This window comes from Haloarcula rubripromontorii, from assembly GCF_001280425.1.
Taxonomy (GTDB): Archaea; Halobacteriota; Halobacteria; order Halobacteriales; family Haloarculaceae; genus Haloarcula; species Haloarcula rubripromontorii.
The window spans coordinates 224,605-277,984 of sequence record NZ_LIUF01000003.1; the positions used below are offsets into that span (position 1 = coordinate 224,605).

A 53,380-nucleotide genomic window follows, 5' to 3' on the forward strand; every position below is an offset into this window, starting at 1 on the left:
TGGTCGGCGAAGAGCACAACATCGAATCGTCACTACAGGAGCGAGCGCAGGCAATCGTCGAGGCTGCGGCGGACGAGGTTGACAGCGTCGATACCGTTACCGCTGTTGAACGCGGCCCCCCGCACAGCGCGATCCTCGACTACGCCACCGAGAACGACATCGACCTCATCGTTATGGGGACCCACGGTCGGACGGGTATCGAGCGGTATCTGCTCGGCAGCGTCGCTGAAAAGGTCGTTCGGACGTCCGACGTGCCTGTGCTCACTGCACGCCTCGGTGACGACGAAAACTGAGCCGTTCGGCACGCGGCTACCACGCCTCGCCGGTGGCAAGGTCGACCTCGCTGTCGCCCTTTTCCGAGGGACAGATATCCGCGAGTACGCACGCACCGCAGTCCGCCGAACGCGCCCCACACACCGCTCGCCCGTGGTCGATGAGCAGGTGTGTGAACTGTTGCCACTCGTCTTCGGGTACCACGTCGAGCAGATCCTGCTCGATAGCTTCCGGGCGCTCCTGCTCCGTGAGCCCCAGCCGTCGTGACAGGCGCTGGACGTGCGTGTCGACGACGATTCCCTCAACGATGTCGTGGCCGTGCTGGAGAACGACATTGGCCGTCTTGCGGCCGACGCCCGGGAGGTCAGTGAGGGCGGACATCGTGTCCGGGACCTCGCCGTCGTGTTCGTCTGTCAGAATTTCTCCGATTCCCTGAAGATAGCCGCCCTTGTTGTTGTGGAACGTGATGCCGTAGATGTCCTCGGCAAGTTGCTCCTCGGAGGCCGCGGCGTAGTCCTCGGGGCTCTGGTACTTCTCGAACAGGTCCGCTGTGACTTCGTTGACTCGCTCGTCAGTACACTGCGCCGAGAGGACGACGGCAATCAGCAGTTCCAGACGGTTGCTGTAGTTCAGCGAGATAGCCGAATCGGGGTATTCTTCATGGAGACGGTCGACGACTTCCGTTGCCTGTTCCTCGCGTGACTCCAGCGGTGTTCCCATATCGCAGGGCAGTGCTGGGCTCCCTTTTCCGTGTCGCTTTCCGATGGTCGGTATTTGCTTGGTGTCACCTCACAGACGACGGTAACACCCTTGTGTCAGTTGCGAGTGGGGCCACACATGCCAGGTCCAGTGTTTATCCACGGCGACCGGGTGACGCTTCATCCACAGCACGCAACCGATAGCGACCTGCTCCAGCGCCTGTTCAACGAGCCGCAGGTCCGGCAGAACATCGGATTCTGCGAGCCACTCTCTGAGCCTGCCGCCGAAGATTTCGATCGTCGCGATGCCGATACGCACTTTGTTGTCTGTGTGGACGATGAGCCGGTCGGGTCGTGTCTGCTTCACGAAGACCGACATCAGTGGGGGTTTGGTGTACTCGGGTACTCGATCTGTCCGGACCACTGGGGCAACGGCTACGCCACCGATGCTGTCGACTGTCTCGCCCAACATGCGTTTCAGGAACTGCGACTGAACAAACTCGGTGCGGACTGCTATGCCACCAACCCGGCCTCCGCACGTGTACTCGAAAAAGTAGGGTTCCAGCAGGAGGGCCGACGGCGCGACCACGCCTTCGTCGACGGCGAGTACGTCGACTTGCTGGAGTATGGCCTGCTCGCTGACGAGTGGACAGCTTGAAATCCACTCACACACCTACCGAAGCTTCTTTCAGTTCCCCCTCGTCGGTTCGTGTATGCCCGGACCAACATTCCTCCGGGGCGAAACGGTAGCGCTCCGAACGGTCGAAGACGAAGATGTCGAGTTCCTGCAAGAGACGGTCAACGACCCGGATGTGAGACACGGCCTCTCTGCCACAGAGCCGATCTCCGAACAGGCAGAACGCGAATGGGTCGAATCCGTCGCCAGCGGCGAGACCGACGACGTGCATCTGCTCGTCTGTGTCGACGGCGAGGCGGTCGGCATCATCGGGCTGAACGATGTCACAGACCGGATCGGAATGGCCGAACTCGGCTACTGGCTCACGCCGGACGCGTGGGGCAACGGCTACGCGACCGACGCCGCCCGGACGATCACCGAGTACGCCTTTCAGGAGCGTCGATTCCATCGGGTGTACGCGAAGGTCTTCGCCGGCAACGAAGGCTCCCAGCGCGTGCTCGAGAAGACCGGGTTCCAGCGAGAGGGGACGATGCGGGACCACTGGTTCCGCGACGGCCGTTACGAAGACGTGTGCCTCTACGGCCTGTTAGAAGGCGAACTGAACCGCGGTGTATAGCTACAGCTCGGCGAGGCCACGCAGAACCGTGTCGAGAGCCGACGCGGTCCCGTCAGCGTCGTCGACCAGAGTCGCCGCCCGAACACGACATCGCTGGTCGACAACGAACACCGCTCGCTGGCCGTGGCCGTCCTGTATTCGGACGCCGAACTGAGCAGCGACACCGTGGGTGTCGGCCAGCAACGGGTAAGGCAGCGATAGCGATGCCGCGAGCGACCGGCAGTCGTCGATGCCTGCCGCGAGAACGCCGAAGACAGCCACGGCATCTGATATGCTCGCCCAGTCTGTCTGGGCGAACTCGGTGAGAAGGCTTCGTGAATCGGGGTCGTCACTGGGCACGAACGCCACAACCGCCGGCGCGCGGTTCGTCGCAGCCGACAGTCGATAGGCACCGACATCCCCGTACGCGGTCCCTTGCAGACCGAAATCGGGGGCGGGGTCACCGGGAGAGAGCATACTGAGCGAACGGGAGTGCGGGACAAAAGCTCCGTGGCCCGACCAAGCGACCGCTCCCCGTGTGGAGACAGCGCTGCCGGCGCGACGAGAGCAGCCCGACAGTCGGGTTTCGAACGGACTGCGTGAGAGTGACGCCCCGCATGACGGATGTTTCAGTCGCAAAGAAGCTTTATAACCCGTCCGACCAACCACCGTCGTATGGGAATGGAGAATCTGCCACAGGAGATTACAGCCCTCGTTGGTCGCGAGGTGTATTCGAAAAACGGTGTGTTCGTCGGCGAAGTCGAAGACCTCCGGCTGGAACTCGACCGCAAGGAAGTGACAGGGCTGGCACTCCACCAGCTTAACACGGAGCTGTTTGACGAAGAAGTGAACGCGGCACGCGGCGTCATTATTCCGTACCGGTGGGTCCAGGCCGTCGGCGATGTCGTCATCGTTAGCGATATCGTCGAACGGCTCCGTCAGCCCGAAGCCGGCGACGAAGAAGAAGAAGTCCCCGCCTAGTTGCCGTTCGAACTCTCGCTACTGGAACTGTCGACACCCATCGCTTCGAACAGTTTCCGTTTGACCGCTTCTTCGGTGAGTTCCAGCAGTGTATCTCTGTTGTCGTCGCTCGTATCCAGGCCGGTGAAGATGCCCAGCGGAATCTCGACACTGGCATCGGTGGAGTGGCCCGCTGTCTCGCCCATCCCGCCGAACGCGTCCGACAGCACCTTCCCGATATTCATCCGGATATCCTTCGAGCGCGCGGCGAGGTAGATGGTGTCATCGGCGATGGCGAACACCGCTGTGGTCGTGATGCCTTCCAGATTGAGAAGGTGCTGTGCTGCCTGTGCTAGCGCGTCGCGATCCCGGATGAACCCGGCATTGGAAACAAGGTGGCTCCCCTGGACCTCGCGGTTCCGGATCGCTTCGGCGAGTACGTCCAGCGTTTCCGGACTCATCGACGGCGATTCGACCTGTTCGAGGGTGTCGTGGTCGGCGAACGGGTACAGGTACGCCGCGGCGGTCAGGTCCGCCGGCGTCGTATCCCGCTTGAAATCCAGCGTCTCGGCGCGGATACCGTACAACAGCGCCGTGGCGACGCTCTGGTCGAGATTGAGGTCCAGTTCCTGGATATACTTCGTCAGAATCGTCGACGTGGCCGAGATGTTCGGTCGGATGTCCGAGAAGGCAGCGTCGTGTTCCAGTTCGTGTTCGTGCTCGTAGTGGTCGATGACGATGTCTACCGTGTCGATAGCCGGTTCGCCACCCTTGGCAACGTCTACGAGCGCGAACGTGTCGTACTCGTCGAGGTCGACATCCTCGTTCGAGGTCAGTTCGATACCGAGGAGGTTGACGAACGCGCGGTTCTCCTGATGGCCGATTTCGCCCTCGTAGATGATATCGGCCTCGACGTCGCGGCTCGCGGCGATGGCCCGCAACGCGGCGGCCGATGCGATTGAGTCCGGGTCCGGCGACCGGTGAATCAGAATCGCCATACGCTCTTCGGTCCCGTCGATTACATCGCCCAGCTGTGATGCTTTGTACTCCAGTTCGCCCGTTTCGAGCGCCCGGAGCGCAGAGTCCGCGATGACCGCGGAGGGGTTGATGACTATGTCTGCGCCAAGTTCAGTAAGGTCGTCGGCCGACACGGGGTCGTCGGCACGAGCGACAATGAACTGTTCACCGCCGGACTCGCGGATGTTTTGCACTGCTTCGGCGTTAGCGTTCACGTCCGGGGACATGATGAGAACCACGTCGCGGTCGGCAACCGTCTGAGCGACGTCAGTCTCGCAAATGTCGGCTTGCTGTGCATTGAGGTCCTGATCACGGAGCGCCTCGACTCGCCCCTCGTCCGCGTCGAGGATGAGTACGTCTTTCCCCTCCTCGACGAGTTCTTCCGCCACGGCGTGGCCAACACTCCCACACCCGAGGATGGCGTAGGTCGACATAGAGGCCATCGTGATGCCGCTGGCTGTGCTCATTAGTGTCTGTATCGCTTGGCGTCAAGCCTCTTTAATGCCAGCTATTTCCCCAATAACTGGGAACGTCCGTCAGACAGACTGGCCTGAGGGGCCGTCAACCGCCGTTCAGAACCGTCACAGGAGTGCCCGGCTCTTCCCACAGTTAATCGCCGCTAGCCGAGTGTTGTGTGCAAGCAGCGTGAGACCGACCGACACGAGGCGTCCGAATGAAAACCTATTTTACCAGGCCGTCCAGAGCAATGAGTGCACTGGGCCGGTAGCTCAGTCTGGCAGAGCGACGGCCTCTTAAGCCGTCGGTCGAGGGTTCAAATCCCTTCCGGCCCGTATTCTTGCGCCGCAAACGAAAACCGTGAGCGACGCGAATCCGACAGGAAGGGGGTTGCACGATGGCACGAGCGAGTGTCCCGAGCGGCGTGCAGGTGGTTCATATCCCGTTCGGCCTGTCAGACGGGCAAGTCAACCGTTCAGTCGCTTTCGCATCTTGACGTGTGGGATGCCTGCTTCCTCGAATTCGTCACTGACTGTTTCGTAGCCGAGCTGTTCATAAAACGGCTCGACGTGAGTCTGTGCGTGAAGTTTGAGCGCTGTTGCGCCGTCGTCACGCGCGGCGTCTTCGACGGCTCGTATCAGTGCTGTCCCGACGCCATCGCCCCGATAGGGCTCGCGGACTGCGACCCGCTCGACCTTGCCGACCGAGGGGTCAGGAAACCGGAGCCGGGCGGTGCCGACTGGATACTCGCCGTCACGGGCCAGAAACTGAACGGCGTCCGAGTCGTTCCCGTCGAGTTCTTCCGCTTCAGAAACGCCCTGTTCCTCGACGAACACCGCCTTTCGAACGGCAGTTGCTGCATCTGCGAACGCCTCCCAGGTGCCGACATCGACGTCGAAGTCACTCATGGCCGCAGCTTCGAGCGGGTCCCCTGTATGTGCTGTTACTGAGAACCGCCGAAACCATCAACACAGACCCGGGTGTAGCGGGCACACATGACGTACGACTACGCTCGTGACCACGAGCACGAACTGTCGGCGGAGTATCTGTATGCCTCTGACGCGGAGGTCCTGGGAATCTATGACGCCGATGATACTCTACAGGTCGACGTGGCGGTCATCTGCCCCGAGTGCAGCGAGACACTCCGTCTGGAGACGACCGTCGACAAAGTCACGTCGTCCGGGACGGAGCTACCGCTGGACGAAGACTACTACGACTGACGAAGCCGCAATAATTTTTTCTGCGGCGCGAGTACAGCGGGTCGCTATGTCCGACTTCGATACGTTCGAGTGTTCGAGTTGTGGTGAGTCGTTCAAAGCGTACCCCGACGCGAATGCGGCACAGAAAGAAGCGTGTAGTCCAGCCTGCGAAACCGCGTCATAGTCGACTGCGGGCTTTTCTTTAGCTGTCGGGGCTGTAGTTAGGCGCTTCGTCCGTAATCATCACGTCGTGTGGGTGGCTCTCTTGCTGTCCCGCAGCAGAGACTCGCACGAACTCGGCGCGCTGCTTGAACTCGGGAATCGTCTCGGCCCCGACATAGCCCATACCGGACTGCATCCCGCCGACGAGCTGGTGGAGTTCGGAGGCCAGCGAGCCTTTGTACGGCGTTGCGGCCTCGACACCCTCGGGGACGAACTCTTCGCCCTCCTCGTCGTCCTTGAGGTATCGTTCGCCGCCGCCCTCGTTCATCGCGCCGACGCTGCCCATGCCGCGGTACTGCTTGTACTTCTTGCCGTTCATCGTGATGACGCGGCCGGGAGCCTCGTCGGTTCCGGCGAAGTACGAGCCGAGCATCACCGCGTCCGCTCCGGCAGCGATAGCTTTGATTGCGTCGCCGGAGTACCGGATGCCGCCGTCGGCGATGACCGGCACGTCGTGCTGGCTCGCCACGTCGGCGACCTGCGCGACGGCGGTGATCTGAGGCATTCCCGAGCCCGTGACCACGCGAGTCGTACAGATAGAGCCGGGACCGATACCGACCTTGACACCGTCGGCGAAGTCGACGACGGCCTCAGCGGCCTCCCGGGTCCCGATGTTGCCGACGACCACGTCGGCGTCGACTTCGGCCTTTATTTCGCGGGCGCTCTCGATGACATTCGCGTTGTGGGCGTGCGCGCAGTCGATGAACAGGATGTCAGCGCCGGCCTCGTCCGCAACCTGCGCGCGGTCCATCTCGAAGGGGCCGACGGCCGCGCCACAGCGGAGCGAGCCGTCGTGGTCGCGGGCGGCCTGGTCGTACTCGCGACGCTGGAGGATGCCCTGCATCGTGACCAGCCCGACGAGTCGGTTCTCGCCGTCGACGATGGGGACGCGCTCAATCTTGTGGTCGTACATTAGCTCCAGCGCTTCGCGGGGCGTCACGTCTTCGGGGGCGGTGACGACTTCGTCGGTCATCGCGTCCGTGACGGCGTCGTCCTCGCCGACTTCGAGGTACGGGCGGATATCCGTCCCGGAGATGATGCCAAGCACTTCGCCGTTGTCGTCGTCGACGACCGGCGCGCCAGAGACGCCCTCCCGTTCCATCATCTCGTCGACCTCGCGCACGGTCTGGTTCGGACTGGCCGTCACAACGTCGCGGATAATGAGTTCGTCGGCGCGTTTGACCCGCTCGATTTCGGTCGCCATCTGGTCGGCGTTCATGTTGCGGTGGAGGACACCGATACCGCCCTGCCGCGCCATCGCGATCGCCATGTCACTCTCGGTGACGGTGTCCATCGCCGCGGAGAGGACAGGGACGGTCAGTTCGACCGACTTCGAGACTCGCGTCGTCGTGTCTGCCTCGTCTGGTTCGACGCGGGACTCCTTGGGTCTGAGGAGTACGTCGTCGAACGTCAGCGCCTCCGGCACTCGGAGCTTCTCTGAGAAAGGCTCGGAATCGTTCGCCATGTAAATCGTCCACGACGGCCCGGCAAAAACGTTGCGAGACTCGGCGCTACGTGGGGCTCGATGCCACACCTGTCCCCGATAGCACTTCCAGAAATCCGCTCCTGACCACTCATTTGTCACACCCTGCTGTTGAAGGTGGGACATTCGTCCACAAACGCCGAGGTATTCCGGAAAAACGGTGGCGTATGTGCGCAGTTCTCACGCAACGATTATGTGCGAATGAAGGATAATTAAAAACATGCGACTCACCGAACCCGCACGGAACGGTACTGCCCGTCAGATGACGTCCACAGCGTCGGGCAACACAACGTTCACGTGGTTCGGTACCAAGTTCTGGCAAGTCTGTCGTGTTCGTCAGGACCGAGTGAGAACTTCCCGACGAGAGTTGGGTTACGCTCGACCGTAACACGACATGAGTATCTCCAGACACCCGATTGCGCTCGACATCGAGCAGCAGGTCGGCCGCGGTGGTCGACTGCTGGCAACTGTCATGGGTCTCCCCCTTGTCGACGGTATCTTCCCGGTGCTCGTCCTCGCAGGGGCACTTTCGACCTGGATGGGCGTCCTCGAAGTGGGCTTGCTCGTCTTCGGCGGCTCGGCCACTGTTGCCGTCGTGTTAGCCGAACTCGAAGGCGGCCCCCGGCAACAGGCGCGCTCGGTTCTCATCATCGGCGCTGTCCTGATGCCGATTGCGCTCATCGAAGCAGCCCTTGCGCCGACGATCGCGGGGATCGTCAAACTGGGGACCCTCGAACGCTTCGCCGGCCTCGTCATCCTCGCAATCGCCGCACAGACCGCAAGCGCCCGCATCGGGGAGTACCTCCCGCGGCCGGCCGTTATCGTCGTGCTCGGCCTGCTAGCCAGCCTCGACCCCGCGGGCGCAAAGCTGGTCACCGCCATCGAGCCAGGCGTCCTGCTCCGCGCGGCCGCTACCACCGGCGTCGGTATCGGCTTTGCCCTCGCCGTCGCACTGGCGAGTCCGTGGCTCCGTAACGCCGTCGACATCGACCGGTTCCGCTTCGGTAGCGCTGTCGCGCTCGGCGTCCTCGCCCTCTCTGTCCTCGGCGTGATGCCGACCGACGCGCCAGTGGCACTGGCTGTGCTTGCCGTCACGGCACTGCTGTCGTTCGACCCGGAAAACGCCCGCACGCGTCACACGGAATACCGACCTGATGCCGTGGACCTCACCGCCGCCTTCGCCGACGGCGGCGCGTCCCAGGGCGTCGCCGCCGACGAGCAGACCGATGAAGGAGCCGCGGTCGAGTACGAACCCGAGCAGGAACGCGCCCCGTGGCTGTGACGAGGGAGAACTTTTAGGCCCGTCAGGCCCGGCTGTCCGGTATGAGCGACAACCGCGTGGTCCAGGGACGGATGCAGACTCCTGAGAGCCTGGCCGAACTCATCGAAGGCGAGGACGTCATGGACGCAGAACCGATCGAAGATGCCGATGACGACTGTCCGGAATGCGGTGAAAACGTCATTTCTGTCGGATACATGCCCTCTGCGCTGGAATTCGTAACAGGGTTCAAGTGCCAGGAATGCGACTGGTCCGACACCGACCGCGACTGATCGCCGTCTGCCAATCGAAATCCCTTTAATGCGAGTCGGCTTACGCCGGAGTGCGGGGTCGTGGCCTAGTCCGGGAAGGCGGCTGACTCCAGAGGCCACGCGCCTGGGACGACACTTCGAGGGCTGATATACTGAGCGGCCGGCTGATCACCGGTTCGCGACGATGACCCTCTGGAGTTCCGAGGCGCAGGACGGAGATATCAGCCGATCGGGGGTTCAAATCCCTCCGACCCCATTCCGTATAAAAATAAAGCAGTGTATCTCGATGCTTTCCTTTCACTATTCCAAAGCGAGCAGTATCTCCGGCGTCACTAACGTGTGAGCCGCGCGAGTCTCGACCGCCGCCCGCCACAGGGCCGTCCGTGAGGTCTATGTTCGGGTCATCGGGGACAGCGACCAGTCATGCTCTACCCGACGACAGCCGGGGTGTCACATATGACACCGAAACTCACGCTGAAGATTTCGCCGAGACATGAATTCGGCAGGTGAGCGCATGGGCCTCTCAGAGTGTTTGAGGGGGCAGGTGTCCAAGCGCCGGTCTGTCTCTTAAATCGGATTTTCAGGGGTCTTCGCCGGATTTGATGACGTATTCCGCAACGACGAAACTGGTGCCGTCCGTTCCGTACCAGATGATCTGAACCGGATCGTCTATCTCAGGCTCGTGAGTTTCACTGTCGTCATCGACATCTGTTCCATCCCGTTCAACGTCGATATCGCCACCGCCGCGTTCTCCCGTGATAACGAACGTATCTCCGGACCTGACTGGCAATCCTCCTTCGGACTGGCTCGCCCAGTCTCCCCTGGCAATGAGGAAGTCGTTCTGTCCCGTTTCATCTTCGTCTCGGATGACGACTTCAAGTCGTTCGGTGTTCGATTTGTCGAACACGTCCCCAGCCGAGTGCCTGATTGTCAGCGTTCGCGTCGATTTCTCCCAATCGAAGTCGAAACTCGCCTGTGGTGCGGGGGCAGCCAGATCTTCAGCGGTCCCCAACGCAAAGATGCTGATGACAGTCCCCAGAATGACAACGACACCGACGAGGAGAATCGTCGCAATGACGGAAGAAACACCACGGGGCTCCATACAGCAGTTACGGTAATCTATATCAAAAGTGTGCCGGAGCCTTGAGAATCAGGGATATTGGGGCCCAGATGCCAATTGAGCCGGTTCAATACGCGGCGTGTCGTTTCACTGTCCGAGTCCAATGAGTTTACTTGGTGGCGGCTATCTGCCCACGCATGAGCCAGTTATTACGCGATTTACTTGCCGGAAACGCCGACCATGCGTCGGAGTTCCGGGACCGGTTCGATCAGGTCCAGAACTCCCAGACGCCCCATGCTGTCACGGTCTGTTGTTCGGACTCGCGAGTGCTGCAGGACCATATGTGGGGCAACAGCGAGCCGGGATATCTCTTTACGTGTAGCAACATCGGGAACCGGGTCATCCAGCGGACCGCGTCCGGGGAGGCGGTGTCCGGCGACGTGTTGTACCCGATTGAACATACGCTGACTGAAACAGCTATCGTCGTCGGGCACACCGGTTGCGGCGCGGTGACGGCGACGTACGACGACCTGACCGACGGGCTGGACGAACCGGCGGGTATCGAACACTGTCTCAGCGTACTCAAGCCACACCTCGAACCGGCCTTAGAGCACCTCCCCACGGACATCGAGCGGGCGGCGGCCGTCAACCGGCTCGTCGAGTACAACGTCGACAGGCAGGTCGAGTTCCTCCGCAGTAGCGACGACGTACCGGACGCCGTCGACGTGTTCGGCGTCGTCTACGATTTCCAGGACGTGTACGGCGGCCAACGCGGAGAAGTCCACGTTATCAATATTGACGGGGAAACCGATGTCGACGCGCTGCGGGCGGCCAATCCCGACATCGCCTCACGGATCAACCGCCTCTGGGAGTACTAGTCCCGCTACCGACTCTCTCGCTGCTCGACCTTGTTCAACTCAATCAGGAGCCTGAAGATCGCTTTCACGAGGTTCTCGTCGACGTCGAACTGCTCCGCGTTGTCGCCGGCTCGGTCCATCACGGCCTGCTCCTGTTGCTCGTCGGTCGTCGGGAGTCCCTTCTCGTCTTTGACCTGTGCGATGGTGTCGGCCACGTAGGTTCGCTGTGCGATCTTCTCGACGATTTCGCGGTCGATCGTCCGTATTTCGTCGCGCAGTTCGTCTAGCGACATGTCCTCTGGGTTCGGATTCGTGCTCATACTGTGTGTGTCCCTTCTGTTTGTGTCGTCGTCAGCCAGGTCTGTCCGGGTCGCTCGTCCCAGGCCTCCTGTACGGCTTCGAGTGCCGTCCGCTCGCCGACGGCGGTGAATGACGGCCCCGTCCCAGACAGGGAGACGCCTTCGACGTGCTGGAGCGCATCGAGAACCGGGTCCGTCTCGAAATCCAGCGCGGCCGAGAACGCGAGGCCGTTGACCGTCATCGCTCGCTGGTAGTCGCCGTCGAGCGCGAGGTCCTCGACGAGGCGGGCCATCGGCGCTATCTGACGGCACCGCTCCACGTCCGCGTCGGCACTGAAAGACTGCTCGGGCGGCGTCCAGACGAGCACGTCCCAGTCGATTTCCTCGCGGGCGAGGAGCGCGTCGTCCTCGTTGTCGGTGACGGTAACGCCGCCGAGCATCGACGCCGACGCGTCGTCGAAGGCCCCGGTGACGGTGACGCCCACGTCGCGGGCAGCCATGACACCGAGGCGGGCCATGTCCTCGCGGCTCATCCGCTCAGTTGCGTCGAGTGCGTCGAGCGTCGCCATGATGGTCGCGTTCGCGGCCGCGCTGGAGCTTTTGAGCCCCGAGGCCATCGGGACCTCGCTCTCTGTGCGGACAGTCCCGCCGGAGACCGCCGGGACGCCCACGTTCTGTGGGCCGCCGTGGGCGTCGATGACGTACTCGACACAGCGTTCGATAAGCCGCGTGTCGGCGTCCGGCGCACCGTCGACCTCGCCGGTGACGCCGTCGGTCTCGGTCGTGAGCGTGACGGCCGCTGTCGTGTACTCGTCGATAGCAAACGCCGCGCCGCGGCCGGTCGCGAGCGCGTTAAGCACCGTCCCCGCTGCGGGCGCTGCTGCCTTCCCTTCCATCGACCTGTACTCCCGCGCGGACCTATTTACTAACTGCGATACCCCTGTATCGGGCACGGTGGCCCCAGCAACCGTATCGCAGTACGACAGGTAACACTATACCGACCAGTTCGAAAAAAATAGCAACGAGGAATGAGCATCGAGAATGCACTCCGCGGACTCACAGCAGGCATCGCTGTCTTGGGCTATGTCTCCCTGTTTCTGTTGTTGCAGATCCGTACGACCCCGGTGTCGGCGCTGGCGGGGATTGCGGTACTCGCTACTGCTGCACTTGCTGTCGCAGGCGGACGACCCGCAGTTCGCCAGCTTCTGGGTCGTGGGCCGTCATCTCAGGCGGACACGCCTGAATGGTGGCTCGCTCGTCTCGAACCCGCTGTGGAAGACGCCTGGAACGCGTATGCGGACCTGGTGCTGACAGTCGGGCTATGGGCCATCAGTGTCGGGTCCTTCGGCGGACTCATAACGTATCCGGGCGACGACCCGCCGTTTGGCCTCGCTATTGCCGGGTTCCTGTCGATGGTCTGTGGCCTCATCTCGCTCGGATTTCTCATCGATTCGAGATACGAGTGAACGTGAGCGGGACGGGTTTGGCTCAGGCCGGGAACAGAAGGTACGGCAGAATAAACAGCAACAGGAACATGAACAGGAGGATGATGCCATAGCCGGCGAGCGTCCCGGCGGCTGTCAGCCATGCCGGATGGTCGAACTGCTCGGGGAGATGTGCCATACCGTGGGATTCAGTCGGGGACAGTATAGTGGTTTGGGAGCGGGATGTAACCGAGCGACAGCACTGTCCTCCCCGTGCCTGCGAACGGTAGGCTTTCAACTATCGGTTCAGTACACTGGCAAAAATGTATATCGTCATCGTCGGTGCCGGTGATATCGGGTCGCCGTTGCTTGAAATTGCGACAGCAGGCGGCAACGAGGTTGTCGTCATCGAACGCAACGAGGAGCGAGCGGAACGCGCGTCGAGACAGTACGATTGTCTCGTGATTAACGACGATGCAACCTCGAAGGATACGCTGGAGGACGCCGGTGCTGACCGTGCTGACGCACTCATCTCGACAACCGATCAGGACGCGACCAACATCATGGTCTGTCTGCTGGCACAGGAACTTGAGGTGCCGGACATCGTCTCAGTCGTCCACAACCCCGAACACATGAGCGTGTTCCGCCAGATCGGCGTCAACACGATGCAGAACCCACAGCGGCTCATCGCCGAGTATCTCTATCGAGCCGTCAAACGACCGTCTATCGTCGATTTCATGCGCATTGGTGAGCAGGCGGAAGTGTTCGAGATAACAGTCCAGCCGAATGCGCCGATTGCGGGCAAGACACTGCAGGAAGCCAACACAGCGGGTCTCATCGGTGGGCAGACGCTGATCGTGGCAATCGAGCGCAACGGCGACAACGACCCGATAACGCCCCGCGGCGATACACGTATCGAAGCGGGCGACCTCCTCACGGTCTACTCGGGAGACGGTGCGACGCCGGAGGTGACCGACATCTTCGGTCACTCCGAGGACCACAGCTGATATGTCGCGACGGAACGGCGGGCTGTTTCCGGCGGACCTGCAGACAATTGCCCGGGATATCGGCTCGCTTCTGCTGATGGAGGCTGGGCTGATGACGATCACGGCCGTGGTTGCGCTGGGCTTTCGGGAGTTCTACGCCGCTTTTGGGTTCGTCACTGCGGCCGGAATGACCGCCGCTGTCGGCGGCCTCGCGACTCGTGGGTTCGCCGATGCCCCGGCCCCGAAGATGAAACATGGGATGGTCATCGCTGCCGGCGGGTGGCTGCTGGTCGCTGCGTTCGGGGCACTCCCGCTCCTGTTGACCGCGTGGTTCACGCCCCCCGCCGTCATGGACACGTTCGTTCCGGTCGGGATGGACACGAGTACGTGGGAGCCGATCAGAGTCGGAGGGACGACAACGCTCTCCAGTCTCGCATACTTCCGAAACCCGCTCCACGCCTTCTTCGAGAGCATGAGCGGGTGGACAGGGAGCGGCCTGACGATGGCGATTCACGAGCCCTCGCTGCCCCGCGCAGTCCAGTGGTGGCGGTCGTTCATCCAGTACGTCGGCGGCGTCGGCGTCATCGTCCTGACCGTGTCTATCCTTTCACGGCCCGGTAGCGGCAGTTACGCGCTCTATCAGAGCGAGGCCCGCGAAGAAAAGATCCATCCAAGCGTCGTCTCCACCGTCCGAACGGTCTGGAAACTCGTCGCCGGCTACACAGTGCTTTCCTTCGCATTGCTGTTCGGTGCGATTCTCGCCAGTGACAGCGAGTACGCCGAGTCGCTGCCGCTGTGGGAGGTCGCGTGGCAGGCGCTCAATCATGCCATGACCGGGCTCACGACTGGCGGATTCTCGGTCACCGACAATTCGATTGCGACGTACAACTCACCGCTCGTCGAGACCGTTCTGTTGCCGATTATGATTCTCGGCGCGATTGCGTTTCCCGTCCACTACGTCGTCTTACACGACAGGGAGGTTCGCGAACTCGTGTCGGACCTGCAGACCCGCTGGCTGTTCATCCTGCTTGTAATCGGCGTCGTCGCTCTCTCAGCACAAAACGTGTGGTCAGTCTCCGAGACAACCGGCGCGTTCGCCACACAGTCGTTTCTCCCGTTTTCCGTGCCGATGCTCGACGCCGCACAGCTCGATGCGGTTCGGGACTCGACGTTTCAGTGGGTCAGCGCCCTCAGCTGTACCGGCTACCAATCGGCTCCAATCGGTCGCTGGCTGGCCGGCGGCAAAGTGCTCGTAGCCGGCGCGATGGTGCTTGGCGGTGCTGCAGGGTCCACTGTCGGAGGCATCAAACTCATCCGGGGGTACACCATCGTTCGCGGCATCGTCTGGCAGTTCTCGCGGGTGTTTCTCCCGACAAATGCAGTGGTTACGGCCCGCATCGGCGACCGAACACTTGACCGCGAGTCGATGGAGCGGGAGTTCAGCGAAGCGGCCATCGTGACGCTGCTGTGGCTCATCGTTCTCGTCACCAGCAGTGTCGTTCTCACCAACGTCGCAGGCCCCGCGTTTGGCTACGCTGATGCCCTGTTCGAAGTGGCCAGCGCGCAGGGGAACGTCGGCCTTTCGACAGGTATCACCGGCCCGTCGATGTCCCCGCTCGCAGAGGGGATGTTCGTGCTGAACATGTGGGTCGGCCGCCTGGAGATCATCCCGATACTCGTGTTCATCCGCGCTGGACTGTACGGGCTAGACCCGTAAGCTGTCGGCTATCCCTCCAGCCGTCCCTTACTCTTCGTCAGGATACACCTCGCCGAGAAACATCCAGCGGACTTTCGTGCCGCCTTCGGGTCTGGTCTCCTCCTTGACATGGTACAGATACGGGCCGTGTGGGCAGTCTTCGCAGTCTTCAGCACAGGTCGTCCGCTTCACCACCTCGGTGTAACCATCGCGTTTGGTGGCTCGAAGGATCTCCTCGTTGGGACCCGGCTCCACCGGCGATTGCGTCTCGTCGTGGAACCGCAGGAGTTCCTGCGCGTAGATAATTGTATTGCGGAGTTCGTCGGGCGTCAACTGTGGCAGTTCCGCCGCCACCGGATCCGGAACTCCCTCAGGGGGTGTCGGTTCGTTTTCATGACTGGACATACCGCCATCTCTGTCTGGTAGGCATATAACCGAACTGCCAGCTACAGGTAGAAAGAGTCTCTCGGACTCACTCGTTCCAGAACGCACCGGTAAATAGCACGAACACCGGAATTATCTCTAACCGACCGATCCACATCAGGAATATCATCAGCAGTTTGCTGGTCTCCGGGAAGCGTTCGTAGGTCCCGAACGGCCCCAGAAACCCGAACCCGGGACCGATATTTCCGATAGTCGCTAAGCTTGCGCTGAAGGCTTCAAGCACAGTTAGTTCGAGCCCGACACGGCCCGCATCGAGGAGGAGGAACACCGTCGCGATACCGAGCGTGAGCAGGTACAACAGCGTGAATCCGTATATCGCGTTGATAACGCCTTCGTCGATGACCTGCCCGCCGAGCCGGACTGGTTTGACGGCGCTGGGATGGGCTGTCGTGAACAGTTGGCGTCGGATACTCTTGAACACGACGAGCCATCGGACGATCTTGATACCGCCACCGGTCGACCCTGCGGAGCCGCCAATAAACATCGCGAACAACAGGACACCCTGTGCTGTGCTGCCCCACTCGGCAAAGTTGCTCGTCGCATACCCGGTCGAGTTCAGCAGCGAAGCGACCTGAAACGTGGCCTGCCGGAGCGAGTTTTCAAGCGCCCCCTGCGTGATACCACCGATTTCAAGCGGCGGCGCAGACCCGGTGAACAGCAGCCCCCAGAGGATGACGGCCACGCCGGCGTTCGCACCGAGGTACGCCTGCAGCTCGCGGTCCTTGAGGAAGGCGGCGTAGTCATCCTGCAACAGGAGGTAAAACAGCGCGAAGTTCATCCCGGCAATGAGCATGAACGGAACGACGACCCACTGGACGGCCGGCGAGAAGTAGGCGATACTCTCAGCCTGTGGGGAGAAGCCGCCAGTCGGCAGCGTCGTGAACCCGTGGGCAACGGCGTTGTACGCGTTCATGTTCGGAGCCATCGATGTCTGGCTGAGGCCAAACAGGATGAGGACGAGCAGGACAGTAAAGCCCAGATAGAACAGCCAGAGCAGTCGGGCGGTCTCGGCTATCTTCGGCGTCAGCTTCTGGAGTTCGGGGCCGGGTGCTTCCGATTCGATCAACTGCGCCCCGTTGACGGCTGCCTCCGGAAGAATGGCAACCATCAGGACGATGATACCCATCCCGCCGAGCCACTGCGTGAGCTGTCGCCACATCAACAGCGCGTGGGAGTGCTGAGCGAACGATATCTCCGCAGTTGCGGTCGCGCCAGTGGTCGTAAATCCGGACATCGACTCGAACAGCGCGTTCACGGGCTCACCGAGCGCTGATTCGGTCCCATACCCGGCGATAACGTAGGGGATAGCGCCGATAACCGCGACAGCACCCCAAGAGAGGCCGACGAACAGCAGCGCTTCGCGTGGTCCGAGTTCGTGACTGTCGCTGACTTGCTCCAGCGCCACGCCGACCGTGATGGCGACCGCGATAGAAATCAGGAAGGCAGCGGTATCGTCTCCGTACAGCAAAGCAATCCCGAGCGGGACCAGCATTGCGACGGCGAGATATTTAATCACAGTGCCGGTCAAGGCGATACTCTGTCGCCAGTCGACACGAATCGACATCACTGAACACCGACCATTACCTGACGCTCACACACCCGCTATCAAAAAGCCCCGCGTTCTAACAGCGCTGTTTCCGGTGCCGCTCCTCGTTTTCAGCGTCGCTTCGGCGGGTTCCTGTTCCGTCCTGACAGCGTATCGAATCGTATGTAGTATCGTCGTCCGATGTTACTTTGCCGCTGGAACTGCCGGCGACGCTGAACTGACGAGTTAGGCGTGGCCGTGTTCTCTTGCCCCCTCGCGGATCTTCTGTGCCCGCTTTCGGACCCGTGAGACGTACCGCTCGATTTTCTCCGGTTTCTCGCCGTAGAACGACGCAGCCCAGTGGACGTCGACGCCCTCCTGAGTGAGGAAGTAAGCGACGAGCGTGTCACGGCCCGCCTGTATGACCGTTGGAGGTACGCCGCGGTCGCCGGTTCCGGCTTCCTGAAAGCCGTTCACGTCGAAGTACACGTCGGCGTATAGCGTCGCCATCTCGGGGTCAGCAAACGTGATCCCTTCGTGGTCCGGGGCCTCGAACCGATACCGCGTGTCACCCTCGACTGTCGTTCGCTCGACGATGCGCACGTCGAGGATGTACTCGCGGTAGGCGGAACTGTCAGTCGATGCAGCAGCGGTGTCTGATTCTGGCATGAATTGGTCGGTTTGGTGCTACGGTTGCCGGCTTGTTCTGGCCGCGAGCGCTGCCACCGTGGCGAGTGAAGCGAGGACCAGCGCTATCGGGAGTGCCCCGTTCGCGCCGGTCGTCGACTGCTCGCCGCCCGTGGAGTTGTCCACTGTGGGTCCTGCGGCATTCGCGGTACCCGCTGACTCGGCTGTGGGCTCGCTGGCCGGTGACGATGCTTCGGTCGCGGCCGCCGCTGGCTCAGTCATCGCGCCCGGTGATACAGCGAGCGCCGTCGGCTCGGTCGCCGGCTCGACTGCGCCGCCGCCGTCGGCATCGATTTGGCTCGACGCAACGGTCACCTGCGTCTCGCCGCCGTCGACGCCAGCGAGCTGGATCGTCGCGAGCGTCACGTCGCTGGCACCGGGTTCGATCTGCCCGTCGAGATCAGCCGCCTCAAGCGTGATTGTCCCGCCGTCTGCGCTAATGACGGGGTCAGTCGTGAGACTGAGGCTGTCTGGGTAACTCGCGTTTTCGAATCGGGCGACAGCGGGGTCGTCAACTGTGAGTTCGAGCTGGTAGCCCGCCAGTCCGTCCGGCGCGCTGGTGAGGACGACCGGGACGGCCATCGTTTCACCGGCGGCGACGGAGTCGGTCTCGATGCTGATTGTCGGCGTACTCTGCCCTGCAGTGAGCGCGGGGACCGTCCCTGCGAGGCAGACGAGCGCGACGAGCGCGAGCAGGATGCCAGCGGCTCGGACGCAACCGCGTATGGAACAAGTGGTGTCGTCGGTCATTGTATTGCTGTATCGAAAGATGGCGGAATCTCGGTTGCGGCCGTTAGTTGACCTCTTCGTAGAGCGCCGTCACGTCCGCGAAGTCGAGTTTGCCGTTCTCGTTGAAGTCGTACGCGCCGGTGTTCAGCTGGACGCTGTCGGAGTCCATGTTCGAGAACAGCACCTGCACGTCCTCGTAGTCGAGGCGGCCGTTGCCGTTGAGGTCCTCGAAATGGCCGTCGCCGTCTGGATCAGTCGGCGCGTCGTCGCCGACGATCGTTTGCGGGCCGCCCACGACGATACCGTTCCGAGCTTCTGCCTCGATGGCGTTGCCGTTCTCGTCGTCCATCTGCTCGATTGAGACGGTTAGATCGGTCGTGCCACCGCCGTTGGCGCGGACGTCGAGCGCCGCGAGTTCCACGTCCATCGCGCCGGACTGGACGTTTGTATTGACATCGGCGACACGGATCGTCGCCGACGAGCCGTCGTCGCTGATGGAACTCTCGGTGAGTCCGAGCGCGTCGGGGAAGGAGACGCCGGTGATAGACGCGATTTCCGGGTTCGATACGCTGACGGTGAGTCGAGCGCCGGAGAAGCCAGCGGGGAGCGACGAGGCGGTCAGCGAGACGGTGCCTGTCGACCCGCTGCCGACCGCGGCGGAGTTGGCGTTGACGACGACGTTGGGCTGATAGACGTAGAGGCCGTCGTTGGGGTACGAGCGAGCGGGGCCGCCGAAGCCGTCCTCACAGCAGAGTACGCGACCGTCACGCATCGTGTAGACGTTGTCGATGTTTCGGAGCGCATCGTTTGCGTCTTCCGGGGAGTCGGTGAAGTCGGGGCCAGTGATGACCGGTTCGAGCGTCGAGACGTTGTAGTCTGATTCCAGCACACCGCGGTAGACGACGCCGCCGTCGACGCGGTCCATCTGGATGTCGCCCTCGTCGTCCGCGAGCGCGTCGTTGAACTCTGAAATGCCGAAGTAGATGAAATCGCCGGGCTGGGAGTCGTCGACGCTGTCGACGCCCTCGGCCTTGTTGAACTCGATTGACGCGCCGATTTCCTTGGCGGCCGCGCGGGTCTCCAGAAACGGGATGCGGCGGAGTTCCTCGTCGACACCGTCGGGGCCGTTCGCCTCGTACTGCTCGGCCCACTCGATGATTTCCTCGTTCGAAATGTAGTTCTGGTTCCCGTTCTCGATGACTTCGAGGTCGGCCTGCTTGATCGTCTCCTCGGTCACTTCGTCGCCCGCCGCCCAGTCGGCGTGGGCGCTGAGGTAGTCGGCCTGGGTCACGTCGTCGTACTCGGAGATCCAGGACTCGACCTCGGCGTTTGTGGCGTGGCCCAGTTCGATCCACTCGATTTCCAGCGGGGTCTGTGCCGGGGAGTTGCGCTGGCCGGCCTCTGCGGCGTTGGCCGCGTCGTTGGTAATCTTCGGTGCGTACAGCGTCCCGGCGACATCCATGGGGTCCTCGTACTCCGGGATCGGCTCGTCGGCGACGAACTTGTAGATGCCCTTGCTGTCGCCGTCGGAACAGCCGTAGAGGGTCCGCTGGTCGCCTTCGATGTCGGGGGCCTCCCACGAGGCCCGCCCCATCACGTAGTACTTGACCGCTTCCGGCTCGTCGGCGGTCGGCTCCCGGAAGTCGACGAAGTAGCCGTACCGGTACGGGTTCGGGTACACGTCGTCAAGCAGCGTCGTCGCGAGGTTCTCGCCGTCGCCCTGGTCGTCGCGCTCCGCGCCGAGGTAGTACGCGAGGAACTCGACGCCGGTGAGCGCCCAAGAGCCCTGGGCATAGAAGTTCGATTCGAGGTCGCCGTTCTCCGCGTAGGTCTCGATAGCGCCCGAGATATCGCTGGGGTTCGGTCGGTTCCAGAACTGACACCCGCCGATGAGTCCCTCGCCCGACTCCGCCTCGACGATGTCGCTCACCGTCGCCGTCAGACTAACGCGGGGATGTGCGTAGTTCTCCTCGGCAGAAATCATCGTTCCCCACGGACTGAGGTCGCCGTAGCAGTTGATCCGCGTCCCGCCGTGTTCGCGGAGCGACTCGGTGTTCGTGAGGTTCATCGCGTTCTCGGTGTCCGCGCTCCACTCGCCGTTCTCGTCCTGGCTGAGCGGAACCCGCGAGACGCATCCGGGGCTGTTCTCCCAGTTCGTGAACAGGTAGCCCTCGGTCCCCTCGTCGTTGCTCGGGACGAACTGGTTGCAGTCGGGGTTCGTCGCCGCGCCGCCGTACTGTGTGCCCGCGAAGTTCTCCTGGGTGATGTCCGTCCCGTCGGGCGTCTGAACCACGCCGAGGCGTGCCTCGCCGCCGTTGATCGGTTCACGGCCCTGGACGAGAATTTCGTAGTCGCCGGCCGCGGACCGGACCTGTCGCTGTTTCTCTTCGGTGTCCGGAATTCCCACCTCCGGGAAGTCGTCGTTGCTCCCGTCGAACTCAAACTGGAAGCCGCTGAAATAGCCCACCGCGGCCCGTCCGAACGGTTCGGGATTCTCCCCTTCCGGGTGCTGGAGGCTGTACAGCAGTGATCCGTCCTCGAAGACGAACGGTCCCGTCACCTCCGCACCGAACGCCGTCGTCGAGAACCGTTTGAGACTCCCGGCGACGCTCGGCGCGCCCGGTGTGTCTGTCTCTTCGACCTCTTCCCCGCTTGCCACGCCGATGACGCTGGCCCCAAGCGCAGCAGCCACCGATTGTGAAAGTACCTGCCGTCGAGTGAAATCGACCATGCGAGTGGGGAGTAGCAGTGATTATTAAAGCAGCTTTATAATATTTGTATGATAGGTTTGGGAGCGTTTCGGTTCCCCCTGTTCTGCACATACGTCTAACCCGGCGAACATATTATAAATAGGACTGTTTTTTCGGGATACGTACTGTATGACTCCGAGAACGTTCCCTCACGAGCCGGTTCGTACGCAGCTACTTACCAGTCGGCGAACGGGTCGCTGACGGGGTGGAACAGCCTCCGGTCGGGACAGAAATCGAGCAGGGGAGTCGCCGTAGCCAGCGGCTACATCCCCATGTCGGCGGCCGGGTCGGGAATCGGCAGTGCGTTCGGCGACACACCGAGCAGTTCCGCCGCGTGGTCAAGTGCCATGTCGAAGCCGTAGTAGCGTTCCAGTTCGTCGCCCTCGGCGGTCGGTCGGACCTTCAGCATCGCGTACCCCTCGATGTTCTGGGCGACTGCGGCGCTCTCGCCATTGTTCTCGAATAGCAGCAGCCGTTCCTCGTCAGTCTCTCTGTAGGTGGCCGTGATTCCGTCAGCCGACACTTCGACAGGGAGTTCGGAGTCGGTCATCGACGGACGTATGGACCGGGGGCATGCGAACCTGACGGTCGGTTCGAAACCACAAACGCGAAGCGGATGGACCGACACCGACGCCTATGGCGAAGTGGCTCCAGAGTGGTCGCCGACGCGATATGTGTGTCCTGCTGGCCGCCGCGACGGACGGGGAACTCTCCGGCCAGCGGCTGAAGACGCGGCTCGAACGCCGCTACGACACGCGAATCGAACCAAAGAGCTTCTACGGCGCGCTCGACGCGCTGGAGTCGGCCGGGTTCGTCGACCACCGCGAGGACGGCATCGCTGACAAGTACTCACTGACCGACGCCGGGGAGCAGCGGCTTCGAGACCAGTTCGAATGGATGCGGGCGGCGCTCGGCGATGGCAGCTGATGCCGCTGCTCGTCGGCTCCCACCGAGTTTCGCTACGCCGGCACTGATGGATGGGATATCCTTTTGTGAGCGGTCCCACAGCACACAGATATGTCCCTGTCCCGCTCACTCCTCCTGGCAGGTCTGGACGCCCTCCCGTTTGCGGCACTCGCCAGCATCGCAACGTATGTCTTCGCACGCACAGCGATCCGTCCGTCAGTAGTTGTCGGGATGCTCGCCGCAACGGTCGGCGTCGCGGTACTCCTCGCGCTGGGGACCATCAGCGCAAATCGGTATCGGGCGGACGGAAAATCGTTCTACTTCACGCGGGCGGTCGTCGTCGAGGGACTCCTCTCGATTCCCTAATCGAGAAGCTCGCTGGCAATCGTATTGCGGAGGACCTCGCTGGTTCCCTCGTAGATCTCGTTGAGTTTGGCGTCGCGGTAGAACCGCTCGGCCGGGAAGTCCTTCGTGTAGCCGTAGCCGCCGTGGACCTGAATGCCCTCGTTGGCCACTTCCCGGGACACCTCTGAGGCGTACAGTTTGGCCTGTGCGGCCTCCTTGACGAACGACTCGCCGGCCATCTTCTTATCGGCGGCCTGGTGCATCAACAGGCGGGCCGCTTGCGTCTTCGTGTCCATGTCTGCGAGCTTGTGCTGGATGGCCTGGAAGTCGCTGATCGGCTGGTCGAACTGCTCGCGGTCCTGGGCGTATTTCAGCGCCTCGTCCAGCGCGGCCTGTGCGATGCCGACGCCGCGGGCCGCGATGGTGATGCGGCCGCCGTTGAGCGTCTTGAGCGCGTGGACGAACCCGCGGCCCTCCTCGCCGAGTCGGCGGTCAGCGGGGAGACGCATGTCGTCGAAGCGGAGTTCTGCGGTCGGACAGCCCTTGTCGCCGAGTTTGTGCTCCGTCCCTTCGACGATGAAACCGTCGTCCTCCTCGGGACGGACGATGAACGAGGAGATACCTTTGTTGCCGGCATCGGGGTCGGTCTTCGCAAACAGAACGACGGTGTCGGCGACGGACCCGTTGGAAATCCAGAGTTTGCCACCGTTGACCAGATAGGCGTCACCGCCGTCGACCGGTTCGGCGGTGGTGTCCATCGACGGCACGTCACTGCCCGCGCCCGCTTCGGAGAGGGCGAACGCGCCGATTTCCTCGCCCGCTGCCAGCGGCGTGAGGTAGGTCTCTTTCTGGGCCTCGTTCCCGAACTCGTAGATCATATTGCAGGCCAGCGAGATGTGCGCGGCGACGATTGTGCCGAGTCCGCCGCTCCCCCGCGAAATCTCTTCGAGAGCCATGGCGTAGCTGTGGTAGTCCAGTTCGGCCCCGCCGTACTCCTCCGGAATCGGCATTCCCATCAGGCCGAGGTCGGCCATCTCGTCGACGAGATCCCACGGGAACTCATCGGTTTCGTCGATCTCCGCTGCCCGCGGCTTGACTTCCTCGTCGACGAAGTCCGCGACCATGTCCTGTATCTGGCGTTGTTCCTGTGTGGGGCTAAGGTCCATGACAAATTCTAACGCTGGTTGGGTCTTTACTGTTGGCCAACGCGCGGCCCGTTGCCGGGTATTGTACTCGGTCCACTACTGTCCGCATTTGTCACTGCGGATCTATCAGTCGTAGTCGTAAAAGCCTCTACCTGACTTTTTGCCGAGGTCGCCGGCCGCGACTTTGCGTTTGAGCAGGTATGCTGGCTTGTAGCGGTCACCCAACTCCTCGTACAGTGTCTCAGAGGCGTCAAGGACCACATCGAGGCCGATGTGGTCGGCCAGTTCGAGCGGTCCCATCGGGACGTTCGTTCCGAGGGTCAGCCCGCGGTCGATGTCGGCCTTGTCGGCAACGCCCTCGTCGTAGGCTCGGATGCCCTCGTTTATCCAGGGCATCAGGACGCGGTTGACGACGAAGCCGGGTTTGTCGTCGGCTTCCCAGGTCTCCTTGCCGATGTCGTGGGCGAACTCCCGACCGAGCGTCACCGTCTCGTCGCTGGTGTGCTCGCCGACGACGAGTTCGACGCCTTTCATCACCGGCACGGGGTTCATGAAGTGTAGTCCAAGGACCTGTTCGGGCCGGTCGGTGACGCTGGCGATTGTCGTAATCGAGAGCGTACTCGTGTTGCTGGCAAGTACCGTGTCCGGTCCGCAGATTGCGTCGAGGTCCTCGAACACAGACTGCTTGATGTCCATGTTTTCCGTCACAGCCTCGACGACGAGATCGGCGTCCGCGAGATCGTCCATCTCAGTGGTGCCTGTGATACGGGCTGTCGCCGCCTCCGCTTCCTGTTCTGTCACGGTGTCGCGCGCAATGAGTGTCTCGAAGCTCGACTGAATCTCCTCGAACCCGGCGGCGACTAGTTCTTCTGTCACATCGCGCATGATGACATCGTAGCCGGCCGTCGCGGTGACCTGAGCGATGCCGTTACCCATCGTTCCAGCGCCGACGACGCCGACGGTGTCGACTGTTTCGAGCTGCATACCCGCGCCTTCGTCCGGCGGTCGTGTAAGTCTGCCGACGGTATCGGCTTATCACGGAAAGAAGTTCTACCGAGGGAATCTGTCACAGGCTTAGCGGCAAGCACTGCATCGCGGCGGAATATTCACTCGAAATGTAGTAAATGTCAGCAAAAAGATACTTATGGTGTGCCAGAGAACGGACTGATGATGAGAGACCCTGCGGGCAGCAGGCTCGGAGAAAAATTCGACTGGTCACAGAATGGCCAGTTTCTGCCCCTACATCTGACAAATGAGTAAGTCACTCGACATCTCGACCACCGAAGCCGAGCAGACCGTCACGGAAGTCATCGATACCATCGCCGCGACCACGCCTGACGTCCGCCGCGCTGTTGCCGACTACCGTGGCCAGAGCAACTCCGTCAACCCCACCGGCGACGACCAGCTCGCGGCTGACCTGCGCGCCGACGAACTGTTCGAGCAGCGGGTGCTGGGAATCGACGGCGTCGCCTCTTACGCCAGCGAAGAACGCGCGGACGTGAAAACGACAGACGGTCGACTCCACGTCGCGATGGACCCCCTCGACGGGTCGAGCAACCTCGAACCGAACAGCGGGATGGGGACGATTTTCGGCGTGTACAGCGAGCAACCGCCGACAGTCGGCACCAATCTCCTCGCAGCCGGCTTCGTTATCTACGGCCCCATCACCTCGATGGTCGTCGCTCGGAACGGCACTGTCCGCGAGTACATCCTCGAAGACGGCGACAAGCGGATTGTCGACGACGAGGTGACAGTCCCCGAAGACCCCACAGTGTTCGGGTTCGGCGGCGGCGTCGACTCCTGGACCGACGAATTTGAATCCTACGCCGAAAACATCCGCCACGAACTGAAACTCCGCTACGGTGGAGCGATGGTCGCGGACATCAATCAGGTGCTCACCTACGGCGGCATCTTCTCGTACCCCGCACTGGAGTCACGCCCCGAGGGGAAACTTCGAGTCCAGTTCGAGGGACACCCGATGGCCTACATCCTTGAGTCGGCCGGCGGTCGGTCTTCCGACGGCGACCAGTCAGTGCTCGAAATCGAACCCGACGAGCTACACGAGCGGACGCCCCTGTACCTCGGGAACGGCGACCTGATCGACCGGCTCGAAGCGAATATCGACTGACACCCTGTCAGTCAGTAGCCGAGGTATATCGCCAGCGCTTTCAGAACGCTGTACAGTCCGATAGCGACGCCCAGTAGCCCGCCGAGAACGGTTCCGACGATGCCGTCGGGCCACAGCGAGAGCGGGTTCGGAATCCCGACCGACGGGAGCGCTGGAATCGGGAGGCCACCGCTGTCGCCCGTTACGTTCCCGACGCGTTGCCCATCGACAGTCAATTTTCCAGTGGTGTTGTCCGGCACCGAGCGGGCAAACTCCGTCGTTCGCGTCTCGCCGGCGGGGACCGTGACCGTCCGCGTTGTCAGTATCGAGGTGTTGAGCGAGACGATCACGTTATGGTCACCGCTGGCGGTCCCCCGGTTTTCCAGCTCGACGGTGATGACGGTCCGGTCGCCGGGGCTGAGCGTCGATGGAACAGCCGTGGCGTTCGTAACCACGATATCCGGCTCTCCGGGCTCTTCGGTCGCTGTCTCGGCTGTCCCGCGTTCGGCCGTCGACGTTTCCGAGTCGTTCGTCGTCGCCTCCGCATCCCTCTCTGTTGTTGCTGTCTGCTCAACACCAACGACAAACGTCGAGAGGCCCGGCGATGCAGCACGGTAGACGATGTGTGACTCGCCCCGGCTGGCGATGTCAGTCGACAGCGGCATCCACCGGTCGCTCTTTCGGAATAGTGTCACGGCATCGGGTTCCGCACCGACTGCCGCCAGCGCAGCGCGGTCCACAGTAAACGTGAACGTCGCGTCCTCGGCCGGAACGGAGCCGTGGTCGACATCGAACCGACTGATGCCGGTGTGACCAGTGGCAGTCGCGAACGCCGACGTCGGCCGGCGGGAGCGAATAGTGAGTGTCGTGGAGTCGTTACGCGGGAACGACACGGCAAGCCGCTCCAGCGTTCCGTTCTGCCCGGTGACGAGTGCCCCCTCTGGTGGCTGAATCCGCTGTGTCCGACCGGACCCGTTCACCGAGACATTCGCCGTCGTCGCGTTCGGCTGCCGCACAGTTACGTTCCCGGCGGACCCGTTCCCCACGACAGACACGACTCTGGTCACACTATCCGTGTTCCCGAGTGGATCGGCGGCTGTTACGGTTACCTCGTGACTGCCGGGAGAGGCGAAGGCGACGGTAATATTCTCGCCGGTGAGGATGGTATCACTCCCGACTTGCCACCGGACCGAATCGACGCCCTGATCGTCTGTCGTCTCCGCTGCGGAGAAAGTCACTGACTCGCCGACAGTTGCGTTCTCCGGCCCAGTGACGGTGACGTTCGGCGCGGAGTCGTCGTAGAGGAACGTCTGCTGTCGTCCAAATGAATTCTCGTTTCCGTTCTCGTCGGTCACCGACAGCAGCAGCAGCGAGTACTCGCCTTCTTCGGGGAACGTGTACGTTCGTGTGTACGTGTTCGTATTACCGGTGCGTTCGGTGAATCCCGAGATGTTGAGATTGTCTATCGACGGGCCACCGACGGAGACTCGCAGTTGCTGTATCGGTTCGTGAATGCCGACAGAGATGCGGGCGGTGGAGCTATTGACGCGGCTCACCTCGAACGACTGATACTTCGGCACGACAGAATCCATCCCGCTGACGGTAACTGACTTGTGTGGAAGCTCGTTCCCCGCTTTGTCGGTGATGCTGGCGGTGTCACGGAGACTGACGGTGACATTGTCTGTGTCGACCTTTTTTTCCAACAGCAGGGAGACGCGTACCCCAGTCCTGTTTGCTCCAGAAGCGTCGATCGATGTGACCGAGACGTTCGCTACTCGGCCCGCAGTTAGCTCGAAATCCGCTGCCTGAATCGTACTCGTGTCTATCGACCCGCCGTCGTCGAACAGGGTCACTTCGATAGTCGTAGCGTTGCCCCGCGTCGCATTGCCCCACTCCGGCGACTCGGTGTCGTCAGCCGCAACAGTGCCAGAAGCGACAGTACCGAGCAGCGTGAGCAAAAGAAGGGCGACAAGCAACGGAAGCCACCAGCGACGACGCCCGGTCGACAGCGCCGTCTCGCGGGGGTCACCAGTGGCACTCATAGTATATGGGTAGCCCGGCACCCGATATCAATGGTGCGCCACCATTATGAGAGGTGATAATCGCGTGCGGGGACCATCTGCGATATGCACCGGGGCGCCGAACCCGTCATTGACAGTCGACCCGCTGGCATCGCGTTTCTCCGGGAGTATACAGTCCCTACCCGTTCGCTTTCAGTAGTAAACAGTGTGTATTTAATACACGGGATGACAACAGGATAACAGACCACGTGGGGGCGTGGTTGCGGAGGGTGACGTGTTCACAACGGACCGAACGATCCCGATAGGGACCATCGACGGGTGGTGTAGCGCCCTGCTCGACGAACTCGCAGCCGTCGAGCGAGAACTATGGCTGGTCGTCGCCGTGACCCTTGTCGTCGACGTGTGGCTGACACACGTTGGCCTTCAGCACGGCCTACACGAAGGAAACCCTGTGATGCGGGCCGCGATAGAGACGTTCGGGATCGCCGTTCTCGGCGTGACGAAAATCGGCGTTCTCGGGCTGGCGGGGGTGACCCGCCGCCTGCTGAGCGATCAGCGCGGCGTCGTCGTGCCGCTCGGACTGGCGCTCCCGTGGGTAGCGGCCGTCGGTATTAACGCGGCCCTCCTGATTAGTCTGTAGCTACCTCGGGGGTATGCTGTCATCAGTTTTCGTTCGCTCACTGAACCAACAGCCCGCAGGTATTGGGTCGCCGTAGGCGACTCAGCCACGGACATTCCGTTTGGCTATTAGTTCCGTTGTGAGTGATTCCTGTCTGGAAAATCCCATGGACGGCGGTACCCTTTTGCCCACAGTCTGAGATATACCTCGTATGTCGCCTGAGGTAAACCCGTTTGAGAGTTTACAGGAGCAGATCGACGACGCGTCGGACTATCTCGAATATTCGACTGACGTGCTCGAACGGCTGAAACACCCCGAGCGAGTGCTGGAGACGAACCTTTCCGTGGAGATGGACGACGGCTCCGTCGAGGTGTTTCGTGCCTACCGATCACAGTTCAACGGTGACAGAGGACCGTACAAGGGTGGCATCCGCTATCACCCGCAGGTCACACGCGACGAGGTCAAGGCACTGTCTGGCTGGATGGTGTACAAGTGTGCTGCTGTGAACATCCCCTACGGCGGCGGGAAAGGCGGCATCGAGATCGACCCGCGACAGTACTCAGCCAGTGAAATCGAGCGGATAACGCGGTCGTTCGCGAAGGAACTCCGCCCGATTATCGGCGAGGACCAGGACATCCCCGCGCCCGATGTCAACACCGGTCAGCGCGAGATGAACTGGATCAAAGACACGTACGAGACGCTGGAAAACACCACCGAACCCGGCGTCATCACCGGCAAGGCCCCGGAGTCGGGCGGCAGTGCGGGCCGCGTCGAAGCGACCGGCCGGTCAGTGATGCTCACGGCCCGCGAGGCGTTCGACTATCTCGGGAAGGATATGGCGGACGCGACAGTGGCCGTACAGGGCTACGGAAACGCCGGCTCCGTGGCGGCGAAACTCATCGAGGACCTCGGCGCGAACATCGTCGCAGTATCAGACTCCTCCGGAGCCGTCTACAACCCTGACGGGCTCGACGCACGCGACGCGAAGGCGTTCAAGAGCGAGACCGGGTCGCTGGCCGGCTACGAGGGCGCAACGGAGGAGCTGACGAACGAAGAGCTGCTGACGATGGACGTGGATCTGCTCGTCCCGGCGGCGCTCGAAAACGCCATCGACGGCGACCTCGCAAAGGATGTACAGGCAGACATCGTCGTGGAGGCGGCAAACGGCCCGCTGACGCCGAACGCCGACGACGTCCTCACCGACCGTGACGTGGCCGTGTTCCCGGACATCCTCGCCAACGCCGGTGGCGTCACGGTGTCGTACTTCGAGTGGGTCCAGAACCGCCAGCGGTTCTACTGGTCCGAGGAGCGTGTGAACAGCGAACTGGAGACCATCATCACGAACGCGTTCGACGACCTCGTCGAGACGTACGAGCAGACCGGCGCGCCGAACTTCCGGACGGCGATGTACGTCGTCGCTATCCAGCGGGTCGTCGCGGCGGCCGAGGAAGGCGGTATCTGGCCCTGACCGCATCCCGGAATCAGTCACGGCTACCGCGGGTGTTTTGCCGGCGCTTCCCCTACTGTGTGTATGGACATTTACGAGCGGCAGGTTCGCGTCGAAGCTCCGCTGTCAGAAGTCTGGAAGTTCCACGCGACAGGCGACGGGCTGGTCGCGCTGACCCCCGACTGGATGAACATCCGCATCGAGGAGGAGCGGGGACCAGATGGCGAGCCAAACCCTGAAGAACTGACCGCCGGGTCGGTCGTCGTCTCCTCGATCAAGCCGTTCGGCGTGCCGCCGCGCCAGCGCTGGGTCTCGGATATCGTCGCCCGGGAAGAAGGTGAGGACGAGGCGATGTTCCGCGACGTGATGGCGGAGGGACCGTTTCCCCACTGGGAACACACGCACACGTTCCGGGCGTTGAGCGACAGGGAAACGCTCGTTCACGACCACGTCGAGTTCGAACTGCCCGGCGGACCGCTCGGCCGGGCGCTTGGCCCCTTTGGCTGTCTCGGGATGGAGCCGATGTTCCGATATCGCCATCAGCAGACGAAGGAACTGCTCGAAGGGTAACGTGGCCTGCCCCGGACGACACGGCCCCGACTATGGTCTCCGGTGTTTCTTTATTCCCGTGTCGGATACTACCACGGGATGAGTCGACGTGTCGTCGTACTACCTGATGTGGCTGTGCTGTCTCCGTGCCACAACGGAGCAGGACGAGCGTGACCGAGCCGCGAATCGACCCGCGAATCGGGCTGGTCGTCGCCGTTCTCGCGGTCAGTACGAGTGCGATTCTCGTCCGGTGGAGCGATGCCGCGGCGTCGGTGGCGGCGTTCTACCGTGTCCTGTTGACGACCGTACTGCTAGCCCCGCTGGCGCTGGGTCGGCACCGGTCGGCATTCGGTCGGCTCGCTCGACGGGACGTACTGGCGGCTGCGGCGACTGGCGTGGCACTCGCAGTGCACTTCGCCGCGTGGTTCGAGAGTCTGGCGTGGACCAGCGTCGCGGCGTCGGTCACGCTGGTCCAGTGCCAGCCGCTGTTCGTCGCCGTCGGCGCGTGGGCGCTGCTGGATGAGCGCGTCACGCGCGGAACGACGGCGGGCATTCTGGTCGCTATCGGCGGTATCATCGTGATGTCTGTCGGTGAACTTCTCGGGAGCGGGACCATCGGCCCGCGTCCGCTGTACGGCAACGCCCTGGCTCTCGTCGGTGGCGTTATGGCCGCTGGGTACGTTCTCGCCGGGCGCTCGCTCCGCCAGCGGTTCCCCCTTGTCCCGTACGTGACCGTCGTCTACAGCGTCGCGGCGGTATCCCTCCTCGTCTTCGTCGTCGCGTCGGGCCACCCCGTGACCGGCTACCCGCCACGGGAGTGGGCGCTGTTTCTCGCGATGGCTGTCGGCCCCGGCGTGTTCGGCCACACCGTCCTCAACTGGGCGCTGGCACACGTCGAATCGAGCATGGTCAGCGTCTCACTGCTCGGCGAACCGGTCGGGAGCGCGCTGCTGGCGTTGCTGTTGCTCGCAGAGATACCCGGTCCGTCGACCGTCGCCGGTGGGGCCGTCGTACTCGCCGGCATCGGCGTCGTCGCCAGAAGCCGAGCCGTCGGGGCACCGTCCACAGACTGAGGGCTGACTCAGGCGCGTTTTTCTACGGCGCCGCGGATTTCTGCGGCGGCGAAGTCGTGGTCCGGGCGGATGTTGACGAAATCGAGGAACTCCTCCGCGGCCAGCAACTCAGACGTATCGTAGTGGCGTGCGGCGGCGGAGACCGCGGTCGGCGCACCGACGAGCGGCTCAAGTGCGCCCAGCGCACACGCGAGGTCATAGGCGCGAGCATCGCTGATCGCCGCTTCGCGGACGCTTGTGGCATCGATGAAGTAGAGGTCGTCGTGGGCCACGAGCACGTTCTCACAGCGGAAGTCGCCGTGGGCCAGGCCGTCCTCGTGCATCCGGTGGAGGAATTCAAACACCGTCGGACTGTGCTGCTCGACGGTTTCGGCCGGGAGGTCGTCCAGCGGCTCGAAGTCGGGAATGTATTCAAGTACCAGCACACCCATGCCATCGTATTCGAACGCCTCGATTGGCTCGGGAGCGTTGACGCCGATCTCCCGCATCCGCTGGGTCGCCGCCAGTTCGTGTTCAGCCATCTCGTAGGGCGTCCCGAAGTGCTCGAAAAAGCCCTCTGTCCCAGACGAAAACGCGCCGATGTTGCGGCCGGCGGTCAACAGCGTGTGGACCAGCGAGTTCTGTCCCGTGATGACTTTCACGAACCACTGGTCGTTGACGACAAGCGGCGTCGAGAGCCAGTTATCCGCCTCCAGAAACGTCACGTGGGCCGCGGGCTCGTCGTACCGTTGGATTACCGCCTGCACCACGCCTTCGAGTTGCTCCCAGGGGACCGTCCCGCGGAGGAATCGCCGGAACGCCATTCCCTCTAGGGAACGCCGTGGACGGGCAAATGGCTTGTGTCTGTCGGCGTGTGCTATTTAGTAACACAAAACATAGGCTCGGTATGGAGTTCGACGTTCCCGGCGAACACCGGATGATACGGGATTCGGTCCGTGAGTTCTGTGAGAATGAGATCCAACCGATAGCGCAGGACATCGAGGACGAACACCGCTTCCCGGCCGAGATATTCGAAGCGCTCGGCAAACTGGACGTGATGGGTGTGCCGATCAGCGAGGAGTGGGGCGGACTCGGCGGGGATACGCTGATGTACGCGCTCGTGGCCGAGGAACTCGGCCGCGTCTCTGGGAGTATCGGACTCTCGTACGTGGCTCACACGTCGCTCGGGAGTAAGCCGATAGAGCTGTTCGGCACGGACGCCCAGAAGGAGCGGTGGCTCCGGCCGCTTGCCACCGGCGAACAGCTCGGCGGGTGGGCGCTGACGGAACCAGGCAGCGGGAGCGACGCCAGCGACATGGACACGACGGCCGAGCGGGACGGCGACGAGTACGTCATCAACGGCACCAAGCAGTTCATCACGAACGCCTCCGTCGCCGGGTCGATACTCGTCAAGGCTGTCACCGACCCCGAGGCCGGCTACGACGGCATCTCGACGTTCATCGTCGCCCCCGAGGACGACGGCTGGGCGGTGACGACCGAGTGGGACAAAATGGGACTGAACGCCTCGCCGACCTGCGAACTCCAGTTCGACGACTGCCGGATTCCTGCGGACCGACTGCTCGGCGAGGAAGGGACGGCTGGACACAGACGCTGAAGACCCTCAACGGCGGGCGCATTTCTATCGCCGCGCTCTCGACTGGACTCGCACAGGGAGCCTTCGAGGCCGCGAAATCGTACGCCACCGAGCGAGAACAGTTCGACCGCCCCATCTCGACGTTCGACGCCGTCCGGGACAAGATAGTCGAGATGGACCGCAAAATCGAGCGTGCCCGCCTGTTGACCCACAAGGCTGCGACGATGTACGACCATGGGGAAGACGTAACGCGGCTCTCCTCGCTTGCGAAACTCGACGCCAGCGAAATCTGTCGAGAGGTCGCCGAAGACGCCGTGCAGGTGCTTGGCGGTTACGGCTACACGACGGACTTCGCCCCCCAGCGGTTCTACCGGGACGCGAAGCTCATGGAAATCGGGGAGGGCACGAGCGAGATACAGCGGATGGTACTCGGCCGGGAACTTGGCTTGTGACGCCGCCCGCGGCGCTCAGATGTCGGACGGGCTTTCTGGGACGACCGTGACCGGCACGTCGGCGGCGTCGATGACGGAAACCGCCGCGTCGCCGTCGCGGATTTTGCCAGCCAGCCCCTTCGGCTCATGGCCCATGACGATGTGTTGCACGTCCACGTCAGCCGCGAGTTCGAGCAGTTCGTTGCCGATCCGTGTGCCCGAACGCATTGCGGACCGACCGACGTGTTCGATAGCGACCGTTGCCACGACATTGGTGTCACGGAACCGGTCCCGCATCTCGTCCCGGAGTTGCATGGCCGTGCCGTCGGCGGTGTCTTCGTCGACGAGGTGGACGACGTACAGTTCCTCACCGAGTCCGTCTGCGAGTCGAACCGCCGTATCAATGACTGCTGGAGAGACTGAATCGTTGGCAATTGCAACGAGAATGGTCATACAGGACCCACGGCCTTCGTGTCCAAATCACTTTCTGCCAGACTAACAGGTTCGCTTACTCTGTCGCCTTCAGATTGTGGACGGCGTCGATGTACTCGACGACCTCGGCGGTTGGCTGGATGGCCGAGAGAATCGCGTCGGCGTCCTTGTACGCCATCGGCGCTTCGTCCCGGACGCCTTCGATGACGGACTCCGAGTAGATGCCGTCCATCGCCGCGGCGAACTCGTCCATGTCGACCTCGCTGTGGGCCTGTCGACGGCTCATCACGCGACCCGCGCCGTGTGGCGCTGTCTGGTGGTACGCATCGTTACCCTTCCCGCGTGCGATAATCGACCCATCGGCCATGTTGAACGGGACCAGCAGCCGCTGGCCGTCGCGGGCCGGGGTCGCCCCCTTGCGGATGGTGAGGTCGCGGAAGTCGATGTAGTTGTGAATCGACTGGAAGCGGTCGACGGGGTCGATACCCAGCGCGTCACAGACGGCGTCGCTCATCAGCTCGCGGTTCCAGCGGGCGTACTGCTGGGCGAACAGCATATCGACGAGGTAGCCGTGGGCTTCGCGGCCTTCGAGCCAATCGAGGTCCGTGTTTCGGTCCTCGTCGTCGCTGCTGTGAATCGCGTCCTGTACCTGCCCGAGCGCGTCGAAGGCGTCCTCGATTTCGGAGCCGTCGAGTTCCCGGCGCAGGCGCTCCTTCCGGATGTAGGACTCGCCCATGCCGCCGGTGACCCAGGCGTAGAGATCCCGGGATTCGACGGTGTCCGGGTCGAACTTCAGGTATTCGACGTACTCCTCGGGAATCTGCTCGCGGATCTCGCCGATGGTCCGGCGGTCTGTCGCCGTCGACTGCCAGTATTCGGCGACGGACTTGCCCAGATAGCGGGAGCCGCTGTGGATGACCAGCCAGTAGTCGCCCGATTCGCGTGCCTGTCCGAACTCGATAAAGTGATTCCCGCCGCCCAGCGTCCCCGCGCTCTTGATGATATACCCCATGCCCTGGCGCTGGTCTGCCAGCACGCGGTCACACAGCGACTCGAAGTACTCCTCGTCGTAGCCGTCGAAGTCGAACTCCACGGGGTCGATATGTTCGCCGAACCGCTCCGCGTAGGCCGCATCGAACTGCTCGAAGACGCGGTTAGCCCGCTCGAACGGGAACTCCTCGACGAAGTGGACGGCGTCGTCGTAGTCGTGAACGTTTCGCCCCATCGGAACCGCCTCGCGGACGCGCCGCTCGCGCTCTTCGTCTTCCAGCGGGAGGTCCGGTCCGAGATTCGTCGCGGCCATTCCACAGCCAACGTCGACGCCGACGATGTTCGGGACGACACGGTCGCCCAGCGGCATGGTGAAGCCGATAGGTGCGCCGGCTCCCCAGTGCGTGTCCGGCATGATCCGCACCGGTTCAGTGAACGCCGGGTGGTCGATGAGCGTCTCGATCTGCTCCCGACACCCGCTCTCGACGAGCGATTCGTCGTCGACCATCACTCGCGCCGTTGTGTGTTTGCCCGTCAGTTCGAGTACCATTGGTGTCATAGCGTAATTGCATCGAGGGTTTGAACCTCACGGTGGCCCGGGACCAGTTGGCACTCCACCGAATAGTACATAAAAACCCATGACCGAACGGGTGGATACACACTCAATCGCTGATATTTCCCTTCTCGAACCCTGAAAGCGGTTTTCAGTTGATGGGAGCGCTCTCCTGTTTATATGCTCCTTGCCCGCTCAGGTATACATGTGAGGTGACACAGATGTCCTATCAAGCGGCGAACCCCTTGGCAGACGAGTTCGAGTTCGAGCTCGGCGGGGCCTGGACCGCGTACTGGCTGGCGTTCCTGCGTGTCGTAACCGGCTGGTGGTTCTTCCACGCAGGCGTAACGAAGCTCATCGAGGACGGGCTGGCCTACACCTACGGGCCGGCGTACCTCAAACAGATGACTGGCACGGCGCTCGGTCCAATCCCTGTGCTGATGGGCGAACACCTGGGCTGGCTCATTCAGGCGATGGTCCCGCTGGGCGAGACGCTCATCGGGCTCGGACTGATGGTCGGCGCGCTGGTCCGGCTCGCATCCGTGTTCGGGGTCTTCTTCATGGCACTGTTCTGGATCGGCAACGCGAGCTTCGGCCACGGACTGGTCAACAGCGACTTCATGGGCCTGCTGCTGTTCATGACGATGATCGTGCTGGCCACCGGCCGCTACTACGGCCTCGACGCGGTCATCGAGAAGACCAAACTGGTCAAACGACACCCGAAACTCCGGTACCTGCTCGGTTAACGAGGTGACACACAATGCAACAACACACCACCGTCATCGACAAAGCGGCGATGGCACTCAGCGGCGGACTGATGCTGCTGGGCGTCGTCGTCCTCGGTCTCGTGGAGATACTGGCGGGTAAGCCCTACAGCGCGGCACCGCTGACGAACGACGCGGGCGAGATCATCGCGACGCCGATGATCGATCCGACGCTCCGGACCGGGCTGGTCCTGGCCGGCATCCTGGTCCTGGCCCTGTACGGGCTCTACAAGCTCGTCGCCCCAATGAAAGAGGGGCCGGCCACGACACAGCAAGACGTAACGGCGGACTGAGCAATTGTCGTTTTCGCTGTTGTGACTCGATACGTCGCCTCTGTCGACAGAAGTGTTAATGGGTGCCGTTCCACCCCACCAAGTCCCCACTGACAATGTATTTACTGTGACCATATTAATCAAGTGGGGTAGTTTCGTATTCTGATAGAGCCCACCACAACGCTCATTTCTGTGGTGGTGTTGAAATGTATATGCCTTCGCTGGTGGTTCACTACGCCTTCGTGGGGTTACTCGCTGCAACGCTGCTTGGCGCTGCATTCGATAAGCGGTCGCTGCTTCTGTCGATACTCGTCGTCACGTTCCCCGACGTGGACGCGTTTATCGGGCTCTACTGGCAGGCCGGCCACCGGGCCGCGACGACGAACCTCGTTATCCCGGCGGTGCTAGCGCTGCTTATCGGAGTCGACCTGTACGTGCGTGACGAATCGTATATCAGGGGCCGCTGGGGAGCCTACGGTGTTCGGGTCAGTTGGTTCTGTGTCGTGGTGTACGTGGTGGGGCACGTCCTGCTGGACCTGATTACGGGCGGTGCAAACCTCTTCTGGCCGCTATACGACCAGTTCTATCAGCTCAGTGGTCACCTAGAACTGTCGAGCCGGCGCGGCATCGTCCAGACGTTCGTCGAACTCCCGGAACCACGCGCTGAGACGACGGGCGGCAGCGGCGGGTCGACCACGCAGTCGATGGGCAATTCCAGCGAGGTCCAGATGAGCACCGGCATCAACCCCAACCCGGGACAGCCGGAACCCGAAACCGTCGACCGCGTGTTCCCCATCGCCCGGAGCGGCTGGGAGCTGGTCATCCTCGTTGTCGGGACGCTCGCCACCGCCGCTCGTCTCCGCTTCGGCCACGACCTCCCGGACGAGTGATGGAGCGCCGGTCGGCACCGAGGCGCGTTCGCTTTCGAGTCCTTCATATACGCCGTGGCCAACCGGGGAACCATGGGCTTCGAGGTACGCCGACGACTCAGTGTCGCCGACACGGTGACGTTGTTCAACGCCGTCGTCGGGTTCGTCGCCGGAGCCATCGCCTTTACCGACCCGCAGCTGGCCGCTCGCCTCATTCTGCTGGCGGTCATCGCCGACGCAATCGACGGCATCGTCGCCCGGAACGGCGACAGTTCGGCGGTCGGCCCGCTGCTAGACTCCGTGACCGACGTGGTTTCGTTCGGTGCGACGCCGAGCCTCTTTCTCTACGTGCTGTTGACAGACGCCTACGGCGGTATCGAGGTCGCACATCCGGCCGTGTTCGTCGCTCTCGCGTTGCTCGCATCCGCGTACGTCGTCTGTTCTATCGTCCGGACCGCGTTCTATTCGACGTACTTCGATTCTCCCGACCAGCGGCCGGGTATGCCGAACACGCTCGGAAGTATCATCATCGCGACGGCGTATCTGAGCGGTATCACGAACCCGCTCGTGTTGAGTATCGGCGCGCTCGCGCTCTCGCTTGCGATGATCGCGCCCTTCGACTACCCGAAGCCGGGGCCGAAACACGCCATCCCGATGGGTGTCGTGCAGGCGGTCGCCGTCGTTGCGCCGACCGCGTTCTTCCGGGCCGGGCCACGAGCGATGCTGGCTATCGCCCTGCTGTTTTTCGCGCTTGGCCCATGGGTCTACCCCGGCGAGTAGCCTTCGCCGGTCGCACGCCGCTCAGACTGTGTCTTCAACGAACTCCTGCAGAATGTCGTTGAACACCTCGGCCTGTTCGACCATCGCAAGGTGCGCAGCGTCGGGGACGAACGATACCTCTCCGTCGGGGACCTCGCGGGCCAGTGTTTCGTGATACGCACGCGGGGTCAGTTTGTCGTGTTCGCCACAGACGGTCAGCACGGGGACGTCAATCTCGCCGAGTCGGGCGCGCACGTCGAAGCCATGACAGGTCATGAAATCGCGGCGGGTCACTGTCTGCCCGACTGCCTCCATCTGCTCGCGCGAGCGGGACGCGGCTTCGTGGTCAGGGTCGTGAAACAGGCGGTCCCGTTCGTGCAGGAACTCAACGGCTCGGTCCCAGTCGGCTTCGAGCCACTCCTGTAGCCCTTCGAACACCGGGAGTTCAGGGCCGGTTCCAAGCAGCACCAGCGCTTCGGGCGTCCAGTCCCGCTCCAGTGCGACCCACTGGGCGACAGCGCCACCCAGCGAATTGCCGACCAGTACGTCTGCGTCCGTCTCCCGCCCCACAGCGACCACATCGTCTGCGTAGGCGTCGAGTGTTGTGGGTCCGGCCTCGGTGGCGATCTCGTCGGAGTCACCGTGCCCTGACAGGTCCAGTGCGACGGCGGGGTGGGTCGGTCCGGATGGGGCGTACTGCCGGCCCCAGACTCGGTGTGTCGCGCCGCTACCGTGGACATACAGCGCTGTCGGTCCTGTATCAGCAGACTGCGCCTGTCTGTACGCCGTGACTCGCCCATCGTGGTTGACCCAGTTCATGCGACACCGTTCGGAAGCGGTGTGGATAAAAGATTGGCGCGCCCAGAATTGGTGTGAACCGCATTCAAGCAACTCACGAATTTTTCCTGCCGTATGGCGTATTTTTGCGATGGGTTTATATACTTATCATGCTTACTTTGGGTTAGCATGACTTCAGAACAGCAGTTGTTCGACGAGACGCCCCTCCGCCGATTCGAGTACGACGACAGCGTCGTGTTCGCGGCGGACGTGGGACCGGCTGCCGACGCGAGTGTCGATGTGGTCGACGGGACCGTCATCGTCGTCGCGGACGGCCACCAGTACGAACAGGAACTCCCCGGTGACGACGCACGAGCGTTTATCAATCACGGGGTTCTCACTATCGAACTGTCAGAGAACGAGGGAGATTACTGATGAGATTAACTGTCAAACCACTCAAACAGAAAGACGCCGGCCGCGGCCTCGCGGCTATCGACCGGGCCGCGATGGACGAACTCGAACTCGAGAACGGCGACTACATCGTTCTCGAAGGGAAACAGGACAGCCGCGCGGTCGCCCGCGTCTGGCCCGGCTACCCCGAGGACGAGGGGAAGGGCATCGTCCGTATCGACGGGCAGCTCCGACAGGAAGCCAACGTCGGTATTGACGACCACGTAGACATCGAGAAAGCCGATGTCAACCCCGCGACCTCGGTCACCGTCGCCCTCCCCCAGAACCTCCGGGTCCGGGGCAACGTCGGGCCGATGATTCGCAACAACCTCAGCGGCCAGGCCGTCACGCAGGGCCAGACCGTCCCGGTGAGCTTCGGCCTCGGCCCGCTCTCCTCGATGTCCGGCCAGAAGATACCCCTGAAAATCGCAGAGACCGAACCTTCCGGAACGGTCGTCGTGACCGACTCCACGGACATTCAGGTCAGCGAGATGCCCGCCGAACAGGTCCACAGCGGCGAGGGCGCGCCCGAAGCCAGCGACACGCCTGACGTGACCTACGAGGACATCGGCGGCCTCGACCGCGAGCTCGAACAGGTCCGGGAGATGATCGAGCTGCCGATGCGTCACCCCGAACTGTTCCAGCAGCTCGGCATCGAGCCGCCGAAGGGCGTCCTCCTGCACGGCCCGCCCGGCACCGGGAAGACGCTGATGGCCAAGGCCGTCGCCAACGAAATCGACGCGTACTTCACCACTATCTCCGGCCCGGAGATCATGTCGAAGTACTACGGCGAAAGCGAGGAGCAGCTCCGTGAGGTCTTCGACGAGGCCTCGGAGAACTCCCCCGCCATCGTCTTTATCGACGAGATCGACTCCATCGCGCCCAAGCGCGGCGAGACGCAGGGCGACGTGGAACGCCGCGTGGTCGCCCAACTGCTCAGCCTGATGGACGGGCTCGAAGAGCGCGGGCAGGTCATCGTCATCGGCGCGACCAACCGCGTCGACGCCATCGACCCCGCGCTCCGGCGTGGTGGCCGCTTCGACCGCGAAATCGAGATCGGTGTCCCGGACAAAGAGGGCCGCAAAGAGATCCTGCAGGTCCACACCCGCGGGATGCCCCTCTCCGAAGAGATCAACATCGAAAACTACGCCGAGAACACCCACGGCTTCGTCGGCGCTGACCTCGCCTCCCTCACGAAAGAGAGCGCGATGAACGCGCTCCGACGTATCCGCCCCGAACTCGACCTCGAATCCGACGAGATCGACGCCGAGGTGCTCGAACGTCTAGAAATCGAGGACGAGGACTTCCGCGAGGCGATGAAGGGCATCGAGCCCTCCGCACTCCGCGAGGTCTTCGTCGAGGTCCCGGACGTCACCTGGGACTCCGTCGGCGGCCTCGAAGACACCAAGGAACGGCTCCGGGAGACCATCCAGTGGCCGCTGGAGTACGAAGACGTGTTCGAGTCGATGGACCTCGAAGCCGCGAAGGGCGTGCTGATGTATGGCCCGCCCGGCACCGGGAAGACGCTGCTGGCGAAGGCCGTCGCCAACGAGGCCCAGTCGAACTTCATCTCCGTGAAGGGACCGGAGCTACTGAACAAGTTCGTCGGCGAGTCCGAAAAGGGCGTCCGCGAAGTGTTCAGCAAGGCCCGCGAGAACGCCCCGACCGTGGTGTTCTTCGACGAAATCGACTCCATCGCCAGCGAACGGGGCGGCGGCACGACCGACTCCGGCGTCGGCGAACGCGTCGTCTCACAGCTGCTGACGGAACTGGACGGCATCGAGGACATGGAGAACGTCGTCGTGGTTGCGACCACGAACCGGCCGGACCTCATCGACGACGCGCTCCTGCGCCCCGGCCGCCTCGACAGGCACGTCCACGTGCCCGTCCCGGACGAGGACGCCCGTCGCGCCATCTTCCAGGTCCACACCCGCGACAAGCCCCTGGCCGACGGCGTCGATCTCGACGAACTGGCCCGCCGCACGGACGGCTACGTTGGCGCAGACATCGAAGCGGTCGCCCGCGAGGCGTCGATGGCCGCGACCCGGGAGTTCATCAACAGCGTGGACCCCGAGGAAATCGGTGACAGCGTCAGCAACGTCCGCGTGACGATGGACCACTTCGAACACGCGCTTGAGGAAGTCGGTCCCAGCGTCACCGAGGAGACCCGCGAGCGCTACGACGAGATCGAACAGCGCTTCGACCGGGCCGAACCCGGCGTCACCGACGAGAGCACGGCCAGCCGCACCTTCCAATAGGGACGGTGGCACACCAGCGCTGATCTTGCGCACTTGAGGGACGATTTTTGCTGTGTCAATCGTCGTCAGATCTGTCGAGCGTGATTTCGAGACATTCGTAGGCTTCCTTTGTCGCACCGGCCCCGCCGACAGTGACCGGTCCCGAATCAGTGTCGATGGTGAGCGACCGTTCGGCCGGATTCTTGCTCGATGCGGGATAGACGAGACTCTGCCGGGCATTTATCACGGGTCCTGATATCGTTGTCTCAGTGCGGTCCGTCGTCGAGAGGACATGGGCGCGAGCAGTGATCGGCGTCCCTGCCCGTAGCGCCAGCGCCGCCATGAGTACTGCAAATTGAAACGCGGAGAACGTCCGCGGGAACGCACACACGTCTGCGACGTAGCATTCCGTCCCCATCAGCCAGTGACTGCCGAGAAACATCGTGAACTCATCGTGTGCGAGGTTCTCGTTATCGAATGCAGTCGCCTGATGTTCTCCCATCGAGTCAGTCAGCAGTCTGGAGTGCCCAGTGAGCCCGCGCTGCATATCCGCAGTCGCGAGCAATGGAGTAATGCCGCTCTCGATTGTCCTGACCGCCGTCGCGATATCATTATATGCAGGCGTCGGTGCAGTCGCATCGCCGTGAACCAGCAACAACACCAGCACGTCCCGCTCGATAGCGGCGTTGAGTTGGGGTACAAACGCAGGGAGGACCGATTTCGGGACCGCAATCGTGAGACTCTCCGCAGCACTGTCAATAAGTGATTGCATCGCATCGATGACTGCCGATTGGGTCCGGTGGATTTCCAGTCCCGATTGTGCCATCAGCAGAGAATTCGGTGCCACGGGTATAAATCGTCCCCTGAATTGGGAGTGAGCGGCGCTGAGACGGGAACTGTCATCGGCAGAGACAGTTATGGTGTAACTTCTTTATGTGTGTGTCTCCTCGGAAGGGTGATGAAGTCACAGCCCACCGTCCTGTTCGTCCGGAGTCCGAGTCAGGACAGGGCCGCGATTTCGATGCTCCGGGACAGTGGTCTCACCGTCAACGAATTTGACGGGGTTCGTGATCTGGAGTGTGCGCTCGAGGACTACGACACGGACTGCGTCGTCACGAACTGCGAAGTGGAGAACCCGGACGGGACACAGTATCTCGGTGGGCTGACGGTTATCGAACGGCTGCGGGAGAGCCATCCCGAACTTCCAGTCGTCCTCTTTGCCGAGGTGACAAACGGCGACATCGCCCGCGAAGCCTACAGCCGCGACGTGTTTGGCTACGTTCCGAGTACGGTGAACGATGCCCACCAGCGACTTCTGGCACAGGTCGATGCCGCTGTCGCCTCCAGTCCGGCCCGGCAGCGGGCGACCAAGCGAAAGCAGCTCAACGAGGCCGTCCGGCTAGTCAATCAGGCGCTCGTCCGCTCACAGTCGCGGATGGATATCGAACGCGATGTCACGGCGGTTCTGGCGGGCACGACCAGATACAGTGAGGCCTGTACGGTGACCTGTCAGTACGACAGGCCGGTCGTTCGAGCGCTGGGGTCACAGCGTGACCACGTTTCTATTACCGAACCGGACCCGTTGCGCCGCGCTGAGTCAGAAAACCGACTGGTCGTTGCAGACATCGACCCGGCAACGGTCGCAGATGACACAGAGGCACTGGAGACGGACTGCACCCGAATTCTCGCTGTCCCACTGGTGTACGATGGGGATTCGTACGGTGTCCTCGGAGTATACGCTGACAGTGTCGATATCTTCGACGCGGAAGAACAGGATACGTTCAGGGAAGTCGGTCACAACATCGCGCTGGCTATCGACGCCAGCCAGACGAAAGACGCGCTCAAGCAGCGGACGACGGAACTCGAGCGGCAGAAAGAGCGACTCCGAGAGCTTGCACAGATAATCTCACACGAACTCCGGAACCCGCTGCAGGCAGCGATGGGACGGGTCGAACTGCTAGCCGCTGAACACGCCGCCGAGGAGTTCGACGCCATCCAGCGCAGCCACACCCGGATGTCGTTTCTCATCGACGACCTCATGGAGATCGCCCGACAGGGCGGCCGACAGTACACCGTCGAGCCAGTCACCCTTTCCGACGTAATGGCGGACGCATGGACGACAGTCGACACCGATGGATCGACCATCGAAATCGACTGTACCGAGACGATACTGGCCGATAGCAACCGCCTGCGTCAGCTTGCGGAGAACTTCTTTCGGCTCGCCACGGAGCAGGGTGACACCGGGACGATAACCATCACCGATGCGGCCGACGGATTCGCCCTTGAACACGACAGCGCCCCATTAGAGGTGGGGCAGAAGGGACCGTTTGAACTCTACTACGCCTCCAGTGACGAGGGTGTCGGACTCCATCTCGCCGTGATCCGGGAAATCGCACAGGGCCACGAGTGGGAAATCGCCCTTTCTAACGAACCGACGGGGCGGGTCCGGCTGCACGTAACCGGTGTTGAGCGGCCGTCAGCGAAACCCACATAGCGACCTCGCCTCGCCGTGCGTGACTCGAAACCGTATTTTGCATCCAGTCCGGAGTTACGGTATGGATCTTCAGGCTCGGTATCGCGTGCCAGCACTCACTGGCCTGTTGACGGTCGTGTCGCTCGCGCTCGTGTTTGGGGCCGTTCTCGGGGCGATTCCCCGGTCGGCGCTCCCCACTGCGCCCGCGAGCGTGCTCGGGGCGATCCCCCACGCCAACGCTGTGGTCAGCGCCCTCGCTATCGGCACCATCGTCGGTGGCGTTCGAGCAATCCGCCGCGGCAACGTTGCCCGACACCGGAAGCTGATGCTCTCCTCGTTTGGCCTGTTCGCCCTGTTTCTCGTGCTGTATCTCTATCGTATAACGCTCGAAGGGCCAACGGACTTCACCGGTCCGTCGGTCGTCGAGACGTACTTCTACCTGCCGTTTCTCGCCATCCACATCCTGCTTGCCATCATCGCCATCCCGGCGGTGTACTACGTCCTGCTTCTGGCCTACACGTACCCCGTTTCTGAACTGCCGTCGACGAACCACCCGCGGGCCGGAAAGCTGGCCGCGGGGCTGTGGCTGATCTCCTTCTCGATGGGTATCGCCGTGTACACGATGCTGTATCTGGTCTGGTGAGGACTAGTCGCGCTCCGCTCGGAGCAGGCCGAACCACACCATGTCTCGCCACGCGCCGTCGAGATACCACTCCGCCCGGTGCGTGCCTTCTTTGCTGAATCCCAGTCGGTCGACCACTGCGATGGAACGGTCGTTCCCGCCAACGATCTTCGCCGACCACTTCCGGAGCGCCCGCTGGTCGAAGCCATACTTGACCAGCCTGCCCGCTGCCTCAGTGGCGTACCCCTGACCCCAGGCCCCCGGGTCGAGCCAGTAGGCCAGTTCGGCTGTGCCCCGCTCCGGGTCGTGATCCGTCATGGCGACGAGTCCGACCGGCTCAGTTCGGTCCTCGACTGGCCCGGGGTTCCCGTCCGGGTCGATACAGACCAGTAGATGGACCGAGTCCTCGTCGGAAAGCGTTTCCTCGTAGTAGGTCTCCATCTGGTCGGTGGTCGGCGGCCGGGCGTACGTCCCCAGCCCCCAGACCTGCTCGTCGTGAAACACCCGCTGTATCCAGTCGAGGTCGTCTCGCTCCGGAGACCGGAGGGCAGTGCGGTCGGTTGCGAGGAAGGACGGCCCTGGCATGCGCGATTCCTCGCTCGGACTGTGCAAAAATGTGGTGACAGTCTGCACCGACGACGCTAGTCGTCAGCCGGCCTCGACTGCGTGCCGATATCCGGGCGGGCAACGTCGCGGTCCGTCGCCTCGCCCTCGATGTCGTAGGGGTATTCGCCGGTGACACAGCCGAGACAGAGGTCAGTCTGGCTCTTGTCAAGCGTCTCTGCGATGGCGTCGATGGAGAGATACGACAGCGAGTCCGCCTCGATTTCCTCGCGGATTTCGTCGACGGACTGGTTCCCGGCGATGAGTTCGTCCCGGGAGGCCATGTCGATGCCCATGTAACAGGGCGCGACGATGGGCGGCGCGCCGATGCGGACGTGGACCTCTTCGGCACCGGCGTCTTTCAGCAACTGTATCAGTTGCGTCGAAGTGGTCCCGCGGACGATAGAGTCGTCGATGATGGTGACGCTTTTCCCCTCGATAGTCGACTTGATCGGGTTGAGCTTCAGTCGGACGGCCCGCTCGCGCTCGTCTTGAGTAGGCATGATGAACGTGCGGCCGACGTACCGGTTTTTCATCAGCCCCTCGGCGAACTCGATGTCCGAACCGTCGTCCTGTGCGGCTTCGGCGTATCCGGAGGCGAACGCACGCCCGGAGTCAGGCACCGGCAACACCACGTCCGAGTCGACGCCGGACTCCGCCCAGAGTTTCCGGCCCAGTTCGCGCCGGACCTCGTAGACGAGGTTCTCGTCGATGGTCGAGTCCGGTCGCGCGAAGTAAACGTGTTCGAAGAAACAGTGCGCCGTGTTCTCTGGCTCGATGAGCTGGTAGGTGTCGAAGCCGGTCCCGTCGGCGTGCAGGACGACGAGTTCGCCGGGCTTGACATCCCGGATCAGTTCGCCGTCGAGCGTGTCGATGGCGGCCGACTCGGAGGCCAGCACGTACCCGTCCTCGAGTTCGCCGATACACAGCGGTCGGTTGCCCTGCGGGTCGCGGACGCCCAGCACCGTCTCATCGTGCATGATGGTCAGCGAGTACGACCCGTGGATGCGGTTCATCGTCCGCTTGACGGCCCGAACCAGATCCTCCTCCAGGAGATTACGCGCGAGGTCGTGGGCGATAACCTCGGTGTCGCCGTCCGAGGTGAAGGCGTGACCGAGGTCGGCCAGTTCGTCGCCGATCTCGTCGGCGTTGACGAGATTCCCGTTGTGGGACAGCCCAAGCGACCCCGATTTGAACGAGACCGAAAAGGGCTGGGCACAGCAGGCGTTGACGCTCCCGGCGGTCGGGTATCGGACGTGGCCGATACCGTTCGAGCCGTTGAGCGCCTCCAGATCGCCGGGGTCGAAGGCGTCACCGACGAGTCCCATTTCGACGTGGCTGTACTGCTGGAAGCCGTCGTGGGTGACGATACCGGCTGATTCCTGGCCGCGGTGCTGAAGCGCGTATAAGGAGTAGTAAAGCGGTCGGGCGGCGTCACGGTCCTTCAAAGAGATGCCAACAACGCCGCACTTCTCGTGCATTTGTGTTGAGTGTGTTATTCGCCCGCTTTCGACTGCCACTCGTAGTCACGCCGCTTGGCCGACTTGCCGAAACCGCACGACGAGCAGACCTTCTTTTTCGTGTGATACGACTTTTCACCACACCGTCGGCACTTCGTGTGCGTCGTGGTGTTTTTCTTGCCCTGACTCGGAGTTCCTGCGCCAGTCATGGAGTAATTGAGACGACGTTATCGCCGCGTATAATCGTTGTGTCTTCATCCTCGACGACGAGGTTCATGTGTTGGTCGTAGCCGGTGAGTTCCCCCTCGAACAGCTCGCCACCCTTCAGCTGTACGGTGACTGTCTCACCGAGGGACGCTTCGAGTACATCCAGCGGTCGTCCACTCATGTACGGTTTGGATAGTGATGGCCGCTTAAACGTACCGTTTGCGCGATGGCACTGCCACCACTGTTCCGATATCCTACACGTCGACGCTAAACGGCGCTCGGTCGGCCGCTCGGACAGCGAACCCAGCCAGCAGGTCCGCGAGCGCGTCGAGGTCGTCGGGGTCGATAACCTCGACCGGCGTGTGCATGTAGCGGTTCGGCAGGCCGACGTTGACCGACGGGATGCCGCCTCGTGAGGTGTAGAAGGCGTCCGCGTCAGTCCCGGTCCGGGTGCCCGTCGCCTGCAACTGGATGTCGATGGCCTCGGCCTCGCTCGTCTCTCTGAGGGCGTCAACGGCGACCGGATGGTTCGCGCTCCCCCGGGCGACGACCGGTCCTTCGCCGAGTTCCACACCCGTCTCGGCCTTGCCGGGCGAGCCCGGTGCGTCCGTCGCGTGAGTCACGTCAGCAGCGATAGCGACGTCCGGCGCGAGGTCGAACCCGACCATCTTCGCGCCCTGCACGCCGACCTCCTCCTGGACTGTAGAGACAGCGTACACGGTCGCGTCTGCACCCGACTCTGCCGCGCGGCGGAGCCCCTCGGCAGCCGCCCAGATACCGATACGGTTGTCCATCCCCCGTGCAGCGAGGCGGCCGTTCTCCAGTTCGCTCAGCGTCTGGACGAACGTCACCGGGTCGCCACGGTCGACGAGCGATTCCACCTCGTCGCCGTCCGCTGCACCCACGTCCACGTGCTGTTCGGCAATCTCCGGCACGGAATCGTCGTCAGGGTCGCGCAGGTGAATCGCGGTCTGTCCCACGACACCCGAGACGGGACCATCGGCCGTGTGAATGGTGACGTGTTGCCCACGCGAAACAGTCTTGTCGGAACCGCCGATACGGCCCAGCTTGACGAAGCCGTCGTCAGTGAAGTCCCGAACGATGAACCCGATCTCGTCGCCGTGGCCCGCGAGCGCGACGGTCGTGTCGCCACCGTCGACCTTCGCGACAGCGTTCCCATAGTCGTCCGTTCGGACCTCGTCAGCGAACTCGCTGACGTAGTCGAGCCACACCCGCTGGCTGTCGGCCTCGTATCCAGACGGGCCGGGCGTTGTCAGAAGGGATTCGAGGAACTCTCGTCGTCGTGTGTCCATAGGCGGTATAGATACCCCGTGGTCATGAAAACAGCGGACTGCACACGGATGGCACCGGCCGGCGTAGCCCGGTACCGCCACGGCTAAGAACCGTGGCGTCGAACTGTCACTATGGCAGAATTCACATTCCTCGAAGTACATCTCGACGGTGCGGAGTTCACTGCGAACGCTCCGTTCAGCGCCGACGACGGTGACAACGACTCAGACAGCAAGTCGTCGTGGTCGCGGACGGACAGATCGAGCGACGAAACGGACGCAGAAGGCGGCAGTGGCACCAGTGTCGCTCGCCTCGCACTTGTGATACTCGGTGTCGTCGCAGTTGTGGCGCTCGTTCTGCGCCTGTATCTCGGCGGGTCCGAAGACGCTGCTGACAGCGATGGCGACCTGTAGCGGATAGGCCTCGCTTCCGAACCGGACGCGGGGAGTCGTTTTCACAGGGAGAAGGCCTATTTTCTCCCGCCACATTTCAGACGTATGGGATTATACCACAGTGTACAGGCTGTCGCCGGCGCGACCGGCGACGGCCCCATCGACTGGAGTGCTGTCGCCGACGCCGCAAAGGGGGCCACTGACACAGGCGACCTCACCGTCGAGACGCCCGAACGCGACGGCTACGCGACCGACGTTCGGGACGCCAGAGACCGCGTTCGAGAGGTCGGTGACCTCGCCTTTGACCTGCCCGAGACTGTTGAGATCCAGAACCGCCACCACTGGATCGACGCCAACGTCGCGACGTTCAGTCGCGTGATGGAGCCGATCGAACAGCAGGCCGAGTACATGCCCGGCATCGCCCGCATGGTCAACACCGGGTCGATGGCCGTTGCACTATCTTTCCTCGGGAACAACGTCTTGGGTCAGTACGACCCGGTCCTGCTCGCTGATAACGACGCCCACGCGCTGTACTTCGTGCGCCCCAACATCCACCGAGTCGCCGACCAGTTGAACGTCGAGCGGGACCGCTTCCGTCGCTGGATTGCCTTCCACGAAGTCACCCACGCGGCGGAGTTCGGCGCGGCCCCGTGGCTCTCTGACCACCTCGAAACGGCGATGGAAGACGCTATCGACAACCTCACCGATGGCAATATCGACCGGGCGACGCTTGGCGAACTCGATACGACGATGACCGCTGTCGAGGGGTACGCGGAACTGCTGATGGACCGTGCCTTCGACGACCAGTACGATGACCTGCGGCGGAAAGTCGACGAGCGTCGACAGGGGCGTGGCCCTATCGCGTCGCTCATGCGCCGACTGCTCGGTCTCGGCATGAAACGCCAGCAGTACGAACGTGGAAAGGCGTTTTTCGACACAGTCGCTGACGCCCGCGGCGTCGCCGCGGCCGGGCGTGTCTGGGACTCACCGGACACCCTTCCCACTGAAGACGAGATAGAGTCGCCGACGCTGTGGATCGACCGCGTCGACCCCTGAAGGCGCAGCAGGACGCGACGCGGTCGCACGGAACCCTTATGTCTCCGGTTCTTCCACAGGTGCTTCGATCTTCGCGACGTCGAGGAGGATTTCGCTGTTCGATTCGTCGACGGCGACAACCGTTCCGGCGACGACGAGCTTCGAAATCGGTGTCGGGCCGAGAATGACTGCCTGGCCTTCACTGAAGTCCTGTACCGAACTCTGGAGGTGGAACCGGGCGCGGCACTTCTCCGGGTCGTGGACGTTGGTAAAGTTGATCTCCTCGACAGTGACGTCGACCCGTTCGTAGTCGTGAGCGACGACGACGCTCTCGGCCTCGTCGATCTGCTGGCGGTCGATTGCGTCGAAGGCCTCGGAGGTCGGCTTGTATCCGCCCGTCGGGCCGGGAATGCCTTCGACAAGTCCCAGCGAGGTCAGACTCTGCATCTGGTTCCGGACGGTTCCGGGGTTCCGGTCAATCTCCTCGGCGATTGTCTCTCCGGTGACCGCCTCACCGGTCTGTTGATACCTGTTTACCAGCGTCGTAAGCATCGTTCGCTGGCTGTTGTTCAGATCGATGCTAACCATACCGGAGTGTATCGGGAGCGGCTACTTATCCCATTGGGTTCACTCATTCGACGCCAGTCGCTGACACGGCCGCAGCTACTCCATGTATCCCAGTTGCTTCAGGCGGTCTTCGACGGCGTCGCCGTCATCGCTCCCGAGCGCGTCCGCGATGCTGAGCGGGTCGCGCTCGCCGACGGCATGGTCCTCGGCGAACACCGGGAGTACCTCGCCGCGCATGTCCGTTGGCACCGCACAGCCGTGGGCAGCTAGCAGCGTCGGCGCGATATCGAGAATGCTGATACGGTCGAGTTCGCCCTGTGGCTCGAAATCCGGCCCCTTCGCGGCGAAGATGCCGTGGGGCGTGTTCTCGGCCGCCCAGCGGTCCGGGCCGCTCTGGACGGTCCCGCCGCCGATGCCATCATTGACGTGGACGCCCGGGCGCTGGTCGACGACGACCTCCGGGCCGGCGTCGACGTAGGGACCGTTGTACACGTCCTCGCCCCGGTACACGTCGGTAAACAGCGGGCCGTGTTCGTCCTCGACCTCGCGCAGGTCGGCCATCAGTGACTCACGGACCGAGTCCACGTCGAACCGGGGGTTGATATACACCGGCCCCTGGCCGCTGGCGACGACCTTCGTCCGCTCTAGATCGATGGCTTCGAGCTTCCGGTCCCGCTTGACGCCATCGCGTTGCGGGACCAGTTGCTGGATGGATTCCGGGACGACGCGGGCGAGCGTGTCCACCAGTCCGGCCCGCTTTGCCACCGCGAGCAGGTTCTCGCGGTCGAGCCCGACCCGGGTCAACAGGGCGTCGACGCTCGTGTCCCGGACCTGATAGCCGTTCTCGGCCAGCCACTCGTTGATGTAGAACTCCGTCTGAGTCGCGTCGCAGCCGTGGTCGGACATCAGGACGAGGTTCAGGTCCTCTCGGTCGTCCAGTCGGCCGACCCACTCGTCGACGAGCTGCCACGCGCGCAGGCTCGGCTCGTCGTCCCAGAAGAAGTGATGCAGGACATTGAGGTAAAACAGCGTCACGTGGACGAAATCGAGGTCCCGCTCGTCCATGAGTGTCGTCGCGACCTCGAACCGCTTCTCCAGCAGGTCCAGAATGGCGTCGACCTCCGCACCGCGTTCATCGTTCGAGGACAGCAGCGGGTCCGGGTGGACGCTGTAATCGAAGCGGGATTCAAGTTCCTCGGCCAGTTCAGGCGGTGACGTGTAGCCGGAGCTGATCGACCGGTATTCGCCCTCGACGGCGTCCGGGCCGCCGGCAACGACAAGGTTGTCGATGTCCCGCGGCGGGTACATCGTCGGCATGTTGACGACGCCGGCCGACTGCCCATCGTCGTTGAGGTAGTCCCACAGCTCGGCGGTGTCGTAGTCGCCGCCGTTCATCACGTTGATTTCGCCCGCGGCGAGGTCGACGTTCTCGAACCAGAACACGCCGAATCCGCCGGGGTCCTTCCCCGAGGAGTAACACTTCCAGTTCGGGAACGTGACTGGCGGCAGACAGCTTCGCGTCCCCGCCCACGTTCCGCTGTCCCGTAGCGCAGCCAGATTCGGGAGCTCACCGGCCTCGATCCACGGGTCGAGCAGCTCCCAGCTCGCACCGTCGAGACCGACGACGAGGGTCTTCGTCATGCTGAGACGGAGACAGGCGAGTCACTAGTCCCTTTCGCACCCGTCGCCGACGCGGGCCGCCGGGCGACCGCTGGTCGAAACCAACAACGCGTCACTTTTGAGCGCGCCGCCGGAACTGGCAGTATGAGCAACCGGTCGGACATCGCACCGGACACCGTCTCGGTCGAGCTGACCGAGGACGGCGTCGTCGTGGAGTACCTCGACGGCCGCCAGGCGTTCTATCACGGCGTCCCAACGGCGGTCGAGGGGAGCATTCAGACTGCGCCGGGTAAGGACACGCACGTACTGATTACCGACGAGACGGAGACGTCAGGGATCCTCGTGTACGTCAACGACCTCCGGACCCACGACGATATCCTCGAAGAGACGGGCGTCGGACGGGTTATCCTCGACGACGGCGAGGAAGACGAACTGTTCCCGGGGGTCACGGTCAGGGACAACGCGATGCGGACGCAGGTCGAGGTCGACTACGACGTGACGAACGGCCGCGTGTTCGTCTTCGAAGAGGACGAACTCGGCGAGCGGAGCTTCGAAATCGTCGAGGCGTGAATCTGCGTCCGGGGGACGTGACCGCGGAACGAGGACTGTTACTGGATGTAGGACGGGTCTTCGTCGTCACAGTTCTCCTCGTGTTGGCGCGCGTCGTTCTGGTCGTCGAACATCAGGCCACAGGTCTCGCACTTGTACCACGTGACCTCGTCTCGCTCTGTTTGGACAACCATACCAGAGATTCCGACGGCCGCCCGTATATTATTTTCCCGCAACACAACGGGAACCCTCAAGGGAGTCGGATTGCAAGAAGGCGGCATGAGCGGGGCCACTGACGCCGGTGTCGAACTCACAGTCGAGGGTGCGAACAAGCGCGACGCCGGGCGTGGTATCGCGCGACTGCCGGAGTCCGCACGGACTGAGTTGGGCGTGCTGAGCGGGTCGCCCGTCATCATTGAGGGCGACGACAGGACCGTCGTGAAGGTCTGGCCGGCCGACGACGACGGCTCGTTCGTCCGCATCGACTCGGACACCCGAGCGAACGCCGGCGTCAACATCGGTGACACGGTCACGGTGACCAGCGGGTCGGTCTCCGAGGCCACCGAGATTGCCGTCCAGCCGGTCGAACCGATGCCGGGCAGCGAGGACTACGAGAGTCTGGTCAGGAAACGCCTCGTCGATCAGATCATTCAGGCCGACGAGCGGACCCACATCGAGGGGCTGGGCACGTTCCTCGTCCGCAAGACATCACCCTC

General features: G+C 62.7%; 61 protein-coding genes, 2 tRNA genes and 1 pseudogene (2 of these 64 running past the window's edge). 33 read left to right on the forward strand and 31 right to left on the reverse strand.

Annotation, left to right across the window (positions count from 1 at the left end; genetic code table 11):
- Window positions 1–293 carry the 3' portion of a universal stress protein gene (locus AMS69_RS10730; protein WP_053968075.1) on the forward strand. 214 nt of this gene lie to the left of the window's left edge, so only the last 293 of its 507 coding nucleotides appear in the window; its start codon lies off the left edge, out of view; its stop codon occupies window positions 291–293.
- Window positions 294–309: 16 nt separating this feature from the next.
- Here AMS69_RS10730 and nth read toward each other — a convergent pair whose 3' ends face one another.
- The gene (gene nth / locus AMS69_RS10735; RefSeq protein ID WP_053968076.1) at window positions 310–993 is read right to left on the reverse strand and encodes an endonuclease III; all 684 of its coding nucleotides are present in this window, start codon (window positions 991–993) and stop codon (window positions 310–312) included.
- A gap of 117 nt (window positions 994–1,110) precedes the next feature.
- On the opposite strand from nth, the gene AMS69_RS10740 reads away from it, so the two are divergent.
- Entirely contained in the window at window positions 1,111–1,629 is a 519-nt protein-coding gene (locus AMS69_RS10740; protein ID WP_053968077.1) for a GNAT family N-acetyltransferase, read from the forward strand.
- 55 nt (window positions 1,630–1,684) lie between these two features.
- Window positions 1,685–2,224, forward strand: coding sequence for a GNAT family N-acetyltransferase (locus tag AMS69_RS10745; protein ID WP_053968078.1), 540 nt, complete (start codon window positions 1,685–1,687; stop codon window positions 2,222–2,224).
- On the opposite strand, the gene AMS69_RS10750 is transcribed toward AMS69_RS10745, so the two are convergent.
- A complete protein-coding gene (locus tag AMS69_RS10750) occupies window positions 2,225–2,680 on the reverse strand; it encodes a redoxin domain-containing protein (RefSeq protein WP_053968079.1) in 456 nt (151 codons plus the stop codon).
- A gap of 204 nt (window positions 2,681–2,884) precedes the next feature.
- On the opposite strand from AMS69_RS10750, the gene AMS69_RS10755 reads away from it, so the two are divergent.
- Window positions 2,885–3,184, forward strand: a complete 300-nt coding sequence (locus tag AMS69_RS10755) for a PRC-barrel domain-containing protein (RefSeq protein WP_053968356.1) — start codon at window positions 2,885–2,887, stop codon at window positions 3,182–3,184.
- Here the strand turns inward: AMS69_RS10755 and AMS69_RS10760 are convergent.
- Complete coding sequence (locus tag AMS69_RS10760; RefSeq protein ID WP_053968080.1) at window positions 3,181–4,647, reverse strand: DHH family phosphoesterase; 1,467 nt, start codon at window positions 4,645–4,647, stop codon at window positions 3,181–3,183. The two genes, AMS69_RS10755 and AMS69_RS10760, sit on opposite strands and share 4 nt — an antisense overlap.
- 250 nt (window positions 4,648–4,897) lie before the next feature.
- Between AMS69_RS10760 and AMS69_RS10765 the strand changes: the two genes are divergently transcribed.
- Window positions 4,898–4,971 (forward strand) — tRNA-Lys (locus AMS69_RS10765).
- A gap of 132 nt (window positions 4,972–5,103) precedes the next feature.
- Here AMS69_RS10765 and AMS69_RS10770 read toward each other — a convergent pair.
- A complete protein-coding gene (locus AMS69_RS10770; RefSeq protein WP_053968081.1) occupies window positions 5,104–5,544 on the reverse strand; it encodes a GNAT family N-acetyltransferase in 441 nt (146 codons plus the stop codon).
- A gap of 87 nt (window positions 5,545–5,631) precedes the next feature.
- On the opposite strand from AMS69_RS10770, the gene AMS69_RS10775 reads away from it, so the two are divergent.
- Window positions 5,632–5,856 carry a hypothetical protein gene (locus tag AMS69_RS10775; protein ID WP_053968082.1) on the forward strand — a complete coding sequence of 75 codons (225 nt, stop codon included), beginning with the start codon at window positions 5,632–5,634 and terminating at the stop codon, window positions 5,854–5,856.
- 181 nt (window positions 5,857–6,037) lie between these two features.
- Here AMS69_RS10775 and guaB read toward each other — a convergent pair whose 3' ends face one another.
- On the reverse strand, window positions 6,038–7,522 hold the full coding sequence (gene guaB / locus AMS69_RS10780; RefSeq protein ID WP_053968083.1) for an IMP dehydrogenase: 1,485 nt from the start codon (window positions 7,520–7,522) through the stop codon (window positions 6,038–6,040).
- A gap of 412 nt (window positions 7,523–7,934) precedes the next feature.
- Here guaB and AMS69_RS10785 point away from each other — a divergent pair, with 412 nt between their 5' ends.
- From AMS69_RS10785 to AMS69_RS20185, 3 genes are all read left to right on the forward strand, one after another.
- Window positions 7,935–8,822, forward strand: a complete 888-nt coding sequence (locus AMS69_RS10785) for a DUF5794 domain-containing protein (RefSeq protein WP_053968084.1) — start codon at window positions 7,935–7,937, stop codon at window positions 8,820–8,822.
- Between the two features lie 41 nt (window positions 8,823–8,863).
- Window positions 8,864–9,091 (forward strand): DUF5795 family protein, encoded by a 228-nt coding sequence (locus AMS69_RS10790; RefSeq protein ID WP_053968085.1) that lies wholly within the window; start codon window positions 8,864–8,866, stop codon window positions 9,089–9,091.
- 54 nt (window positions 9,092–9,145) lie between these two features.
- Window positions 9,146–9,326, forward strand: a tRNA-Trp gene (locus tag AMS69_RS20185).
- Between the two features lie 324 nt (window positions 9,327–9,650).
- On the opposite strand, the gene AMS69_RS10795 is transcribed toward AMS69_RS20185, so the two are convergent.
- Window positions 9,651–10,172 carry a type IV pilin gene (locus AMS69_RS10795; RefSeq protein ID WP_053968086.1) on the reverse strand — a complete coding sequence of 174 codons (522 nt, stop codon included), beginning with the start codon at window positions 10,170–10,172 and terminating at the stop codon, window positions 9,651–9,653.
- Between the two features lie 155 nt (window positions 10,173–10,327).
- Here AMS69_RS10795 and AMS69_RS10800 point away from each other — a divergent pair, with 155 nt between their 5' ends.
- Window positions 10,328–11,008 carry a carbonic anhydrase gene (locus AMS69_RS10800; RefSeq protein ID WP_053968087.1) on the forward strand — a complete coding sequence of 227 codons (681 nt, stop codon included), beginning with the start codon at window positions 10,328–10,330 and terminating at the stop codon, window positions 11,006–11,008.
- A 5-nt stretch (window positions 11,009–11,013) separates the two neighbouring features.
- On the opposite strand, the gene AMS69_RS10805 is transcribed toward AMS69_RS10800, so the two are convergent.
- Window positions 11,014–11,307, reverse strand: a complete 294-nt coding sequence (locus AMS69_RS10805) for a chorismate mutase (protein ID WP_004592890.1) — start codon at window positions 11,305–11,307, stop codon at window positions 11,014–11,016.
- Window positions 11,304–12,182 (reverse strand): shikimate kinase, encoded by an 879-nt coding sequence (locus AMS69_RS10810; protein ID WP_053968088.1) that lies wholly within the window; start codon window positions 12,180–12,182, stop codon window positions 11,304–11,306. The genes AMS69_RS10805 and AMS69_RS10810 overlap by 4 nt, the downstream gene beginning before the upstream one ends.
- A gap of 132 nt (window positions 12,183–12,314) precedes the next feature.
- Here AMS69_RS10810 and AMS69_RS10815 point away from each other — a divergent pair, with 132 nt between their 5' ends.
- Window positions 12,315–12,752 carry a hypothetical protein gene (locus tag AMS69_RS10815; RefSeq protein ID WP_053968089.1) on the forward strand — a complete coding sequence of 146 codons (438 nt, stop codon included), beginning with the start codon at window positions 12,315–12,317 and terminating at the stop codon, window positions 12,750–12,752.
- 22 nt (window positions 12,753–12,774) lie between these two features.
- Here AMS69_RS10815 and AMS69_RS21100 read toward each other — a convergent pair whose 3' ends face one another.
- Window positions 12,775–12,909: a hypothetical protein gene (locus tag AMS69_RS21100; protein WP_255410434.1), complete on the reverse strand. Its 135-nt coding sequence runs from the start codon at window positions 12,907–12,909 to the stop codon at window positions 12,775–12,777.
- 124 nt (window positions 12,910–13,033) lie between these two features.
- On the opposite strand from AMS69_RS21100, the gene AMS69_RS10820 reads away from it, so the two are divergent.
- Both AMS69_RS10820 and AMS69_RS10825 read left to right on the forward strand, forming a co-directional pair.
- Window positions 13,034–13,717: a potassium channel family protein gene (locus AMS69_RS10820; protein WP_053968090.1), complete on the forward strand. Its 684-nt coding sequence runs from the start codon at window positions 13,034–13,036 to the stop codon at window positions 13,715–13,717.
- Between the two features lies 1 nt (window position 13,718).
- Window positions 13,719–15,413, forward strand: a complete 1,695-nt coding sequence (locus tag AMS69_RS10825; RefSeq protein ID WP_053968091.1) for a potassium transporter TrkG — start codon at window positions 13,719–13,721, stop codon at window positions 15,411–15,413.
- Window positions 15,414–15,440: 27 nt separating this feature from the next.
- Here the strand turns inward: AMS69_RS10825 and AMS69_RS10830 are convergent, their stop codons facing one another.
- The 6 genes from AMS69_RS10830 to AMS69_RS10855 all read right to left on the reverse strand — a co-directional run bounded on the left by AMS69_RS10830 (window position 15,441) and on the right by AMS69_RS10855 (window position 22,077).
- The gene (locus tag AMS69_RS10830; RefSeq protein ID WP_053968092.1) at window positions 15,441–15,797 is read right to left on the reverse strand and encodes a hypothetical protein; all 357 of its coding nucleotides are present in this window, start codon (window positions 15,795–15,797) and stop codon (window positions 15,441–15,443) included.
- 67 nt (window positions 15,798–15,864) lie between these two features.
- Window positions 15,865–17,400: a TrkH family potassium uptake protein gene (locus tag AMS69_RS10835; RefSeq protein ID WP_053968093.1), complete on the reverse strand. Its 1,536-nt coding sequence runs from the start codon at window positions 17,398–17,400 to the stop codon at window positions 15,865–15,867.
- Window positions 17,401–17,607: 207 nt separating this feature from the next.
- Window positions 17,608–18,030 (reverse strand): hypothetical protein, encoded by a 423-nt coding sequence (locus AMS69_RS10840; RefSeq protein ID WP_053968094.1) that lies wholly within the window; start codon window positions 18,028–18,030, stop codon window positions 17,608–17,610.
- Window positions 18,031–18,048: 18 nt separating this feature from the next.
- A complete protein-coding gene (locus AMS69_RS10845) occupies window positions 18,049–18,798 on the reverse strand; it encodes a cell surface protein (RefSeq protein ID WP_053968095.1) in 750 nt (249 codons plus the stop codon).
- 43 nt (window positions 18,799–18,841) lie between these two features.
- Window positions 18,842–21,508, reverse strand: coding sequence for an alkaline phosphatase PhoX (locus AMS69_RS10850; protein WP_053968096.1), 2,667 nt, complete (start codon window positions 21,506–21,508; stop codon window positions 18,842–18,844).
- A gap of 281 nt (window positions 21,509–21,789) precedes the next feature.
- Window positions 21,790–22,077, reverse strand: a complete 288-nt coding sequence (locus tag AMS69_RS10855) for a DUF7111 family protein (RefSeq protein WP_053968097.1) — start codon at window positions 22,075–22,077, stop codon at window positions 21,790–21,792.
- 86 nt (window positions 22,078–22,163) lie between these two features.
- Here AMS69_RS10855 and AMS69_RS10860 point away from each other — a divergent pair, with 86 nt between their 5' ends.
- Window positions 22,164–22,454, forward strand: coding sequence for a PadR family transcriptional regulator (locus AMS69_RS10860; RefSeq protein ID WP_053968098.1), 291 nt, complete (start codon window positions 22,164–22,166; stop codon window positions 22,452–22,454).
- A 90-nt stretch (window positions 22,455–22,544) separates the two neighbouring features.
- Window positions 22,545–22,799: a hypothetical protein gene (locus AMS69_RS10865; protein WP_053968099.1), complete on the forward strand. Its 255-nt coding sequence runs from the start codon at window positions 22,545–22,547 to the stop codon at window positions 22,797–22,799.
- On the opposite strand, the gene AMS69_RS10870 is transcribed toward AMS69_RS10865, so the two are convergent.
- Window positions 22,796–23,944, reverse strand: a complete 1,149-nt coding sequence (locus AMS69_RS10870; protein WP_053968100.1) for an acyl-CoA dehydrogenase — start codon at window positions 23,942–23,944, stop codon at window positions 22,796–22,798. The genes AMS69_RS10865 and AMS69_RS10870 overlap by 4 nt on opposite strands.
- Window positions 23,945–24,049: 105 nt before the next feature.
- Entirely contained in the window at window positions 24,050–24,907 is an 858-nt protein-coding gene (locus AMS69_RS10875) for a 3-hydroxyacyl-CoA dehydrogenase family protein (RefSeq protein WP_053968101.1), read from the reverse strand.
- 268 nt (window positions 24,908–25,175) lie between these two features.
- Between AMS69_RS10875 and AMS69_RS10880 the strand changes: the two genes are divergently transcribed.
- The gene (locus tag AMS69_RS10880) at window positions 25,176–26,051 is read left to right on the forward strand and encodes a class 1 fructose-bisphosphatase (RefSeq protein ID WP_053968102.1); all 876 of its coding nucleotides are present in this window, start codon (window positions 25,176–25,178) and stop codon (window positions 26,049–26,051) included.
- Window positions 26,052–26,062: 11 nt separating this feature from the next.
- On the opposite strand, the gene AMS69_RS10885 is transcribed toward AMS69_RS10880, so the two are convergent.
- Window positions 26,063–28,072: a PKD domain-containing protein gene (locus tag AMS69_RS10885; protein ID WP_053968103.1), complete on the reverse strand. Its 2,010-nt coding sequence runs from the start codon at window positions 28,070–28,072 to the stop codon at window positions 26,063–26,065.
- Window positions 28,073–28,307: 235 nt separating this feature from the next.
- On the opposite strand from AMS69_RS10885, the gene AMS69_RS10890 reads away from it, so the two are divergent.
- The 4 genes from AMS69_RS10890 to AMS69_RS10905 all read left to right on the forward strand — a co-directional run bounded on the left by AMS69_RS10890 (window position 28,308) and on the right by AMS69_RS10905 (window position 31,739).
- Entirely contained in the window at window positions 28,308–28,691 is a 384-nt protein-coding gene (locus tag AMS69_RS10890; RefSeq protein WP_053968104.1) for a DUF5658 family protein, read from the forward strand.
- A 190-nt stretch (window positions 28,692–28,881) separates the two neighbouring features.
- A complete protein-coding gene (locus tag AMS69_RS10895) occupies window positions 28,882–30,138 on the forward strand; it encodes a Glu/Leu/Phe/Val family dehydrogenase (protein ID WP_053968105.1) in 1,257 nt (418 codons plus the stop codon).
- A gap of 63 nt (window positions 30,139–30,201) precedes the next feature.
- The gene (locus AMS69_RS10900) at window positions 30,202–30,687 is read left to right on the forward strand and encodes an SRPBCC family protein (RefSeq protein ID WP_053968106.1); all 486 of its coding nucleotides are present in this window, start codon (window positions 30,202–30,204) and stop codon (window positions 30,685–30,687) included.
- 149 nt (window positions 30,688–30,836) lie between these two features.
- Window positions 30,837–31,739 (forward strand): DMT family transporter, encoded by a 903-nt coding sequence (locus tag AMS69_RS10905; RefSeq protein ID WP_053968107.1) that lies wholly within the window; start codon window positions 30,837–30,839, stop codon window positions 31,737–31,739.
- Between the two features lie 8 nt (window positions 31,740–31,747).
- Here the strand turns inward: AMS69_RS10905 and AMS69_RS10910 are convergent, their stop codons facing one another.
- Window positions 31,748–32,542, reverse strand: a complete 795-nt coding sequence (locus tag AMS69_RS10910) for an RIO1 family regulatory kinase/ATPase domain-containing protein (RefSeq protein ID WP_053968108.1) — start codon at window positions 32,540–32,542, stop codon at window positions 31,748–31,750.
- A gap of 83 nt (window positions 32,543–32,625) precedes the next feature.
- Between AMS69_RS10910 and AMS69_RS10915 the strand changes: the two are divergent.
- Window positions 32,626–33,764, forward strand: a pseudogene (locus tag AMS69_RS10915) (acyl-CoA dehydrogenase family protein).
- Window positions 33,765–33,779: 15 nt separating this feature from the next.
- On the opposite strand, the gene AMS69_RS10920 reads toward AMS69_RS10915, so the two are convergent.
- On the reverse strand, window positions 33,780–34,196 hold the full coding sequence (locus tag AMS69_RS10920) for a universal stress protein (RefSeq protein WP_053968109.1): 417 nt from the start codon (window positions 34,194–34,196) through the stop codon (window positions 33,780–33,782).
- Between the two features lie 55 nt (window positions 34,197–34,251).
- Entirely contained in the window at window positions 34,252–35,715 is a 1,464-nt protein-coding gene (locus AMS69_RS10925; RefSeq protein WP_053968110.1) for an RNA-splicing ligase RtcB, read from the reverse strand.
- Between the two features lie 224 nt (window positions 35,716–35,939).
- Here AMS69_RS10925 and AMS69_RS10930 point away from each other — a divergent pair, with 224 nt between their 5' ends.
- The 4 genes from AMS69_RS10930 to AMS69_RS10945 all read left to right on the forward strand — a co-directional run bounded on the left by AMS69_RS10930 (window position 35,940) and on the right by AMS69_RS10945 (window position 38,403).
- Entirely contained in the window at window positions 35,940–36,464 is a 525-nt protein-coding gene (locus AMS69_RS10930; protein WP_053968111.1) for a DoxX family membrane protein, read from the forward strand.
- 14 nt (window positions 36,465–36,478) lie between these two features.
- The gene (locus AMS69_RS10935) at window positions 36,479–36,775 is read left to right on the forward strand and encodes a hypothetical protein (RefSeq protein ID WP_053968112.1); all 297 of its coding nucleotides are present in this window, start codon (window positions 36,479–36,481) and stop codon (window positions 36,773–36,775) included.
- Window positions 36,776–36,966: 191 nt separating this feature from the next.
- Window positions 36,967–37,644 carry a metal-dependent hydrolase gene (locus tag AMS69_RS10940; RefSeq protein ID WP_053968357.1) on the forward strand — a complete coding sequence of 226 codons (678 nt, stop codon included), beginning with the start codon at window positions 36,967–36,969 and terminating at the stop codon, window positions 37,642–37,644.
- Between the two features lie 72 nt (window positions 37,645–37,716).
- Window positions 37,717–38,403: a protein sorting system archaetidylserine synthase gene (locus AMS69_RS10945; protein WP_053968113.1), complete on the forward strand. Its 687-nt coding sequence runs from the start codon at window positions 37,717–37,719 to the stop codon at window positions 38,401–38,403.
- A 21-nt stretch (window positions 38,404–38,424) separates the two neighbouring features.
- On the opposite strand, the gene AMS69_RS10950 is transcribed toward AMS69_RS10945, so the two are convergent.
- Window positions 38,425–39,201: an alpha/beta fold hydrolase gene (locus AMS69_RS10950; RefSeq protein WP_053968114.1), complete on the reverse strand. Its 777-nt coding sequence runs from the start codon at window positions 39,199–39,201 to the stop codon at window positions 38,425–38,427.
- Window positions 39,202–39,348: 147 nt separating this feature from the next.
- Between AMS69_RS10950 and AMS69_RS10955 the strand changes: the two genes are divergently transcribed.
- Together AMS69_RS10955 and AMS69_RS10960 are read left to right on the forward strand one after the other, a co-directional pair.
- A complete protein-coding gene (locus tag AMS69_RS10955; RefSeq protein ID WP_053968115.1) occupies window positions 39,349–39,594 on the forward strand; it encodes a DUF7127 family protein in 246 nt (81 codons plus the stop codon).
- The gene (locus tag AMS69_RS10960; RefSeq protein WP_053968116.1) at window positions 39,594–41,867 is read left to right on the forward strand and encodes a CDC48 family AAA ATPase; all 2,274 of its coding nucleotides are present in this window, start codon (window positions 39,594–39,596) and stop codon (window positions 41,865–41,867) included. The genes AMS69_RS10955 and AMS69_RS10960 overlap by 1 nt, the downstream gene beginning before the upstream one ends.
- A gap of 55 nt (window positions 41,868–41,922) precedes the next feature.
- On the opposite strand, the gene AMS69_RS10965 is transcribed toward AMS69_RS10960, so the two are convergent.
- Window positions 41,923–42,675, reverse strand: coding sequence for a TrmB family transcriptional regulator sugar-binding domain-containing protein (locus tag AMS69_RS10965; RefSeq protein WP_053968358.1), 753 nt, complete (start codon window positions 42,673–42,675; stop codon window positions 41,923–41,925).
- A 129-nt stretch (window positions 42,676–42,804) separates the two neighbouring features.
- Here AMS69_RS10965 and AMS69_RS10970 point away from each other — a divergent pair, with 129 nt between their 5' ends.
- Entirely contained in the window at window positions 42,805–44,340 is a 1,536-nt protein-coding gene (locus AMS69_RS10970) for a hybrid sensor histidine kinase/response regulator (protein ID WP_053968117.1), read from the forward strand.
- Between the two features lie 61 nt (window positions 44,341–44,401).
- On the forward strand, window positions 44,402–44,962 hold the full coding sequence (locus tag AMS69_RS10975; RefSeq protein WP_053968118.1) for a DUF420 domain-containing protein: 561 nt from the start codon (window positions 44,402–44,404) through the stop codon (window positions 44,960–44,962).
- A 3-nt stretch (window positions 44,963–44,965) separates the two neighbouring features.
- Here the strand turns inward: AMS69_RS10975 and AMS69_RS10980 are convergent, their stop codons facing one another.
- The 5 genes from AMS69_RS10980 to AMS69_RS10995 form a co-directional block, all read right to left on the reverse strand.
- Window positions 44,966–45,526, reverse strand: coding sequence for a GNAT family N-acetyltransferase (locus AMS69_RS10980; RefSeq protein ID WP_053968119.1), 561 nt, complete (start codon window positions 45,524–45,526; stop codon window positions 44,966–44,968).
- A gap of 56 nt (window positions 45,527–45,582) precedes the next feature.
- A complete protein-coding gene (gene purF / locus AMS69_RS10985; RefSeq protein ID WP_053968120.1) occupies window positions 45,583–47,025 on the reverse strand; it encodes an amidophosphoribosyltransferase in 1,443 nt (480 codons plus the stop codon).
- 14 nt (window positions 47,026–47,039) lie between these two features.
- Window positions 47,040–47,213 (reverse strand): 50S ribosomal protein L37e, encoded by a 174-nt coding sequence (locus tag AMS69_RS19715; RefSeq protein ID WP_004517916.1) that lies wholly within the window; start codon window positions 47,211–47,213, stop codon window positions 47,040–47,042.
- Window positions 47,210–47,392 carry an LSM domain-containing protein gene (locus AMS69_RS10990; protein ID WP_004517917.1) on the reverse strand — a complete coding sequence of 61 codons (183 nt, stop codon included), beginning with the start codon at window positions 47,390–47,392 and terminating at the stop codon, window positions 47,210–47,212. The genes AMS69_RS19715 and AMS69_RS10990 overlap by 4 nt, the downstream gene beginning before the upstream one ends.
- 73 nt (window positions 47,393–47,465) lie before the next feature.
- Window positions 47,466–48,524 carry a M20/M25/M40 family metallo-hydrolase gene (locus AMS69_RS10995; protein ID WP_053968121.1) on the reverse strand — a complete coding sequence of 353 codons (1,059 nt, stop codon included), beginning with the start codon at window positions 48,522–48,524 and terminating at the stop codon, window positions 47,466–47,468.
- 111 nt (window positions 48,525–48,635) lie between these two features.
- Here AMS69_RS10995 and AMS69_RS11000 point away from each other — a divergent pair, with 111 nt between their 5' ends.
- Both AMS69_RS11000 and AMS69_RS11005 read left to right on the forward strand, forming a co-directional pair.
- Window positions 48,636–48,914, forward strand: coding sequence for a hypothetical protein (locus AMS69_RS11000; RefSeq protein WP_053968122.1), 279 nt, complete (start codon window positions 48,636–48,638; stop codon window positions 48,912–48,914).
- A gap of 84 nt (window positions 48,915–48,998) precedes the next feature.
- Window positions 48,999–49,949, forward strand: a complete 951-nt coding sequence (locus AMS69_RS11005) for a zinc-dependent metalloprotease (protein ID WP_053968123.1) — start codon at window positions 48,999–49,001, stop codon at window positions 49,947–49,949.
- Between the two features lie 36 nt (window positions 49,950–49,985).
- Here AMS69_RS11005 and AMS69_RS11010 read toward each other — a convergent pair whose 3' ends face one another.
- Window positions 49,986–50,516: an Rrf2 family transcriptional regulator gene (locus tag AMS69_RS11010; protein ID WP_053968124.1), complete on the reverse strand. Its 531-nt coding sequence runs from the start codon at window positions 50,514–50,516 to the stop codon at window positions 49,986–49,988.
- 75 nt (window positions 50,517–50,591) lie between these two features.
- The gene (locus AMS69_RS11015) at window positions 50,592–52,136 is read right to left on the reverse strand and encodes an alkaline phosphatase family protein (protein ID WP_053968125.1); all 1,545 of its coding nucleotides are present in this window, start codon (window positions 52,134–52,136) and stop codon (window positions 50,592–50,594) included.
- Window positions 52,137–52,259: 123 nt separating this feature from the next.
- Between AMS69_RS11015 and AMS69_RS11020 the strand changes: the two genes are divergently transcribed.
- Window positions 52,260–52,685, forward strand: coding sequence for a DUF5796 family protein (locus AMS69_RS11020; RefSeq protein WP_053968126.1), 426 nt, complete (start codon window positions 52,260–52,262; stop codon window positions 52,683–52,685).
- 38 nt (window positions 52,686–52,723) lie between these two features.
- On the opposite strand, the gene AMS69_RS21105 is transcribed toward AMS69_RS11020, so the two are convergent.
- Complete coding sequence (locus AMS69_RS21105; protein WP_053968127.1) at window positions 52,724–52,858, reverse strand: DUF7128 family protein; 135 nt, start codon at window positions 52,856–52,858, stop codon at window positions 52,724–52,726.
- Between the two features lie 85 nt (window positions 52,859–52,943).
- On the opposite strand from AMS69_RS21105, the gene AMS69_RS11030 reads away from it, so the two are divergent.
- A protein-coding gene (locus AMS69_RS11030) for a CDC48 family AAA ATPase (RefSeq protein WP_053968128.1) crosses the window boundary here: on the forward strand, window positions 52,944–53,380 show its 5' end (the start). 1,681 nt of this gene lie beyond the right edge of the window; only the first 437 of its 2,118 coding nucleotides appear in the window; it begins with the start codon at window positions 52,944–52,946; the stop codon falls past the right edge of the window.

Excerpts from the sequence above, each read along its gene's own strand:
- nth (WP_053968076.1), bottom strand. The coding sequence starts at position 993 with ATGGGAACACCGCTGGAGTCACGCGAGGAACAGGCAACGGAAGTCGTC.
- AMS69_RS10740 (WP_053968077.1), top strand. The coding sequence starts at position 1,111 with ATGCCAGGTCCAGTGTTTATCCACGGCGACCGGGTGACGCTTCATCCA.
- AMS69_RS10745 (WP_053968078.1), top strand. The coding sequence starts at position 1,685 with ATGCCCGGACCAACATTCCTCCGGGGCGAAACGGTAGCGCTCCGAACG.
- AMS69_RS10750 (WP_053968079.1), bottom strand. The coding sequence starts at position 2,680 with ATGCTCTCTCCCGGTGACCCCGCCCCCGATTTCGGTCTGCAAGGGACC.
- AMS69_RS10755 (WP_053968356.1), top strand. The coding sequence starts at position 2,885 with ATGGAGAATCTGCCACAGGAGATTACAGCCCTCGTTGGTCGCGAGGTG.
- AMS69_RS10760 (WP_053968080.1), bottom strand. The coding sequence starts at position 4,647 with ATGAGCACAGCCAGCGGCATCACGATGGCCTCTATGTCGACCTACGCC.
- AMS69_RS10770 (WP_053968081.1), bottom strand. The coding sequence starts at position 5,544 with ATGAGTGACTTCGACGTCGATGTCGGCACCTGGGAGGCGTTCGCAGAT.
- AMS69_RS10775 (WP_053968082.1), top strand. The coding sequence starts at position 5,632 with ATGACGTACGACTACGCTCGTGACCACGAGCACGAACTGTCGGCGGAG.
- guaB (WP_053968083.1), bottom strand. The coding sequence starts at position 7,522 with ATGGCGAACGATTCCGAGCCTTTCTCAGAGAAGCTCCGAGTGCCGGAG.
- AMS69_RS10785 (WP_053968084.1), top strand. The coding sequence starts at position 7,935 with ATGAGTATCTCCAGACACCCGATTGCGCTCGACATCGAGCAGCAGGTC.
- AMS69_RS10790 (WP_053968085.1), top strand. The coding sequence starts at position 8,864 with ATGAGCGACAACCGCGTGGTCCAGGGACGGATGCAGACTCCTGAGAGC.
- AMS69_RS10795 (WP_053968086.1), bottom strand. The coding sequence starts at position 10,172 with ATGGAGCCCCGTGGTGTTTCTTCCGTCATTGCGACGATTCTCCTCGTC.
- AMS69_RS10800 (WP_053968087.1), top strand. The coding sequence starts at position 10,328 with ATGAGCCAGTTATTACGCGATTTACTTGCCGGAAACGCCGACCATGCG.
- AMS69_RS10805 (WP_004592890.1), bottom strand. The coding sequence starts at position 11,307 with ATGAGCACGAATCCGAACCCAGAGGACATGTCGCTAGACGAACTGCGC.
- AMS69_RS10810 (WP_053968088.1), bottom strand. The coding sequence starts at position 12,182 with ATGGAAGGGAAGGCAGCAGCGCCCGCAGCGGGGACGGTGCTTAACGCG.
- AMS69_RS10815 (WP_053968089.1), top strand. The coding sequence starts at position 12,315 with ATGAGCATCGAGAATGCACTCCGCGGACTCACAGCAGGCATCGCTGTC.
- AMS69_RS21100 (WP_255410434.1), bottom strand. The coding sequence starts at position 12,909 with ATGGCACATCTCCCCGAGCAGTTCGACCATCCGGCATGGCTGACAGCC.
- AMS69_RS10820 (WP_053968090.1), top strand. The coding sequence starts at position 13,034 with ATGTATATCGTCATCGTCGGTGCCGGTGATATCGGGTCGCCGTTGCTT.
- AMS69_RS10825 (WP_053968091.1), top strand. The coding sequence starts at position 13,719 with ATGTCGCGACGGAACGGCGGGCTGTTTCCGGCGGACCTGCAGACAATT.
- AMS69_RS10830 (WP_053968092.1), bottom strand. The coding sequence starts at position 15,797 with ATGTCCAGTCATGAAAACGAACCGACACCCCCTGAGGGAGTTCCGGAT.
- AMS69_RS10835 (WP_053968093.1), bottom strand. The coding sequence starts at position 17,400 with ATGTCGATTCGTGTCGACTGGCGACAGAGTATCGCCTTGACCGGCACT.
- AMS69_RS10840 (WP_053968094.1), bottom strand. The coding sequence starts at position 18,030 with ATGCCAGAATCAGACACCGCTGCTGCATCGACTGACAGTTCCGCCTAC.
- AMS69_RS10845 (WP_053968095.1), bottom strand. The coding sequence starts at position 18,798 with ATGACCGACGACACCACTTGTTCCATACGCGGTTGCGTCCGAGCCGCT.
- AMS69_RS10850 (WP_053968096.1), bottom strand. The coding sequence starts at position 21,508 with ATGGTCGATTTCACTCGACGGCAGGTACTTTCACAATCGGTGGCTGCT.
- AMS69_RS10855 (WP_053968097.1), bottom strand. The coding sequence starts at position 22,077 with ATGACCGACTCCGAACTCCCTGTCGAAGTGTCGGCTGACGGAATCACG.
- AMS69_RS10860 (WP_053968098.1), top strand. The coding sequence starts at position 22,164 with ATGGCGAAGTGGCTCCAGAGTGGTCGCCGACGCGATATGTGTGTCCTG.
- AMS69_RS10865 (WP_053968099.1), top strand. The coding sequence starts at position 22,545 with ATGTCCCTGTCCCGCTCACTCCTCCTGGCAGGTCTGGACGCCCTCCCG.
- AMS69_RS10870 (WP_053968100.1), bottom strand. The coding sequence starts at position 23,944 with ATGGACCTTAGCCCCACACAGGAACAACGCCAGATACAGGACATGGTC.
- AMS69_RS10875 (WP_053968101.1), bottom strand. The coding sequence starts at position 24,907 with ATGCAGCTCGAAACAGTCGACACCGTCGGCGTCGTCGGCGCTGGAACG.
- AMS69_RS10880 (WP_053968102.1), top strand. The coding sequence starts at position 25,176 with ATGAGTAAGTCACTCGACATCTCGACCACCGAAGCCGAGCAGACCGTC.
- AMS69_RS10885 (WP_053968103.1), bottom strand. The coding sequence starts at position 28,072 with ATGAGTGCCACTGGTGACCCCCGCGAGACGGCGCTGTCGACCGGGCGT.
- AMS69_RS10895 (WP_053968105.1), top strand. The coding sequence starts at position 28,882 with ATGTCGCCTGAGGTAAACCCGTTTGAGAGTTTACAGGAGCAGATCGAC.
- AMS69_RS10900 (WP_053968106.1), top strand. The coding sequence starts at position 30,202 with ATGGACATTTACGAGCGGCAGGTTCGCGTCGAAGCTCCGCTGTCAGAA.
- AMS69_RS10910 (WP_053968108.1), bottom strand. The coding sequence starts at position 32,542 with ATGGCGTTCCGGCGATTCCTCCGCGGGACGGTCCCCTGGGAGCAACTC.
- AMS69_RS10920 (WP_053968109.1), bottom strand. The coding sequence starts at position 34,196 with ATGACCATTCTCGTTGCAATTGCCAACGATTCAGTCTCTCCAGCAGTC.
- AMS69_RS10925 (WP_053968110.1), bottom strand. The coding sequence starts at position 35,715 with ATGGTACTCGAACTGACGGGCAAACACACAACGGCGCGAGTGATGGTC.
- AMS69_RS10930 (WP_053968111.1), top strand. The coding sequence starts at position 35,940 with ATGTCCTATCAAGCGGCGAACCCCTTGGCAGACGAGTTCGAGTTCGAG.
- AMS69_RS10935 (WP_053968112.1), top strand. The coding sequence starts at position 36,479 with ATGCAACAACACACCACCGTCATCGACAAAGCGGCGATGGCACTCAGC.
- AMS69_RS10940 (WP_053968357.1), top strand. The coding sequence starts at position 36,967 with ATGCCTTCGCTGGTGGTTCACTACGCCTTCGTGGGGTTACTCGCTGCA.
- AMS69_RS10945 (WP_053968113.1), top strand. The coding sequence starts at position 37,717 with ATGGGCTTCGAGGTACGCCGACGACTCAGTGTCGCCGACACGGTGACG.
- AMS69_RS10950 (WP_053968114.1), bottom strand. The coding sequence starts at position 39,201 with ATGAACTGGGTCAACCACGATGGGCGAGTCACGGCGTACAGACAGGCG.
- AMS69_RS10955 (WP_053968115.1), top strand. The coding sequence starts at position 39,349 with ATGACTTCAGAACAGCAGTTGTTCGACGAGACGCCCCTCCGCCGATTC.
- AMS69_RS10960 (WP_053968116.1), top strand. The coding sequence starts at position 39,594 with ATGAGATTAACTGTCAAACCACTCAAACAGAAAGACGCCGGCCGCGGC.
- AMS69_RS10970 (WP_053968117.1), top strand. The coding sequence starts at position 42,805 with ATGAAGTCACAGCCCACCGTCCTGTTCGTCCGGAGTCCGAGTCAGGAC.
- AMS69_RS10975 (WP_053968118.1), top strand. The coding sequence starts at position 44,402 with ATGGATCTTCAGGCTCGGTATCGCGTGCCAGCACTCACTGGCCTGTTG.
- AMS69_RS10980 (WP_053968119.1), bottom strand. The coding sequence starts at position 45,526 with ATGCCAGGGCCGTCCTTCCTCGCAACCGACCGCACTGCCCTCCGGTCT.
- purF (WP_053968120.1), bottom strand. The coding sequence starts at position 47,025 with ATGCACGAGAAGTGCGGCGTTGTTGGCATCTCTTTGAAGGACCGTGAC.
- AMS69_RS19715 (WP_004517916.1), bottom strand. The coding sequence starts at position 47,213 with ATGACTGGCGCAGGAACTCCGAGTCAGGGCAAGAAAAACACCACGACG.
- AMS69_RS10990 (WP_004517917.1), bottom strand. The coding sequence starts at position 47,392 with ATGAGTGGACGACCGCTGGATGTACTCGAAGCGTCCCTCGGTGAGACA.
- AMS69_RS10995 (WP_053968121.1), bottom strand. The coding sequence starts at position 48,524 with ATGGACACACGACGACGAGAGTTCCTCGAATCCCTTCTGACAACGCCC.
- AMS69_RS11000 (WP_053968122.1), top strand. The coding sequence starts at position 48,636 with ATGGCAGAATTCACATTCCTCGAAGTACATCTCGACGGTGCGGAGTTC.
- AMS69_RS11005 (WP_053968123.1), top strand. The coding sequence starts at position 48,999 with ATGGGATTATACCACAGTGTACAGGCTGTCGCCGGCGCGACCGGCGAC.
- AMS69_RS11010 (WP_053968124.1), bottom strand. The coding sequence starts at position 50,516 with ATGGTTAGCATCGATCTGAACAACAGCCAGCGAACGATGCTTACGACG.
- AMS69_RS11015 (WP_053968125.1), bottom strand. The coding sequence starts at position 52,136 with ATGACGAAGACCCTCGTCGTCGGTCTCGACGGTGCGAGCTGGGAGCTG.
- AMS69_RS11020 (WP_053968126.1), top strand. The coding sequence starts at position 52,260 with ATGAGCAACCGGTCGGACATCGCACCGGACACCGTCTCGGTCGAGCTG.
- AMS69_RS21105 (WP_053968127.1), bottom strand. The coding sequence starts at position 52,858 with ATGGTTGTCCAAACAGAGCGAGACGAGGTCACGTGGTACAAGTGCGAG.